At 74.4% G+C, this 47,450-nt stretch carries 41 protein-coding genes, 1 tRNA gene and 3 pseudogenes; 30 read left to right on the top strand and 15 right to left on the bottom strand.

The genetic code is table 11. The features are described 5' to 3' along the window. Positions 1-309: 309 nt before the first annotated feature. Positions 310-1,047 (bottom strand): TioE family transcriptional regulator, encoded by a 738-nt coding sequence (locus tag ACVCAH_RS30860; protein WP_447139759.1) that lies wholly within the window; start codon positions 1,045-1,047, stop codon positions 310-312. 291 nt (positions 1,048-1,338) lie between these two features. Here ACVCAH_RS30860 and ACVCAH_RS30855 point away from each other — a divergent pair, with 291 nt between their 5' ends. The 3 genes from ACVCAH_RS30855 (at position 1,339) to ACVCAH_RS30845 (ending at position 3,938) form a co-directional block, all read left to right on the top strand. Continuing rightward, positions 1,339-2,925: a DUF6194 family protein gene (locus ACVCAH_RS30855; RefSeq protein ID WP_447139758.1), complete on the top strand. Its 1,587-nt coding sequence runs from the start codon at positions 1,339-1,341 to the stop codon at positions 2,923-2,925. 242 nt (positions 2,926-3,167) lie between these two features. Next, on the top strand, positions 3,168-3,590 hold the full coding sequence (locus ACVCAH_RS30850; RefSeq protein ID WP_447139757.1) for a protein-tyrosine phosphatase family protein: 423 nt from the start codon (positions 3,168-3,170) through the stop codon (positions 3,588-3,590). A gap of 108 nt (positions 3,591-3,698) precedes the next feature. Beyond that, on the top strand, positions 3,699-3,938 hold the full coding sequence (locus tag ACVCAH_RS30845; RefSeq protein ID WP_447139756.1) for a hypothetical protein: 240 nt from the start codon (positions 3,699-3,701) through the stop codon (positions 3,936-3,938). A 132-nt stretch (positions 3,939-4,070) separates the two neighbouring features. On the opposite strand, the gene ACVCAH_RS30840 is transcribed toward ACVCAH_RS30845, so the two are convergent. Next, positions 4,071-6,344, bottom strand: a complete 2,274-nt coding sequence (locus tag ACVCAH_RS30840; protein WP_447139755.1) for an ATP-binding cassette domain-containing protein — start codon at positions 6,342-6,344, stop codon at positions 4,071-4,073. Between the two features lie 175 nt (positions 6,345-6,519). Between ACVCAH_RS30840 and ACVCAH_RS30835 the strand changes: the two genes are divergently transcribed. Next, positions 6,520-7,245 (top strand): MerR family transcriptional regulator, encoded by a 726-nt coding sequence (locus ACVCAH_RS30835; protein WP_447139754.1) that lies wholly within the window; start codon positions 6,520-6,522, stop codon positions 7,243-7,245. Between the two features lie 76 nt (positions 7,246-7,321). Here ACVCAH_RS30835 and ACVCAH_RS30830 read toward each other — a convergent pair whose 3' ends face one another. Both ACVCAH_RS30830 and ACVCAH_RS30825 read right to left on the bottom strand, forming a co-directional pair. Next, positions 7,322-8,050, bottom strand: coding sequence for a class I SAM-dependent methyltransferase (locus ACVCAH_RS30830; protein ID WP_447139753.1), 729 nt, complete (start codon positions 8,048-8,050; stop codon positions 7,322-7,324). A gap of 154 nt (positions 8,051-8,204) precedes the next feature. Beyond that, complete coding sequence (locus tag ACVCAH_RS30825) at positions 8,205-8,537, bottom strand: cupin domain-containing protein (protein ID WP_447139752.1); 333 nt, start codon at positions 8,535-8,537, stop codon at positions 8,205-8,207. Between the two features lie 192 nt (positions 8,538-8,729). Here ACVCAH_RS30825 and ACVCAH_RS30820 point away from each other — a divergent pair, with 192 nt between their 5' ends. Both ACVCAH_RS30820 and ACVCAH_RS30815 read left to right on the top strand, forming a co-directional pair. Further along, positions 8,730-9,968, top strand: a complete 1,239-nt coding sequence (locus tag ACVCAH_RS30820) for a D-alanyl-D-alanine carboxypeptidase family protein (protein ID WP_447139751.1) — start codon at positions 8,730-8,732, stop codon at positions 9,966-9,968. Between the two features lie 158 nt (positions 9,969-10,126). After that, positions 10,127-10,918, top strand: coding sequence for a peptidylprolyl isomerase (locus ACVCAH_RS30815; RefSeq protein WP_447139761.1), 792 nt, complete (start codon positions 10,127-10,129; stop codon positions 10,916-10,918). 109 nt (positions 10,919-11,027) lie between these two features. Here the strand turns inward: ACVCAH_RS30815 and ACVCAH_RS30810 are convergent, their stop codons facing one another. After that, the gene (locus ACVCAH_RS30810; protein ID WP_447139750.1) at positions 11,028-12,065 is read right to left on the bottom strand and encodes a LacI family DNA-binding transcriptional regulator; all 1,038 of its coding nucleotides are present in this window, start codon (positions 12,063-12,065) and stop codon (positions 11,028-11,030) included. 223 nt (positions 12,066-12,288) lie between these two features. Between ACVCAH_RS30810 and ACVCAH_RS30805 the strand changes: the two genes are divergently transcribed. The 4 genes from ACVCAH_RS30805 to ACVCAH_RS30790 all read left to right on the top strand — a co-directional run bounded on the left by ACVCAH_RS30805 (position 12,289) and on the right by ACVCAH_RS30790 (position 14,984). Next, on the top strand, positions 12,289-12,501 hold the full coding sequence (locus ACVCAH_RS30805; RefSeq protein ID WP_447139749.1) for a hypothetical protein: 213 nt from the start codon (positions 12,289-12,291) through the stop codon (positions 12,499-12,501). Positions 12,502-12,504: 3 nt separating this feature from the next. Beyond that, positions 12,505-13,515: an acetylxylan esterase gene (locus ACVCAH_RS30800; protein ID WP_447139748.1), complete on the top strand. Its 1,011-nt coding sequence runs from the start codon at positions 12,505-12,507 to the stop codon at positions 13,513-13,515. Between the two features lie 62 nt (positions 13,516-13,577). Then, positions 13,578-14,396 carry a M15 family metallopeptidase gene (locus ACVCAH_RS30795; RefSeq protein ID WP_447139760.1) on the top strand — a complete coding sequence of 273 codons (819 nt, stop codon included), beginning with the start codon at positions 13,578-13,580 and terminating at the stop codon, positions 14,394-14,396. Positions 14,397-14,477: 81 nt separating this feature from the next. Continuing rightward, positions 14,478-14,984 (top strand): DinB family protein, encoded by a 507-nt coding sequence (locus ACVCAH_RS30790; protein ID WP_447139747.1) that lies wholly within the window; start codon positions 14,478-14,480, stop codon positions 14,982-14,984. 10 nt (positions 14,985-14,994) lie between these two features. On the opposite strand, the gene ACVCAH_RS30785 is transcribed toward ACVCAH_RS30790, so the two are convergent. Beyond that, on the bottom strand, positions 14,995-15,789 hold the full coding sequence (locus ACVCAH_RS30785; RefSeq protein WP_447139746.1) for an alpha/beta hydrolase: 795 nt from the start codon (positions 15,787-15,789) through the stop codon (positions 14,995-14,997). Between the two features lie 27 nt (positions 15,790-15,816). Then, the gene (locus tag ACVCAH_RS30780; protein ID WP_447139745.1) at positions 15,817-17,007 is read right to left on the bottom strand and encodes a spore photoproduct lyase family protein; all 1,191 of its coding nucleotides are present in this window, start codon (positions 17,005-17,007) and stop codon (positions 15,817-15,819) included. Positions 17,008-17,186: 179 nt separating this feature from the next. Between ACVCAH_RS30780 and ACVCAH_RS30775 the strand changes: the two genes are divergently transcribed. The 5 genes and pseudogenes from ACVCAH_RS30775 to ACVCAH_RS30755 all read left to right on the top strand — a co-directional run bounded on the left by ACVCAH_RS30775 (position 17,187) and on the right by ACVCAH_RS30755 (position 22,491). Continuing rightward, entirely contained in the window at positions 17,187-19,187 is a 2,001-nt protein-coding gene (locus tag ACVCAH_RS30775; protein WP_447139744.1) for a GTP-binding protein, read from the top strand. Positions 19,188-19,549: 362 nt separating this feature from the next. Beyond that, positions 19,550-19,623: transfer RNA gene (locus tag ACVCAH_RS30770), tRNA-Gly, on the top strand. A 151-nt stretch (positions 19,624-19,774) separates the two neighbouring features. Continuing rightward, a pseudogene (locus ACVCAH_RS30765) lies at positions 19,775-20,584 on the top strand (RtcB family protein); the annotation flags it as partial. An 843-nt stretch (positions 20,585-21,427) separates the two neighbouring features. Further along, positions 21,428-22,003, top strand: a pseudogene (locus ACVCAH_RS30760) (RtcB family protein); the annotation flags it as partial. A 110-nt stretch (positions 22,004-22,113) separates the two neighbouring features. After that, a complete protein-coding gene (locus ACVCAH_RS30755) occupies positions 22,114-22,491 on the top strand; it encodes a nuclear transport factor 2 family protein (protein WP_447139743.1) in 378 nt (125 codons plus the stop codon). Between the two features lie 8 nt (positions 22,492-22,499). On the opposite strand, the gene ACVCAH_RS30750 is transcribed toward ACVCAH_RS30755, so the two are convergent. The 5 genes from ACVCAH_RS30750 to ACVCAH_RS30730 all read right to left on the bottom strand — a co-directional run bounded on the left by ACVCAH_RS30750 (position 22,500) and on the right by ACVCAH_RS30730 (position 27,655). Further along, positions 22,500-23,429 carry a Gmad2 immunoglobulin-like domain-containing protein gene (locus ACVCAH_RS30750; RefSeq protein ID WP_447139742.1) on the bottom strand — a complete coding sequence of 310 codons (930 nt, stop codon included), beginning with the start codon at positions 23,427-23,429 and terminating at the stop codon, positions 22,500-22,502. Beyond that, positions 23,426-24,874 (bottom strand): ATP-binding protein, encoded by a 1,449-nt coding sequence (locus ACVCAH_RS30745; RefSeq protein WP_447139741.1) that lies wholly within the window; start codon positions 24,872-24,874, stop codon positions 23,426-23,428. The genes ACVCAH_RS30750 and ACVCAH_RS30745 overlap by 4 nt, the downstream gene beginning before the upstream one ends. Positions 24,875-24,888: 14 nt before the next feature. Then, positions 24,889-25,569 carry a response regulator gene (locus tag ACVCAH_RS30740; protein WP_447139740.1) on the bottom strand — a complete coding sequence of 227 codons (681 nt, stop codon included), beginning with the start codon at positions 25,567-25,569 and terminating at the stop codon, positions 24,889-24,891. A gap of 97 nt (positions 25,570-25,666) precedes the next feature. Further along, positions 25,667-26,248, bottom strand: coding sequence for an AMIN-like domain-containing (lipo)protein (locus ACVCAH_RS30735; RefSeq protein WP_447139739.1), 582 nt, complete (start codon positions 26,246-26,248; stop codon positions 25,667-25,669). Positions 26,249-26,383: 135 nt separating this feature from the next. Further along, the gene (locus ACVCAH_RS30730) at positions 26,384-27,655 is read right to left on the bottom strand and encodes an MFS transporter (protein ID WP_447139738.1); all 1,272 of its coding nucleotides are present in this window, start codon (positions 27,653-27,655) and stop codon (positions 26,384-26,386) included. Positions 27,656-27,727: 72 nt separating this feature from the next. Between ACVCAH_RS30730 and ACVCAH_RS30725 the strand changes: the two genes are divergently transcribed. The 15 genes from ACVCAH_RS30725 (at position 27,728) to ACVCAH_RS30655 (ending at position 45,418) form a co-directional block, all read left to right on the top strand. Further along, positions 27,728-28,699, top strand: coding sequence for a DUF5937 family protein (locus ACVCAH_RS30725; RefSeq protein ID WP_447139737.1), 972 nt, complete (start codon positions 27,728-27,730; stop codon positions 28,697-28,699). A gap of 19 nt (positions 28,700-28,718) precedes the next feature. Further along, a complete protein-coding gene (locus ACVCAH_RS30720; RefSeq protein ID WP_447139736.1) occupies positions 28,719-29,138 on the top strand; it encodes an NUDIX domain-containing protein in 420 nt (139 codons plus the stop codon). Positions 29,139-29,202: 64 nt separating this feature from the next. Beyond that, positions 29,203-30,486 (top strand): snapalysin family zinc-dependent metalloprotease, encoded by a 1,284-nt coding sequence (locus ACVCAH_RS30715; RefSeq protein WP_447139735.1) that lies wholly within the window; start codon positions 29,203-29,205, stop codon positions 30,484-30,486. Positions 30,487-30,625: 139 nt separating this feature from the next. Next, complete coding sequence (locus tag ACVCAH_RS30710; RefSeq protein WP_447139734.1) at positions 30,626-31,267, top strand: hypothetical protein; 642 nt, start codon at positions 30,626-30,628, stop codon at positions 31,265-31,267. Positions 31,268-31,565: 298 nt separating this feature from the next. Continuing rightward, positions 31,566-32,705, top strand: a complete 1,140-nt coding sequence (locus ACVCAH_RS30705) for a LacI family DNA-binding transcriptional regulator (protein ID WP_447139733.1) — start codon at positions 31,566-31,568, stop codon at positions 32,703-32,705. Then, a complete protein-coding gene (locus ACVCAH_RS30700; RefSeq protein WP_447139732.1) occupies positions 32,702-33,637 on the top strand; it encodes a carbohydrate ABC transporter permease in 936 nt (311 codons plus the stop codon). The genes ACVCAH_RS30705 and ACVCAH_RS30700 overlap by 4 nt, the downstream gene beginning before the upstream one ends. Before the next feature lies 1 nt (position 33,638). Beyond that, positions 33,639-34,478 carry a carbohydrate ABC transporter permease gene (locus tag ACVCAH_RS30695; RefSeq protein WP_447139731.1) on the top strand — a complete coding sequence of 280 codons (840 nt, stop codon included), beginning with the start codon at positions 33,639-33,641 and terminating at the stop codon, positions 34,476-34,478. 31 nt (positions 34,479-34,509) lie between these two features. Next, the gene (locus tag ACVCAH_RS30690; RefSeq protein WP_447139730.1) at positions 34,510-35,805 is read left to right on the top strand and encodes an ABC transporter substrate-binding protein; all 1,296 of its coding nucleotides are present in this window, start codon (positions 34,510-34,512) and stop codon (positions 35,803-35,805) included. A 2-nt stretch (positions 35,806-35,807) separates the two neighbouring features. Next, positions 35,808-36,986, top strand: coding sequence for an ADP-ribosylglycohydrolase family protein (locus ACVCAH_RS30685; protein WP_447139729.1), 1,179 nt, complete (start codon positions 35,808-35,810; stop codon positions 36,984-36,986). Beyond that, a complete protein-coding gene (locus tag ACVCAH_RS30680; RefSeq protein WP_447139728.1) occupies positions 36,983-38,350 on the top strand; it encodes an ADP-ribosylglycohydrolase family protein in 1,368 nt (455 codons plus the stop codon). The genes ACVCAH_RS30685 and ACVCAH_RS30680 overlap by 4 nt, the downstream gene beginning before the upstream one ends. After that, entirely contained in the window at positions 38,347-39,285 is a 939-nt protein-coding gene (locus ACVCAH_RS30675; protein WP_447139727.1) for a ribokinase, read from the top strand. Before ACVCAH_RS30680 ends, ACVCAH_RS30675 begins: the two co-directional genes overlap by 4 nt. Next, entirely contained in the window at positions 39,282-41,231 is a 1,950-nt protein-coding gene (locus ACVCAH_RS30670; protein WP_447139726.1) for an SUMF1/EgtB/PvdO family nonheme iron enzyme, read from the top strand. Before ACVCAH_RS30675 ends, ACVCAH_RS30670 begins: the two co-directional genes overlap by 4 nt. A 4-nt stretch (positions 41,232-41,235) precedes the next feature. Beyond that, positions 41,236-43,389, top strand: a complete 2,154-nt coding sequence (locus tag ACVCAH_RS30665) for an alpha/beta hydrolase-fold protein (RefSeq protein ID WP_447139725.1) — start codon at positions 41,236-41,238, stop codon at positions 43,387-43,389. Further along, positions 43,386-44,597 carry a CaiB/BaiF CoA transferase family protein gene (locus ACVCAH_RS30660; RefSeq protein ID WP_447139724.1) on the top strand — a complete coding sequence of 404 codons (1,212 nt, stop codon included), beginning with the start codon at positions 43,386-43,388 and terminating at the stop codon, positions 44,595-44,597. The genes ACVCAH_RS30665 and ACVCAH_RS30660 overlap by 4 nt, the downstream gene beginning before the upstream one ends. Beyond that, on the top strand, positions 44,597-45,418 hold the full coding sequence (locus ACVCAH_RS30655) for an HpcH/HpaI aldolase/citrate lyase family protein (RefSeq protein ID WP_447139723.1): 822 nt from the start codon (positions 44,597-44,599) through the stop codon (positions 45,416-45,418). The genes ACVCAH_RS30660 and ACVCAH_RS30655 overlap by 1 nt, the downstream gene beginning before the upstream one ends. A 37-nt stretch (positions 45,419-45,455) precedes the next feature. Here ACVCAH_RS30655 and ACVCAH_RS30650 read toward each other — a convergent pair whose 3' ends face one another. From ACVCAH_RS30650 to ACVCAH_RS30640, 3 genes and pseudogenes are all read right to left on the bottom strand, one after another. Continuing rightward, positions 45,456-46,136 carry a DUF305 domain-containing protein gene (locus ACVCAH_RS30650; protein WP_447139722.1) on the bottom strand — a complete coding sequence of 227 codons (681 nt, stop codon included), beginning with the start codon at positions 46,134-46,136 and terminating at the stop codon, positions 45,456-45,458. A gap of 70 nt (positions 46,137-46,206) precedes the next feature. After that, positions 46,207-47,100, bottom strand: coding sequence for a DUF1996 domain-containing protein (locus tag ACVCAH_RS30645; RefSeq protein WP_447139721.1), 894 nt, complete (start codon positions 47,098-47,100; stop codon positions 46,207-46,209). A 260-nt stretch (positions 47,101-47,360) separates the two neighbouring features. Beyond that, positions 47,361-47,450, bottom strand: a pseudogene (locus ACVCAH_RS30640) (C39 family peptidase); the annotation flags it as partial.

Here is a 47,450-nt window from a genome sequence, read left to right as displayed (position 1 = left end):
GAGTACTCGACCAAGGCGTTCCTGAAGGGTCTCAAGCAGGTCGACGGGTGGCAGGACATGCCGCTGACCAAGGCCGCCCAGACCGTGCAGGTGTCGGCCTACCCGTTCCACTACGCCCAGTGGGAGCAGCAGGCCGCCGACCTCGTCGCCAAGCACTGGAACAGCTGACCGACAGACATTCCTGACAGGGGGACTGCTGGCCGGCACCCAACGGGTGCCGGCCAGCGGCACATCCACCGCCACTGGCCGGCACCCACTCCCGGGTGCCGGCCAGCGGCGCATCTCGGGCAGTTGGCGGTGTGTCCCGATCTATCCAGCCGGCGCCCCAAGCGGGTGCCGGCCATCGGTGTCTTCGGGGGCGGCGGCGTCGTCCTGGTTGCCCAGGTAGTCGGCGAGGCGGGCGGCGGCGACCAGCATGGCGCGTCCCCGTCCGGCGAGCCGGGCCCGCCAGCCGTCCAGGGAGCCGGCCAGCGCCTCGGGGCCGTTGGCGCTGCGGACCTGGTGCATGACGGCGGCGATCTGCTCCAGCAGGTAGCCGCCCCGCCGGAGCAGGTGGGCCAGTTCGGCGTCCCGGACGTCGTCGGGGCCGTACCGGCGGTGCCGGGTGGCGCGGTCGCGCGGCGGCGTGAGGATGCCGGTGCGCTCCCATTTCCGCAGGGTCGCCGGGGTCACTCCGAGCCGGTGGGCGAGGGCGCCGACCGGCAGCGGGCGGTCGGGCCGGTCCGTGGCCGGCGGCTTGGTGAGGATGCCGACGGCCGCCTCGACGCCGTCGAGGGTTTCCCGGTCCCGCAGCAGCTGGGCGTGACTCCGGTCGATGACGCGCAGGGCGGTGTCCAGGTCGCCGGCGTTGACGGCGCGCATGATCTCGCCGCTCGCCGCGTAGCCGTGCGCCGGGACGAGCGCGAGGTATGCGCGCAGCGCCCGGGCGTGCCGGGCCGAGTACCGGCGGTATCCACTCGGCGTCCGGTGCGCCACGGGGATGACGCCGGCGCGTTCGTAGTTGCGGACCGCCTGAGTGGAGATGCCGTGCTCCCGGGCGAGGTCCACCGGACGGTGACCACTCGCCTCGACGTGTACCCCGGTTTGAGACTTCAGCCCGAGCTCCCTCGCTGGATGACGTGCAAGCCTCAACAGCTGGTTCAAGGATACGGTAGAGGTCATGACATCTGGAGACGGATCCTCGGTGGATTGGTCGTTCGACCTGGGCGGTGGCCGCGAACTGGTCGCCTCGCTGCGGTCCTGGTTGGCGTCGCTGGACGCACCCCCGCAGGTGCTGGCCCTCGGTGAGCCGACGCCGGCGAGCCGGCCTTCCCGGCGCTGCGCAACCGGATCTTCGAGGTGCTCGTCGAGCACGGATTCCGCTCCATCGCGGTGGAGTCCGACCGCGTCGCCGGGCTCGAGGTCGACGCCTACCTGCGGGGCGAGGGTGGGACCCTCGACGAGGTGATGGCCGAGGGCTTCAGCCACGGTTTCGGGAAACTGGACGCCAACCGCGAGCTGGTGGCCTGGATGCGGGCGTACAACGACTCCCGGCCGGCGGCCGGGCGGCTGGCGTTCCACGGCTTCGACGCGCCGCTGGAGATGACCGGCGCCCCCAACCCGCGACGCCACCTTGAGCACCTGCACCGCTACCTGACCGAGCACCTCGGGCCGGGCGGATTCCCGCACGGCCGCACGGACGTCGACCGGCTGCTCGGCGCCGACGAGCGGTGGAACGACCCGGCGGCCCTGATGGATCCGGCGAAGTCCGTGGGCGGGTCGGCTGACGCGGTGGCCGGCCGGGCGATCACCGACGACCTGCTGACCGCCCTGCACGCCCACGCGCCCCACCTGGTCGCCGTCTCGTCGCCGGCCGACTGGCACCGCGCCGAGGTCCATGGCACGGCGGCGCTCGGCCTGTTGCGGTACCACGCCCAGTCGGCCGAACCGCTGCCGCAGGCCGAGCGCACGTCCCGGCTGCTGGCGGTCCGGGACGCGTTGATGGCCCGGAACCTGCTGGACATCCGCATCCGCGAGCAGCACCGCGGCCCGACGCTGGTCTTCGCGCACAACCGGCACCTCCAGCGGCAGCCCAGCACGTGGCGGCTGGCCGGCATGGACCTCGAATGGTCCAGCGCCGGTTCGATCGTCGCGACGCTGCTCGGGGACCGCTACGCCGTCGTCGTCGGCAGCCTCGGTGCCAGCGCGGCGCTCGGACTGGCCGCGCCGGCCGGGGACACCTTCGAGGGCGCGCTGGACGAGGCGGTACGCGGGTGCGGCCTGCTCGACTCCGTACGCCTCGGGCGGCTTCTCGACCGACCCGCCGGCCAGCTGCGCGGGCGGACGGACGTGACCCCAGAGCAGGGGTACTTCCCGCTGGACGCGGCGACGCTGGCGCACAGCGACGCCGTGCTGCACGTCACCGCCGACGGCGACCGACCCGGAGTGGAGCCGGGCCCGACGGCGGCGGAGCTCGCCCAGCGGATCCTCGCGCTGCCCGACGTCGCCGAGGTGGTGGCCGACGAGGAGTCGGGCGTACCCGAGGCGCACTGGGGCGACCGGTTCTTCTTCGTCGGGCCGGACCGCAGGCGGCCGTTCGCCACCATCGTCTTCCACGACACGCCCGGCTTCGACGAGGACTCCCGGCTCGACCGGCCGGGCGTCTTCCGGCTGAACGTCGAGCTCGGCCGGGAGGAGTTCCAGCGCCGGTTCGGATACCCACCCGCGGGGTTCCCCGGCCACCGTGCGGGCGTCGACTTCACCCGGTTGGACGAGGTCCTGCCGCATCCCGCGTACGGCCTGCACGGGTGGGCGTGCGTCCTCAACCCCACCCCCCGGCGCCTGCCGGACGTAGCTCGGTTGCTCGCCCACGCGCACCGCCGGGCCCTCGCCCGACACCAGAAAGCGTCGTCGCGGCGGGAACAAGAACCGCGGTCGGTAGGTTGAGAGGGGTGTCGGTGTGACCAGTGTCCCCGGGCCTCACCACTACTGCCTTCGCGGAATACCGTCCGGCTGGAGCCGCGTCGCGCCACTCGCCGAGAGGCGACCTGCACACCGACACCCCAGCACCGCCCCCGGAGCCCTCAGGGCCCGGGGGCGGTGCTGTCTACGCCGGCTTCACAGGGATCGGACTTTGCCCAGGGCGAACGGGGCCCGGGGCGGGGCGCGGGGGAGGGCACAATGCCGGGATGGGTGTCGAGCTGGGGTGGTCGGAGCAGCCGGGTGTGGTCGTCCTGCCCAGCGGGGTGACGGTCCGCGGGCGACGCATCGGCGACCCGGTGCCGCCGGCCGACTTCGCGCTGCTGCTGGCGGCCGGGCCGGCGCCGCGGTGGCCGCACCGGTGGATCCGGTGGCCCGACTTCTGGGTGCCGGTCGACCGGGCCGACGCGCTCGACGCGCTGCGGGAGGCGCTGCGCCGGGCGCACGACGGCGAGCGGGTCGAGGTGGCCTGCCGCGGCGGCACGGGCCGGACCGGCACCGCCATCGCCGCGCTCGCCATCCTCGACGGGCTGCCGGCCGAGCGGGCGGTGCCGTGGGTACGCGCGAACTACCGCCCGCGGGCGGTGGAGACGCCCTGGCAGCGGCGCTGGCTGCGCCGCCTGCCGGGGTGAACCTGCCGGTCACCCGCGCAGGTCTGTGGTGCTGGTCATGAACGGGGTTGGCCCGGTCCGGCCGGGGTACGAGTGGCAACTCGTCCGACAACCTAGGCAGGAACCACCATGGCACCACCCCGCTACCAGGGCGTCCACCGCCGGCCGGCCCGGCGGGTGCCGTCCGTCGCCCGGGCCGTCGTGTCGCTGGCCGTGCTCAGCGTGCTCGCCGTCCTCTTCCTCGACGCGCTCCTGATCACCGTCGGTCTGCTCACGCCGGTCGTGGCGGCCCTGCGCCCGCTGCGCGCCTGGCTGCGGGATCTCGACGCGACGGCCGGGCCTACGGCGACCGCGGCGTCCGGACACTGACCACCGCGGCCCGGTGCACCCGCACCGGGACCACGGTCGGCCAGCCAACGAAACCACCGGGAGACCACGGTGGACCAGCCAGCGAAACCACCGGGAGACCACGGTGGACAACCGGCGGCGCCGCCGTCCGGCTCACGCCGAAACGTACTCCCGCAGGTGTCGCGCGGTCAGGGTGTCGCCGTGGGCGACCAGGTCGGCCGGTGTGCCGGTGAAGACGATCCGACCGCCGTCGTGCCCCGCGCCCGGCCCCAGGTCGATCAGCCAGTCGGCGTGGGCCATCACGGCCTGGTGGTGCTCGATGACGATCACCGTGTTGCCGGCGTCGACGAGCCGGTCCAGCAGGGCGAGCAGCTGGTCGACGTCGGCCAGGTGCAGGCCGGTGGTGGGTTCGTCGAGCACGTAGGTGCTCGCCTTGTCGGCCATGTGGATGGCCAGCTTCAGCCGTTGCCGCTCGCCGCCGGAGAGGGTGGTGAGCGGCTGGCCGAGGCTGAGGTAGCCCAGCCCGACGTCGAGCAGCCGGTCGAGGATCACCCGCGCCTGGCCGCTGGGGATGAACTCCCGGGCCTCGGTGACCGACATGGCGAGCACCTCGCTGATGTTCTTTCCGCGTAGCCGGTAGGTGAGCACCTCGGGGGTGAAGCGCTTGCCCTCGCACTGCTCGCACACGGTGGCCACGCCGGCCATCATGGCCAGGTCGGTGTAGACCAGGCCGATCCCTTTGCAGGTCGGGCAGGCACCCTCGGAGTTGGCGCTGAACAGGGCGGCCTTCACCCCGTTGGCCTTGGCGAACGCGGTCCGGATCGGGTCGAGCAGCCCGGTGTAGGTGGCCGGGTTGCTGCGTCGGGAGCCGCGGATCGGCGCCTGGTCGACCACCACCACGCCGTCGCGGCGGTGCAGCGACCCGTGGATCAGCGAGCTCTTGCCGGAGCCGGCCACCCCGGTCACCACCGTCAGTACGCCGAGCGGGATGTCCACGCTGACGTCGCGCAGGTTGTGCAGGTCGGCGTTGCGGATCGGCAGCTGCCCGCTGGGCCGGCGTACCTGCTCGCGCAGCCGGACCCGGTGGTCCAGGTGCCGGCCGGTGAGGGTGTCGGAGCGCCGCAGGCCGGCGACGTCCCCGGTGTAGCAGATCCGGCCGCCGGCCGTTCCGGCGCCGGGCCCGAGATCGACCACGTGGTCGGCGATGGCGATGGTCTCCGGCTTGTGCTCGACCACCAGCACCGTGTTGCCCTTGTCCCGCAGCCGCAGCAGCAGGCCGTTCATCCGGGCGATGTCGTGCGGGTGCAGGCCCACGGTCGGTTCGTCGAAGACGTACGTGACGTCGGAGAGGCTGGAGCCGAGGTGCCGGACCATCTTCACCCGCTGCGCCTCGCCGCCGGAGAGGGTGGCGGACTCACGGTCCAAACTGAGGTAGCCCAGGCCGATCTCGACCAGCGATTCGAGCAGGTCGCGCAGGTTGCCGACCAGCGGCGCGACCGCCGGGTCGTCGACGCCGCGGACGAACTCGGCCAGGTCGCTGATCTGCATGGCCGAGCACTCGGCGATGTTGCGGCCGGCGATCCGGGACGAGAGCGCCGCCTCGTTGAGCCGGGTGCCCCGGCAGGCGGTGCAGCTGGTGAAGGTGACCGCCCGGTCGACGAAGGCGCGGATGTGCGGCTGCATCGACTCGCGGTCCTTGGCCAGGTAGAGCCGGCGTACCTTCACGGCCAGGCCCTCGTACGTCCAGTTGTTGCTGCCCATCTTGATTTTGGTGGCGGGCTTGTGGAGGAAGTCCTCCCACTGCTGCGGGGTGTAGTCCTGGAGTTTGGCGTCCGGGTCGAACAGCCCGGAGCCGACGATGGTCTGCCAGTACCACGAGTCGACGGCGAAGTTGGGCACCTTGATGGCGCCGTCGTTGAGCGAGCGCTCGACGTCGACCATCTCGTGCACGTCGAGGTCGGAGATCCGGCCGAGGCCCTCGCAGGTCGGGCACATCCCCTCGGCCAGGTTGAAGCTGAACGCGCCCGCCCCGCCCACCTGCGGGGTGCCGAGCCGGCTGAACACGATCCGCAACATCGCGTACGCGTCGGTCGCGGTGCCGACGGTCGAGCGGGAGTTGGCGCCCATCCGCTCCTGGTCGACCACGATGGCCGGGGTCAGGTTGCGCAGCGAGTCGACGTCGGGCCGGCTCAGGCTCGGCATGAACGACTGGAGGAAGGCGCTGTAGGTCTCGTTGATCAGGCGCTGCGACTCGGCGGCGATGGTCCCGAAGACCATTGAGGACTTCCCCGACCCGGAGACCCCGGTGAAGACGGTCAGCCGGCGCTTCGGGATGTCGACCGAGACGGAGGCGAGGTTGTTCTCCCGGGCCCCGCGTACCTCGATCATGTCGTGGCTGTCGGCGGGGGAGCGTGCTGGCTGCGGCATACGAACCCTTCACAAGATCGTGGGCAGGCTGGCGCCCGCCCGAGCTTTCACGGGTCTGGCAGCCTTCAATTGTCTCATTCATGTCGTTGTGGAGGATTTTGCGCGACGCTCAGCGTGGTGGTTGGGGGAAAGGCCGGCAAAGTCTCAAACGACGTGTAAGCGATAGGGTGAGGCCGTGGACGGGCGGGACGGGCGACTGCGGGCGGTCGACCTCGCCGCCACCGCCGGCATCTCCGTGCAGCAGGTGCGCAACTACGTCGACCTCGGCGTGCTGCCGCCGGCCGAGCGCACCCCGGCCGGCTACCGGATCTTCACCGCCGCGCACGCCCGGGCGCTCGACGTGGCCCGGCGGTTGGCCGAGGGGCACGGCTGGGTGCGTACCCGGGAGATCATGGCCGCGGTGCACCGCGGTGACCTGCCGGCGGCGCTGGCGGCGCTCGACGCCGGGCACGCCGAGCTGGACCGGGAGCGGGCCGAGATCCGGCGGGTGCTCGGCGCGTTCGAGACCGTGGTGGGCAGCCCGCCCGCCGCGCTGGCGGCGCCGCGGCCGGGTGTCCGCATCGGCGTGGTCGCCGACCTGGTCGGGGTCCGCACCTCGCAGCTGCGGCTGTGGGAGTGGCGGGGCCTGCTCCGGCCGGTGCGCGAGCGCGGCACCGGCTACCGGGTGTACGACGAGGCCGAACTGCGCGCGGCGCAGGTGGTCGCGCTGCTGCGCCGCGGGGCCTACCCGTTCGACATCATCGCCGCGGTGCTCGACGAGCTGCGCACCACCGGCAGCCCGCAGCGGGTCCGGGCCGAGCTGGCCCGCCGCGAGCAGGAGCTGCACCGGCGCAGCCTGCGGCGGCTGCGCGGCTCGGCGGCGCTGTACGACTACCTGCGCCACCGGGGACTGGCCGGCTGACCCCGCCGCGACGGGTGGCACCACCTCCTGGCACGACCACCCGGCCGGCACGCCGGCGCCGCGCAGCCGCCCGGGCTCAGCGCAGTACGAGCAGATCCAGGTGGTCGACGACCGGGCCGCTGTCGTCCCGGGCCGCGGCGCGCAACCGGGCCACCCCGGCCCGGTACTCGTCGTCGGTGATCAGCTGCAGCGGGGTGTGCGCCCGGCGGTCCAGGCGTTGCGCGTACTGCGCCAGCGAGGCGGCGGTGGTCTGGGCGACCGGCTCGACGCTGCTCACCGGGAAGCCGGCCGCCACGAACGCCGAGCGCACCCGGGCCAGGTCGGGGTAGCGCTCCAGGACCCGGACGGCCTCGGGGAACCAGTGGAACAGGGCGATCCGCTGGTGCCGGCCGGGGAACGGCGAGCGGATCAGCACCGGCGCGCCCGGGCGGAGCACGCGGCGCAGCTCCCGGGCCGCCGCGTCCAGGTCGGAGACGTGGTGGATCATCGTGGAGAGCCAGGCGGCGTCGAGCGTGGCGTCGCGCACCGGCAGCGCGACCGCGTCGCCGGCGACCAGCGGGCGGTGGGTGGTGCGGGAGCGCATCGCCTCGGCCGGTTCCACCCCCACCACCCGGACGCCGAACCAGTCGGTGAAGGCGGCGGCCCACGCCCCGGTGCCGGCGCCCAGGTCGAGCACGGTCATCCCGGGCCGGGGGCGAAGATGCTGCCCCACCGCGTGCCGCCACCGGTCCAGTCCACTGCGGGGCAGTTCCCGGGTGGCGGCGAACGCGGCCGCGTCGGTGTCGTCGAAGGAGATCAGAGCCACGCCATCACCTCGCCACCGTCGCCGGCCGGTCCGGGCGATCGTCACCCGGTTCTAGTCGGTCGATGCCGTGGTAGGCAACGGCTTGTGAGCCAACCGACCGCCCCGGCCCGGCGTCCGGTCAGCCCGGCGCGGGCCGCCGTCGCGTCGGCGCGGGTCAGGGCCGGGGCGTGACGGTCAACAGCACCACCGCGTCCTCCTCGCCGTGCAGGGCGTGCCGACGCGGCGGGATGACCAGCAGGTCGCCCGGGCCGCCCGCGCAGGACTGCTCACCGGCGGTGAGCCGGACCCGACCGCGCAGCACCTGCAGGGTGGCCTCGCCGGGGCTCTCGTGCTCGTCCAGGGACCGGCCGCCCAGCAGGGCCAGCAGGGTCTGCCGCAGCCGGTGGTGCTGCCCGGGGTGCAGGGAACGTCCGCTGCGTCCGCTGCTGGACCCGCGCGCCGAGGCCAGTTGCTCGTCGGCGAGGTGGGACAGCGACAGGACCTCCATGATCGACCTCCGTGGCTCGGGCGACGGGCGCGGCGCGCGCCGGTCGGGACGTACCGCCAGCCTCGCCCGGCGCGCAGCCCGGTGGGCAGGGCCGATGGTCCCGGACGGCGGGTGACGTCCGGCACGAGTGTCGGCGGCAGGGCTGTCCGCAACCGGCGCCGATAAAAGATCTCGCCCGTTAGGGTGACGGGCATGAGGTTTCGGCTGCTGGCGGCCACTGTGGCCGCCGTACTCCTGCCTGCTGGCGCGGTCGCTCCGGCGGCGGCCGTCGCGGCCCCGCCGGCGCTGGCGACGGTGGCCGGCGCGCCGACGCAGCCCTGCCCGCGGGCGCCCGCGCCGAAGGTCTCCCGGCCGCCGCGGCCGTCGCCGCCGCCGGCGGTGTCCGAGGATCGGGAGGTGGGCGGCCCGGCGCTGGCCACGGCCGGCCTGGTCGTTCCGGCCGGGGTCGCCGCTCCGCCCGCGGTCACCGCGACCTCGTGGCTGGTCGCCGACCTGGACACCGGCCAGGTGCTGGGCGGCTGCGGCCCGCACGAGTACGGCACCCCGGCCAGCGTGCAGAAGCTTCTGCTGGCGGCGACCATGCTGCCCCGGCTCGACCCGAAGCAGGTCGTCACGGTCACCGGCGAGGACATGGACATCGAGCCGGGCTCGTCCGCGGTCGGCCTGGTGGCGGGCGGTCGCTACCCGATCGAGACGGTCTGGCTGGGACTGCTGCTGCAGTCCGGCAACGAGGCGGCCAACGTGCTGGCCCGCCTCGGTGGCGGCGCGGACGGGCAGGCCGGCGGGGTGCGCGCGATGAACGAGTACGCGCACCGGCTCGGCGCCCGCCAGACGCACGCGGTGACGCCGTCCGGCCTGGACGGCGAGGGCCAGTTCACCAGCGCGTACGACCTGGCGCTGATCGCCCGGGCCTGCTTCGCCGACGCCACCTTCCGCCGGTACGCGCTGACCGAGCGCACCCGGATCCCGGCCCAGCCCGCCAAGCGCACCAAGGGCTTCGAGATCCAGAACGAGAACCAGCTGATCTACCGCTACCCGGGCGCGCTCGGCGGCAAGACCGGCTTCACCGACCTGGCCCGGCACACCTACGTCGGGGCCGCCCAGCGGCACGGACGGCGGCTGGTGGCCACCCTGCTCGGCGCGGAACCACGGCCGGCCCGGGGTTGGGAGCAGGGCGCGGCGTTGCTCGACTGGGGCTTCTCGCTGCCCCGCGACGCGGCAGTCGGCCGGCTGGTCGAGCCGGGTGAGCTGGACGCCTCGCCGTCGCCCGCCCCGCCGGCCACCGGCGACCCGCTCCCGGCCGCGGCGAGCGGACGGGCCGGGCAGGGAGTGGCGGGTCGGTGGTGGAGCGTCGGGCTCGCGGCGGGCGGGGTGCTGCTGCTGGGCGGGCTGCTCTGGCGCCGCCGGACGGGCCGCCGCCGCACCCGCTGACCACCGGCGGCGGTGTCCGGGTGTGGGCACGGCGGTCTGTCACGCATCGACAACCGGCAACCAGATCCATAGACTGCGGTCTTTCTGGCACCACGAGTCCCAGGAGGATGCCCGTGTCGAGCGAACCGCGACCGCAGCCCGTTCCGTCCGCCACCGCGATGCCCGGCCGACCGTCCCGCGCGTTGGCCCGCCTCGCCGGTGCGGTCCTGCTGGCCGGGGCGCTGGTCGGTGTCGGCGGCACCGCCGCCGTGGCCACCCCCGCCGCCGGATCGGGTGGCGCGGCGCCGGCCGTCGCCGCCGGGGGAGAGCGGCCGCGGACCACCCCCGGACCGTGCGCGTACACCGAGACCCCGGACGAGCCGGCCGCCCGGCCCGTCCCGCTGCCGCCCGACCCGCGGCCCACCCCGGACCGCGGCATGGTCCGGGTCACCCTGCGCACCAACCACGGCCCGATCGGCCTGACCCTCGACCGGGCGGCCGCCCCCTGCACCGTGCAGAGCTTCCTGCACCTGGTACGGCACCGCTTCTACGACCGGACCTCGTGCCACCGGCTGACCGCGTACCCGACGCTGAAGGTGCTGCAGTGCGGCGACCCGTCCGGCACCGGCTCGGGCGGCCCGGGCTACCGGTACCTCGACGAGCTGCCCACCGACCTGCCGCCGGCCCCGACCGACCCGACCGGGGTGCGCCGGCTCTACGCCCGCGGCACCCTGGCCATGGCCAACGCCGGGCCGGACACCAACGGCAGCCAGTTCTTCCTGGTCCAGTCCGACTCGGCGCTGCGCCCCAACTACACGATCTTCGGGTCGATCGACGCGGCCGGTCTGGCCACGCTGGACCGGATCGCGGCCGGTGGCATCGCCCCGACCGCGGAGGACCCGGCGCCGGTGGACGGCGCGCCCGCGCTGCCGGTCGAGATCTGCCGGGCGGTGCGGCACCACCACCGCTGACCGCCGACGGCCCGTCCGCCGTCCCATCGACGTGGGACGGCGGCCGGGCCGCAACTATCGGATCGTCACCGGAAGTAGAGCCACCGGCCGGCCGAGAAAGGTGTGGCCGTCACGGCCGCCCGTTCGACCGGGCCGGCGGCGCGGCGGAGCTGTCTCGCACCACCAGATCGGTGGCGAGTTCCACCCGGGGGGAGTCGATCGCCTCGCCCTGCGCCAGCCGCAGGACGGTGCGGGCGGCCAGCCGGCCCATCTCCACCAGCGGTTGCCGGACGGTGGTCAGCGGCGGTGACGCCCACCGGGCCTCCGGCAGGTCGTCGAAGCCGACCACGCTGACGTCGTCGGCGACTCGCAGGCCCCGGCGGCGTACCGCCTCGTAGACGCCGAACGCCATCTGGTCGCTGGCCGCGAAGATGGCCGTCGGCGGCTCGTCGAGGTCGAGCAGCGCCGTCCCGGCGGCGAAGCCGGAGGCGTGGTAGAAGTCGCCCGGTTGCACCAGCCGGTCGTCCACCGGCACCCCGGCGGCCTCCAGTGCGGCCCGGTAACCGTCCAGCCGGGCGCGGCTGCACAGCAGCTGGGCGGGCCCGGCCACGAAGCCGATCCGCCGGTGTCCCAGCGAGAGCAGGTGTTCGGTCGCGGCGATCCCGCCCGCCCAGTTGGTGGCGCCGATCGTCGGCACCTCGCCGGCCGGCACGCCGGCCGGGTCGACCACCACCACGGGCACGTTGAGCCGGCGCAGTTGCGCGTGCAGCGGCGGGCTCAGGTGCGAGGTCACGAAGATGACGCCGTCGGTGGCCCGGGTCCGCAGGTTCTGCAGCCACTGCCGGGCCGCCGTGGGCTGGCGGTGTATCGCGGAGACGACCGTGCCCACTCCGGCGCCGTGCCCGACGTCCTCCACCCCTCGGATGATCTCCACGGCCCAGGGGCTGTCGAGGTCGTTGAAGACCAGGTCGACCAGGCCGGCACGGCGCACCGTCCGGCTGCCGCGGCGCCGGTAGCCGTGGTGGCGCAGCAGCTCCTCGACCCGCTCCCGGGTGTCCGGGGCGACGTCGGAGCGCCCGTTGAGCACCCGCGACACGGTCGGCACGGAGACCCCGGCCTCCCGCGCGATGGCGGTGATGGTCACCCTGCGTCCGTCGTCCGCGTCCACCCGCGTCTCCTTCACCGACCGGCGCGACCGATCGTCGCCACCGAAAGTCCCGGAACGGCATGCCCGCCCCACGGTCATCTTGCCCCACGGACGGGGGTTGACGACACGGCAGGTCGGCTCTAGCGTTCCCACAAGTTACGGGAATCTTCCGGAAGTTTGTCGGACCCTTTCGGCCGCCTGAATCGTACGGGCGACTGTCCCCCAGAGCTTCGAAGGATGTCACGTGCAACCGACCCGTACCGCCATGGCCGGTACGACGATCCTCGCCGTGCTGGTCCTCACCCCCGCCACCCCCGCGGCAGCCGGCCCGACCGGGGTTCCCGACACGACGTCGGTGGCCGCCGAGAACCACCGTTCGGACCCGGAAAGCCTGCGCGCGTTGGCCGGCGTCCTGCACCCCCGGTTCACCGTGGCGCCGCTCGCCGCGCGGCGGTAGCCGATGGTCTTCACCGACCTGCCCGAGGAGCAGCTGCGGGCGTACCGCAGCGAGGTGCGGACGCCGGGGGACTTCGACCGGTTCTGGGCCGACACCCTCGCCGAGGCCCGGGGCTGCGGGTGGCCGGTGCTTACCGCGCCGGTGACCACCGGCCTGGCCACGGTCGACGTCCTCGACGTGACCTTCCCCGGGTACGCGGGGCAGCCGGTGCGGGCGTGGCTCCGGCGGCCCCGCCACGCCCGGGGGCCGCTGCCCACCGTGGTGCAGTACGCCGGCTACGGCGGCGGCCGGGGGCACCCGCTGGAGAACCTGTTGTGGGCGGCGGCCGGCTTCGCGCACCTGCAGATGGACACCCGGGGGCAGGGGTCGGGCTGGAGCCGGGGGGACACCCCGGACCCCGCCGCCGCCGGTCCGGAGGCGCCGGGGGTGACCACCCGGGGGATCGAGGACCCGCGGACGTACTACTACCGCCGGCTGATCACCGACGGAGTCCGGGCGGTCGACGCCGCCCGGACCCTGCCGGCGGTCGACCCGGCGCGGGTCGCCGTGCTCGGGCACAGCCAGGGCGGTGGCGTCGCGCTCGCCGTCGCCGCCCTGGTGCCCGACCTGGCCGCTCTGGTGGCCGGTGTGCCGTTCCTGTGCGACATCCCGCGCGCCGTGGTGGTCACCGACGCCCGCCCCTACCGGGAGATCCGCGACTACCTGGCCATCCACCGGCAGGCCGAGGAACGGGTGCTGGCCACCCTCGGCTACGTCGACGGCGTCAACTTCGCCCGCCGCGCCGGCGTGCCGGCCCGCTTCTCCGTCGCGCTGATGGACGACATCGTGCCGCCGTCGACCGTCTTCGCGGCGGTCAACGACTACCGGGGACCGGCGGAGCTGTCGGTCTGGCGGTACAACGGCCACGAGGCCGGTGGCATCGACGACGACGAGGCCGCGCTGCTGTTCCTGCGCGGGCACCTCTCGCCGGACCGGAATCCCGTCGTCGCGCAGCCTGATAGACAGGAGGGGTGAGCAGATCAGGCAGGGTCGGCCGGACACCGCCGCCGGCCGGACGGCGGCCGCGGGCGGTCGCCCTGGCCGCGGTGGTCGCGGCGCTCGTCGCCGGCTGCGAGCAACCGGCGCCGGACCGGTCGGCGCCGACCACCCCGCCCGCTCCGCCGGCGACGACCGCGCCGCCGGCGACGACCGGAGCGGCGCGCCTGCCGGGCTTCGTGGTGCTCTCCGACGTCGACCCGCGCATCCTGACCGACATCCGGTACGCCACCGCGCACAACTTCGTCGGCCGGCCGATCGCCGGCTACCGGGAGCCGCTCTGCCTGCTCACCCGGCCGGCGGCGGAGGCGCTGCGCCGGGTCCAGGACGCCGCGCTGGCCGGCGGGCACAGCCTTAAGGTGTACGACTGCTACCGCCCCGAGCCGGCCGCCGACGACTTCGTCGGCTGGGCGAAGCGGCCGGACGAGCAGCAGATGAAGGGCGAGTTCTACCCGCGGGTGGCGAAGTCGGCGCTGTTCGACCAGGGCTACATCGGGGCACCCACCGCGCACAGCCGGGGCAGCACCCTCGACGTGACCCTGGTCGACCACCCCGCCCCCACCCAGCCGCCGTACGACCCGGGCCAGCCGCTGGTCTCCTGCACCGCGCCCCGGGCCCAGCGGTTCGCCGACAACAGCGTCGACATGGGCACCGGGTTCGACTGCTTCGACGCGCTCGCGCACACCGACGCCTCCCGGGTCACCGGCGCGGCCCGGGAGAACCGGCAACTGCTGAAGCGGCTGATGACCGACGCCGGCTTCGTCAACTACGACCGCGAGTGGTGGCACTACCGCTACCGCGACGAGCCCTACCCGGACACCTACTTCGACGCGCCGGTGGCCCGCGCCTCGGTCGGCTGACCCCCACGGCCGCGGGCCGGTCGCCGGCGGGCATGATCAGCCTGGGCCGGCAGGATCGCCGCCGGACGAGGGGGGACGGCAGTGAGCACCGAACGGATCGACCCACCGGTCACCGGGGACGAGCGCAGCACGCTGCGCGCCTACCTCGACTACCACCGGGCGACCCTGGCCATGAAGTGCGACGGGCTCTCCGACGAGCAGCTGCGGCTGCGCTCCATGCCGCCGTCGACGCTCTCCCTGCTCGGGCTGGTGCGACACATGGCCGAGGTGGAGCGCGCCTGGTTCCGCCGGGTCGTCAACGGCGAGGACCTCCCGCTGGTCTGGTCGGACTCCGGCGACTACCAGGAGGCGTACGACCCCACCGGGTCCACCCGCGCCGAGGCGTTCGACGCCTGGCAGCGGGAGGTGGAGCACGCCCGCCGGATCGAGCGGGAGGCGGAGTCGCTCGACGTGACCGCCTACAGCGCCCGCTGGGACGAGACCGTGTCGCTGCGGCTGGTGATGCTGCACCTGATCCACGAGTACGCCCGGCACAACGGGCACGCCGACTTCCTCCGCGAGGGCATCGACGGCACCGTGGGCGCTTGACCGCGCCCGGTCACTCCGGAGAGCGTTGCCGCAGCGGCAGCCAGGCCAGCACGTCCTGGATCTTCGCGTCCCAGTACGCCCAGTCGTGCGTGCCGGGGGAGAGGTCCACGGTGAGCGGGACGCCGCGCCGCCGGGCCGTCTCGACGAAGTGGACGTTGTCCTCGTACAGGAAGTCCTCGGTGCCGCAGGCGACGTAGAGCGCGGGGGGTTCGGCGCCGCCGTCGCCGTACCGGTCGAGCAGGGCGACCGTGTCGTCCTCGGTGCCGGTCACCGGGCGCTCGCCGAACACGGTGTGCCACACCGCCGGGTCGACCGGGCTGGTCGGGTGGTGCCGCCGGGCGGCCACGTTCAGCGCGCCGGAGAGGCTGGCCGCCGCGGCGAACCGGCCCGGCTCGCGCAGCGCCCACTTCACCGCTCCGTAGCCGCCCATCGACAGCCCGGCGACGAAGGTGTCCTCCCGCCGCTGCGACAGCCGGAAGAACGACGAACACAGCTGCGGCAGCTCGGAGCTGAGGAACGTCCAGTACCGGTTGCCGTGCTCCTCGTCGGTGTAGAAACTCCGGGACACCTGGGGCATCACCACCGCGAGGCCGAGCGGGGCGACGTACCGCTCGATCGAGGTGCGGCGCAGCCAGATGGTGTCGTCGTCGGTCAGGCCGTGCAGCAGGTACAGCACCGGCGGGTCGCCGGCGGTGGCGTCGCCCGACATGCCGATCTGCGACGAGGTCCGCTGCGGCAGGATCACCGTCATCGAGGTGCTGAGGGTGAGCACCTCGGAGTAGAAGTCGACACGCGTCAGGGCCACGGTGATCGACCGTAGCCGACGGGGGGATCAGGTCCAGTAGAGGATCCGGCAGGCTGGCAGCCGCTCGGCCAGCTCGCGCTCGAACCAGGAGCGCAGCGCGGTCATCGTGTCGCGCGGGTAGACGTACTTCACCGCGCCGAACCGGCCGTGCCGGCGGCTGCGCAGCGTCTCCTCCATCTCCAGCTTCGTGCGGGGGTACCAGCCGAGCAGCACCTCCTTGCTGCCCGGGGTGAACCGGTGGGTGATCAGTTCGGCGGTCAGGTCCAGGTCGGGCACCCCGTCGACCGCCGCCGCGACCGCGCCGAGCAGGTCGCCGTAGTGCGCCCGCCAGTCGGGCAGCGGCATGATCGGGGCGATGGTCAGCCCGACCGGGTAGCCGTCCAGGGCGAGCCGGCGCAGCGCGGCCAGCCGGTCCGGGACCCGGGCCGTGCCGCCTTCCATCCGCTCGCTCACCGGCCGGCAGTTGACGCTGAACCGGACCCGGGTACGGCCGGCGTGAGGCAGCCCGACGAAGCTGTCCACGTCGGCGTACTTGGTGGTCCAGCGCAGCTGCACCGGCGCGTCCCAGCCGGCGAAGTGCTCCACCGCCCGCCGCCAGCTGCCGGTCAGGTGCTCCAGGGCGAGCGGGTCGGTGTAGCAGGACGCCTCGAACGTGGTGCCCTCCCCGGCCCGGCGCGGGTTGCGGCTGGTCACCGTCCCCTGCCCGGCGTAGCCGGCCAGCCCGGCCAGGATCTCGTCCAGGTCGGCGTAGACCCGGGTCACCGGGGGACCGGAGAGCGAGCCGGCCAGGTAGCAGTACTGGCAGTGCGCCGGGCAGCCCTCGGCCAGGTCGAACCGCCAGTCCGCGCTCGGCGCGATCGGTTGCAGCTTCCGCCGCGACGGGGGGCTCACCACGATCGCCAGGGTCGACTTCGCCCGGGCGTAGGTCTCCCGCTCGGTGGCGCCACGGATCCCGGTCAGCCGGTTGGAGCGCAGCCGCTCGACCTCGATGCCCAGGGCCGCCAACCGGTCGACGATCCGCCGTCCGTGCGGCTGGTCCAGCGCCGCCGGGGTGGCGACCACCCGCCGGGGCGTCCAGCGCCGCGCCGGGCGGGCCACCGGCGCCAGCCCGGCCAGGTGGCGGATCGGCACCCGCTCCCCGCTGGCGTCGTGCGGCGCGGGGGGTACGTCCACGGCGAGCGGCTCGTCGACGTCCACCGCCTCGGCGTCCGGCCTCATCCCGGCGGGGTACCCGCTTCCGCGCCGATCGCACGTTCGGGTTAATCGGTTGCCCGCCCGGCGGGTCCGCTGGTGCACTGCCCACGACGGCCGACGACCAGAAGGGGTGCCCGGAATGCTCGCGACGTTCATGTCCAACCAGCTCGGAATCGTTCTCGACCCGAAGGACATGACGCTGCGTGAAGACGCTCAATGTGGGGATCCTGGCGCATGTTGACGCCGGAAAGACCAGCCTGACCGAACGACTGCTGCACGCCGTCGGCGTGATCGACGAGCCCGGCAGCGTGGACGAGGGCACCACCCGTACCGACTCGATGCCGCTGGAGCGGCAGCGGGGCATCACCATCCGCTCCGCGGTCGTGTCGTTCGTGGTCGGCGACGTGACGGTCAACCTGATCGACACGCCCGGCCACCCGGACTTCATCGCCGAGGTGGAGCGGGCGCTCGGCGTGCTCGACGGCGCCGTGCTGGTGGTCTCCGCCGTCGAGGGCGTACAGGCGCAGACCCGGGTGCTGATGCGGACGCTCCAGCGCCTGCGGCTGCCCACCCTGATCTTCGTCAACAAGATCGACCGGGCCGGCGCCGACCCCGACCGTACGCTGCGGGACATCGCCGCCCGGCTCTCCGCCGCGGTCGTGCCGCTGGGCGCCGTCGACCAGCCCGGCACACCGGCGGCCCGGTTCGCCCCGTACGCCGATACCGACCCGGCCCACACCGGCCGGCTGCTCGACGTGCTCACCGCGCACGACGAGGCGCTGCTGGCCGCGTACGTCGCCGACGAGACGACGGTGACCGGTCCGCGACTGCGGACGGCGCTCGGGGCGCAGAGCCGCCGCGCGCTGGTCCACCCGGTGCTCGCCGGGTCCGCGGTGACCGGCGGCGGCGTCGGAGCGCTGATCGCCGGCCTGACCGAGCTGCTGCCGGCGACCCGCGGTGACGCCGACGGGCCGGTCTCCGGCACGGTCTTCAAGATCGACCGCGGCCCGGCCGGCGAGAAGCTCGCCTACGTGCGGCTGTTCGGCGGGACGCTGCGTGCCCGCGACCGGGTGTCCGTGGGTGGGGGCGACCCCGCGAAGGTGACCGGGATCGAACTCTTCGACCAGGGCGCCGCGGTCCGCGCCGACGCGGTCAGCGCGGGCCGGATCGCCATCCTGCGCGGGCTCGACCAGGTCCGGGTCGGCGATCCGGTCGGCGCGGCGCCGCCGGGCGACCGCCGGCACTTCGCCCCACCCACCCTGGAGACCGTCGTCGTGCCGGAGCGGGCCGGCGACCGCGCGGCGCTGCACGTGGCGCTCGCCCACCTCGCCGAGCAGGACCCGCTGATCAACGTCCGGCAGGACCCGGCCCGGCGGGAGATCTCCGTGTCGCTCTACGGCGAGGTGCAGAAGGAGGTCATCCAGGCCGTGCTCGCCGACGACCACGGCGTGCCGGTCACCTTCCGGGAGACCACCACCGTCCACGTGGAACGGCTGGTCGGGGTCGGCGCGGCGGTCGAGTTCATCGGCGTGCCGCCCAACCCCTTCCTCGCCACGGTCGGGCTGCGGGTCGCCCCCGGCCCGCCCGGCAGCGGGACCACGTTCCGGCTCGCCGTGGAACTCGGCTCCATGCCGCCGGCGTTCATCGCCGCCGTCGAGGAGACCGTGCACGAGACGCTGCGCCAGGGCCCGCACGGATGGCAGGTCCTCGACTGCGAGGTCACCATGACCCATTCCGGCTACTGGGCCCGGCAGAGCCACGCGCACGGCACTTTCGACAAGAGCATGTCCAGCACCGCCGGGGACTTCCGCAACCTCACCCCGCTGGTGCTGATGGCGGCGCTGCGGCAGGCCGGCACCCGGGTGGCGGAACCGATGCACCGGTTCCGCCTGGAGGTACCCGCCGACCTGCTCGGCGGGGTGCTGCCAGTGCTGGCCGGGCTGGACGCGGTGCCCCGGCAGACCACCGCCGAGGGGCCCGCGTACGTGGTGACGGGGGACATCCCCGCGGGGCGGGTGCACGCGCTGGAGCAGCGGCTACCGGCGCTGACCCGGGGCGAGGGGCTGCTGGAGTCCACCTTCGACCACCACCGCCCGGTACGCGGCGAGACACCCGTGCGGGAACGCTGGGACCACGACCCGACGGACCGCCGGAAGTACCTGCTGGCGGTCGTCCGCCGGGTCGCCGGGCGCGGCGAGGGTTAGCGAGCGGCCCGGCTGCCGCGGAATATCCATTGTCGTGTCTGGCCGGGCCCGCTAACGTCCTCGTCGCAAGGTCAACCGAGCAGATCCCCTTTGGAGCACGCCGTGTCGCAGCGCCACCGCACCAACGCCAGGTGGCTCACGCCGCGTGGTGGTGCCCTGCGGCCCGCGGGCGAACCCGCCCGGGGTCTGTGCCGAGCCGAGCGGGGCCGGCGACCGGGGTGGTGGCGCGACTAGCGCCAGCGCATAAGCGCAGCCGCCCACCCCGCCGGGGAAAGGGCGGCTTTTTCGTCTCCCCGGACGGCGGGACGGGCAGCGGACCCTTCCCGGCACGGGCCGTTGGCGCAGGCGTCCCGTACCAACCCGCGGTTGTAGCGCAGTCAGGCAGCGCGTCACCTCGCCATGGTGAAGATCGCCGGTTCGAATCCGGCCAACCACTCGACCACCGGGCACTACGCCCGGCACGGGCTGCGCGCTGGGCGCAGAGAGGCTTTGCACGCCACTCCCGCCGGGTTCGATTCCCGGGCGGTCCACGAGCATCCCGGTCCCGCCGAGGAGGGCGGCGACCAGTCGACGAAGAGGAGACGACGATGAGTTTCACCCCGCTCGCGGGCACCCGCGCACCGGTCCGGGTCTGGACCGACCCGTACGGCATCGAGCCGCAGGCCGCCCGGCAGCTGCGCAACATCGGCGCGCTCCCGTGGGTGGAGGGCGTCGCGGTCATGCCGGACGTGCACTTCGGCAAGGGCGCCACCGTCGGCTCGGTCATCGCGATGCGGCAGGCCGTCTCGCCGGCCGCGGTCGGGGTGGACATCGGCTGCGGCATGTCCGCGGTGCGTACCTCGCTCACCGCGGCCGACCTGCCCGACGACCTGGCCACGCTGCGCTCGGCGATCGAGGCGACGATCCCGGTCGGGTTCGCCCAGCGGGACACCGCGGTTGACCCGCGCCGGGTGCGGGGCCTGGAGCAGGGCGGCTGGGACGCCTTCTGGCGCCGGTTCGCCGACCTCGACCGGCGGGTGGCGCAGCTGGAGACCCGCGCCCAGCGCCAGCTGGGCACCCTCGGCGGCGGTAACCACTTCATCGAGGTCTGCCTGGAGCAGGGGGGCGCCGACGCCGGCCGGGTCTGGCTGATGCTGCACTCGGGGTCGCGCAACATCGGCAAGGAACTGGCCGAGCGGCACATCGGGGTGGCCCGCCGGCTGCCGCACAACGCCGACCTGCCCGACCGCGACCTCGCGGTCTTCCTCGCCGGCACGCCGGAGATGGAGGCCTACCGGCGGGACCTGTGGTGGGCGCAGGAGTACGCGCGGCGCAACCGGGCCGTCATGCTCGCCCTGCTCTGCGGGGTGGTGCGGGAGCAGTTCCCGCAGGTCGGCTACGACGAGCGGATCAGCTGCTTCGCCGGTGAAACCCAGGTCATGACAGATCAAGGCTGCCGGCCCATTCGTGACCTCGCTGGCGGGCGGCACACGCTGCTCACTGCAGACGGTCAGTGGGTGAAGGCTCCGGTGGCTTCATTCGGTCGCCAGCGGATCTACGAGGTGACCGTTGGTCGCTACGGCGAGGAGAAGGTGATTCGAGCGACCGCTGAGCACCGCTGGTTGCTACGGCCGAAAGTGGCCCAAAATCGGACCGAGGCGACCACTGTAGGCCTTCGAGTCGGTGACCGTCTCGAATACACATTTCCACGACCGCTGCCAGGCCTCCGGCCGTCGCGTGAAGGCATCGCCCGTGGGTTCGTTTACGGTGATGGTTCGATCTCCGGTGACAGCTATGCTCACGCGACCTTCTACGGAAAGAAGGATCAGGCCCTCCTCTCATTCTTCGACGGTGCGGACCGTTTGCGCACCTACTACTACGCATACGATCCTCGGTCACCTAACCGCAAGCGTCACGTCCCACAACACGAGGTAACGGAGCGCGATCTTGCGAGCGGGCAGATTTCGTCGTACCGACGACTGGGTGGGTTGCCTCGGGAGTGGAAGCGCGAGTATCCGGCGCTTGAGAGTCCTGTAGCCGTCCTGTATGGCTGGATTGCTGGCTACTTCGCGGCGGACGGTGACGTGGGAAAGACGGGCCGGCCCTCGATCTGGTCTGCCGATCGGCGGGACTTGGAGTTTGTCAAGGCCGCATGTGATGTCCTTGGTGTCTGGACACTGCCGATTCGGCGCAGAATGCGCAGCGGCTTTGGGGCGGCTGCTTCACCGATCTACGTGATGGGCATCTCCAGAGCGGATCTCACCCCCGAGTTCTTTATTCACAAAGACCATCGCGAGCGCTGGTTAGCGAATCGCCATGCCGTCGAGCGCAGGGGTTGGACCGTGCGAAAGGTGCAGGAGACCGAGGTGGTGGAGGAGGTGTACTGCGCAATTGTGGATGGCACACACTCCTTCGCACTGGAGGGCAACATCCTCACCGGGAACTGTCACCACAACTACGTGGCGGAGGAGAGCTACGGCGGGGTGGACGTGCTGGTGACCCGCAAGGGCGCGATCCGGGCCGGTCGGGGGGACCTGGGGATCATCCCGGGGTCGATGGGCACCGGGTCGTACATCGTGCGCGGCAAGGGCAACCCGGACGCGTACTGCTCGGCCTCGCACGGGGCCGGACGGCGGATGTCGCGGGCCCAGGCCAAGCGGACCTTCAGCACGGCCGACCTGGCGGCGCAGACCGCGGGGGTGGAGTGCCGCAAGGACGCCGGGGTGGTGGACGAGATCCCCGGCGCGTACAAGGACATCACCGAGGTGATGGCGCAGCAGGAGGACCTGGTCGAGGTGGTCGCCCACCTCAAGCAGGTGGTCTGCGTGAAGGGATGAACCGCGGACCGGCGCCCGGGGGGATGGGGCGCCGGTCCGGACCCCTCGGTGGCCCGGTCACGGCCACCGCAGGCCCCCGGAGGATCCCCTCGCCCGAGTACTCTGCCGGCATGACCAGCGCGCATGAGGCGGTCGCGGCCTACTGGGCCGCCGCGGAGGCCCGGGACTGGGATGCCTTCGGCGCCCTGCTCGCCGACGACGTGATCTACCGCAGCCCGCAGACCAGGGAGCAGGTCCGCGGCCGGGACGCCTACATCCGGTTCAACGTGGAGGGCTTCCCCTACGACTGGCACATCACGGTGCAGCGGATCGTCGGCGAGCACCGGCACGCCGCGAGCTGGATCGAGTTCACCGGCGCCGAAGGCTCGCGGCCCGGCCTGTGCTTCTTCGAGCTCGGAGACGATGGCCGGATCACCCGGATTACCGACTTCTGGCCCGAGTCGTACGAGCTTCCGGCCAGCCGCGCCCATCTGGTCGAACGCTACTGATCCGTCGGTCAGCGGCCGGTGGCGGCGAGGGTGACCGGGACGGCCACCAGCTTGGTGCGGGAGCCGTCGGCGGGGGAGATCTCGTACACCTCCACGGTGCCGGGCTGCTCTCGGGTGAGCCGGTAGCGGATGCCGACCCGGTAGTCACCGCGGCAGCCGGTGCCGCAGGTGGCGGTGGTGAAGGTGGTGGCGAGTTCCCGGCCGGCGGCGTCGAGGATCCGGACGTTGACCGTCGCCTCGAACACGTCCGCGGTGCCGGTGACGGTGACCGGGGCGGTGACCCGTTGGCCGATGGTGGGGCTGGTCACCACGATCGGTGGGAGCAGGTCGGCGTAGGCGCCGCGGTCGACCGGGGTGCCGGCGCCGAACCGGACCCGCCGCACGGTGGGGAACTGGGTGAGGGTGTAGACGATCTGTGCCTCGCGCAGTCGCCGGGCCGATGCGGACGTGGTGGGCAGCGGGGCGAGGGTGGCGACGTCGTCGGCGATCCGGGTGATCTCGGCGCCGGCCGGCAGCAGGGTGCTCATGCCGGTGGCGGCCTCCGCCGCGGTGGGCCCGGTGGCCAGTTCGGCCAGGGCCAGCCGGGAGGTGGTCAGGGTCGCCGGCCGGGTGCGCCGGGTCGGCGTGATCCGCCCGTCGCGGACGTACCACAGCTCGAGGGTGAGGGTGTCCGGGCGCGGCGGGGTGCTGGCGGTCGCCGGTGGGGTGCGGGTCGCCGGCGTGGCGGGCGGCGGGCCGGTCTGCGCCGGGGTGGGCGGCGGTGTCGGGCCGGCGGGGGCGGTGGTGGCCGGCGACGCCGCGGTGGGCGCCGGGCCGAGTGACCCCCCGCGTGGGTCGGCGCAACCGGCCGCCAGGAGCAGGACCGTGGCCAGCGTGGCCGCGCGGCGGGTCATCGGCCGTCCGGCCGGGTGCCGGCGTCGGCCGGGGTCGCGGTTCATCGGGCACCGTCCGGCTGCGGCGCCGGGCGGGGGACGGCCTCGGCCCGTTCCGCGGGGCCTGCCGGGTCCGGCCGGGTGGCGGGCAGTTCCAGCCGGAACCGGGTGCCGGTGCCGGGTTCGCTGTGCACCCGTAGCCGTCCGCCGAGCAGTCGGGCGTTTTCTCGGGCGATGGCCAGCCCGAGTCCGCTGCCCCGGCCGGAGCGGGCCGGGTCGACCTTGTAGAAGCGGTCGAACAGCCGCGGCAGGTGTTCGGCGGGGATGCCCGGCCCTTGGTCGGTGACGTCGAAGACGACCAGCGGTCCGGCCGGCCGGACGGCGGCGCGGATCTCGCCGCCGCCGTGGTCGACCGCGTTGGCGATCAGGTTGGCCAGCACCCGTTCCAGCCGGCGTGGGTCGGTGTGCAGCTCGACCGGTGTGGCGGCGACGGTGACCCGGTTCCGCCAGCCGCGGGCGGCGACGATGGCGTCGAGCAGGGCGGGCGCGTCGACCGGGCGGACGGTCACCGGCTCCTGGCCGGCGTCGAGCCGGGAGATCTCCATCAGGTCCTCCACCAGGCGGCGCAGCCGTACCACGTCGGTGACCAGCAGCTCGGCGGCGCGGCGGGCGTCGCCGGGCAGGTGGTCGAGGTGGTCGCGCAGCAGCGACGCCGCGGCCACCAGGGCGGTGACCGGGGTACGCAGCTCGTGCGCGACGTCGGCGGTGAACCGCCGCTCCCGGGCCTGGGCGCGGGACAGCGCGTCGATCTTCGACTCCAGCGCCTCGGCCATCTCGTTGAACGAGGCGGCCCAGGCGCTGAACTCGTCGCGGCCGCGTACCGGCAGCCGGGTGGCGAGCAGCCCCTCGGTGATGGCCCGGGCGGCGCGGCTGGCCCGACCGACCGGTTCCAGGGTCCGGCGGGCGAGGCTGTGTCCGACCCCGGCGGCGAGCAGCACCACCAGCACCCAGCCGGCCAGCAGCGCGGTGCGGAGCTGGTCGAGGTCGGCCACGACGGCGTCCTCGACGGTGACCACGTACAGCTCGGCGGTCGAGCCGGGTATCCGGCCGCCGACCACCAGCAGTCGGGGGCGGGCGCTGGGCGCGGAGCGTTCGTAGCCGAGCTGCCCGGCGGCGACCGTGGTCCGCAGCTGCGCGCCGAGCTGCGGCGCGTACGCGGGGTTGGACGGCTGCGGCTCGCCGGCGACCAGCACCACGTGCCGGCCGCTGCCCTCGAAGCTGGCCAGCAGGTCGGCGCGGCGCTGGTCGGTCAGCGGCAGGAACTGCCCGGCGAGCACCAGCTGGTAGCGGGCGTCGGCGGCGGCCTGGTGCAGCGACCCGTCGAAGCGGGCCTGGTGCAGCAGCAGGTAGGACCCGCCCGCGAGCACTCCGGCGGAGACCCCGGCGACCAGTACGAACGCGATCGTCAGCCGGCGTCGCAGGCGGCCCGGGGCGACGGCGTCGGCGGCCATCGGTGCCTCCTCCCTCACGACGTGGACAGCTTGTAGCCGGCGCCGCGGACGGTGCGCAGCAGTCGGGGGTGGGCCGGGTCGTCCTCCACCTTGGCGCGCAGCCGCTGCACCGCCACGTCGACGAGCCGGCTGTCGCCGAGGTAGCTGTGGTTCCACACCCGGTCCAGCAGCATCTCCCGGGTGAAGACCTGGCCCGGGCGGCGGGCCAGCTCCAGCAGCAGCCGGAACTCGGTGGCGGTCAGCGGCAGCTCCCGGCCGTCCTTGCGGGCGACGAAGCTGGCCGGGTCGATCTCCAGCCCGCCGACGGTGAACGTGCCCGGGGTCACCGGCGCGGTGGCCCGGCGCAGCACCGAGCGGACCCGGGCGACCAGCTCCGGCAGGTCGAACGGCTTGCGCAGGTAGTCGTCGGCGCCGGACTCCAGGCCGACCACCACGTCGATGGTGTCGGTGCGGGCGGTCAGCATGAGGATGGGCACCTGGCTGGTCCGCCGGATCTCCCGGCACACCTCGAAGCCGTCCAGGCCGGGCAGCATGACGTCGAGCACGATCAGGTCGACCGGCCGGGCCCGCCACACCGCGAGCGCCTCCCTGCCGTCGACGGCGGTGCTGACCCGCAAACCGGCGCGGCGCAGACCCAGGGCGGTGACCTCCCGGATGGAGGCATCGTCCTCGACCACCAGCACGTGGCCCTCCATCATCCGAGACTAGTCCCGCCACGACCCGTCGCCGACCTGCCGCATCGGACGATGTGGAGGGCCCGGCCGGTGCCGGGCCCTCCACCGCGCGGCTCGGTCACGCCTGCCACTGGTGGGCGACGTCGAGCACGATCCGGCTGTGCGTGCCGGGGCCGGCGAGCACGAACACCCGGAACGGCAGCCGGGCCCGCACCCCGACGGCGAAGGTGGTGTAGCCCTCGAAGCTGCCACCGAAGACCACGTCCCGCAGGGTTCGGTAGCGCAGCACGTTCGCCGCGTGCTCACCGACCCGGTACGGCACGGTGGCCAGCCGCTCGTCGTCGTACGCCGGGGCCTGGAGGGAGACCCGCAGCAGCTCGTCCCCCGCGGTGTACGGCGACAGCGCCAGCCCCTCGCCCTCGGTCCAGGTCTCGCCGTAGGTGACCGTGTAGCCGGTCACCGTCCCGTCGAACTCGAACACCACCCGGTCGAAGCAGTCGTGCCGGCCGGTGCGCACCTCGACCAGCGGCGCGGTGCTCAGCGTGCCGGCCGACTTCGCCCCGCTGCCCCAGGTGATCCCGCAGTACGGCGACCCGGTCGCCGCCGCGGTGGTGGTGGTCGCGGCGGTGCCGGTGCCCGCGCCGGCCACCAGGCCGGCGAGCACGACCACCAGCGCCGTGAGCGCATTTCTGATCCTCATCGTCTTCCCCCTCGGATCGTTTCCCCTTCGGGCCACCTCGGTCGGCCTCGTCGCCGGTGGCCTCGCCGTTTACCGTCGGGCCGGTCCGCCACAGCCACTTCGCCGTGGCGTAACGCCCGGGTAACAGCTGTCGGGTCAGGACGTCGGGTCGGACTCCGGCGGCCGGCGCAGCGTCCGCAGCGGCGAGCAGCAGACCGGCAGCCAGGTCAGGCCGTTGGCGATGGCGCCGACCACCAGCGCGGTGCGCACGTCGGCGTACTGGCCCAGCAGGCCGGCGACGACCGCGCCGACGGTGAGCGCCCCGGTGAGCAGGAAGCGGAAGGTGGCGTTCATCCGCCCGAGCAGGGCGTCCGGGGTGCTGCCCTGCCGCAGGCTCACGCCGATGACGTTGCCCACCCCGGTCCGCCAGGCCAGCGCGAGCCACCCGAGCCCGGCCAGCCACAGCATCGGCCCGGTGTTGATCAGCGCGACGAGCAGGCCGAGCGGCGCGACGAGCAGGCCGGGCAGCCAGAGCGCCCGGCCGTGGCCGATCCGGTCGGCGATCGGCCGGGCGGTGACCGCCCCCAGCAGCGCGCCGACCCCGCCGAGGGCGAGGAAGAGCCCCAGGTGGGCCGCGCCGAGGCCCAGCTCACGCAGGAAGACGACCGGCAGCATGGTGGTGGTCAGCTGCATGGTCAGGTTGATGCTCGCGGTGGAGACGGCGAGCGGACGCAGCAGGGGGTTGCCGAGCACGTGCCGGACGCCCGCGCGGAGCTGCCGGGCGAACCCGCCCTGCCGGGCCGGGGCCGGGCGGGGCGGCGCCACCCGGATCCGGCCGAGCACGGCCGCGGCGACCGCGAACCCGACAGCCTCGGCCACGACGGCGACCGGTGCGGTGAGCGCCTGCACCACCAGGCCGCCGAGCCCGCGGCCGGCGATCTGCAACGTCCCGCTGGTACTCATCAGCAGCGAGTTCGCCGCCACCAGCCGGTGGCGGCCGACCAGCTCCGGCAGGACACTCTGCGCCGACACGTCGGCGAAGACGGTGCCGACCCCGGTGAGCAGCACGACCAGGTAGAGCTGGTGCATGGTCAACCAGCCGGCCCACCAGGCCACCGGCACCGACGCGATCAGCACCGCCCGCAGCAGGTCGGCGGTGACCAGCACGGTGCGGCGGGGCCAACGGTCGACCCAGACCCCGGCCGGTAGCCCGATCATCAGGAACGCGGCGGTGCTCAGCGCGCCGAGCAGCCCCACCTGGCCGGGGCTGGCCGAGAGCAGGGACACGGCGAGCGCCGGCACCGCCAGCTGCCCGACGTGGAAGCCGACGTCGTGGACCACCGTGGCGGTGTAGAGCAGCCGGAAGGAGCGCGGCCATCGACCGGCGTGGTGCTGGCCGGTGACCGGCGCGGCGGGAGCGGTGAGCATGCCGACCACCGTGACGGCGGCCCCCGGCCGTGGCGATAGATTTGGCCCTCGCCAAATCCAGGGGAGGCGCCGATGATGCTGGTCGGGTTGGACGCGCGTGACCTGGCGACGACCCGGTTCGCGGTGTCGCCGCTGTGGGAGGTGGTGGCCAGCGTCCGGGTCATCCGGCAGCCACACCGGTTTCCGGAGCACCTGCCCTGGGTGGAGCGGGCCCGGCCGCGCCTGGCCGGCGTGGACTGGCGGCTCCTCGCCGACCTGGTGCCGGTGCTGACCGGGGTGGTGCCGAGCTTCCTCTGCCCGCCGCCGTCCACCTCTCAGCCGACGCTCGACGTGGAGCTGGCCACCCTCGCCGCCACCCCGGCCGACGCCGTCCGGGCCGACCTCGCCGTCGGGTCCGGCCCGCGGTCAGCTTGGCTGCGAGAGCTGTACGACGACCCGGGCGCCGGGCTGGCCCGGCTGGCCGAGGTCGTCCGGGCGTACGCCGACGCGGCGATCGGGCCGTACTGGCCGCGGATGCGCACGCTGCTGGAGCGGGAGGTGCTGCTCGGCGCGCGGCGAATGGCCGGCGACGGGCTGCAGGGGCTGCTCAACCACCTCGACCCGTACGTCCGGCTGGACGGTGACACCCTGCACGTGGAGCACCTGGTGGTCTCCGGTGAAGTGCGGCTCGACGGGCGGGGGCTGCTGCTGGTCCCGTCGGTCTTCTGCGGTCCCCGGGTCTGGTCCAACTTCGGCTCGCCGGGGCAGCCGGTGCTGCGCTACCCGGCCCGCGCGGTGGCCACGCTCTGGGAGCGGGCCCCGGGTCCGCACGGTCGCGCGCTGGCCCGGGTGCTCGGCCGTACCCGGGCCGCGCTGCTGCACGAGTTGGCGGTGCCGACCTCCACCACGGAACTGGCGGACCGGTGCGGGCTGACCCCGGGTACGGTGTCGGCGCACCTCGGTGCGCTGCGCGCGGCCGGTCTGGTGGGCGCCCACCGCGCCGGCCGGTTCGTGCTCTACGCCCGCACCACGGCGGGCGAGGCGCTGGTCGCCGCCGCGTCATGACACTGACGGAAGGAGAACCATGACCGGGCGTACGCCGAAGGTCTCCTGCGTGTTCGTCTGCCACGACGGCGCGGGGCGGCTGCTGCTGGCCCGGCGCGCGGCCGGGGCGCGCGACGAGCCGGGCACCTGGGACACCGGCGCGGGCGCGCTGGAGTTCGGCGAGACGTTCGAGGCGGCGGTCGCCCGGGAGGTCGCCGAGGAGTACGCGACCACGCCCCGGGCGATCACCCTGCTCGGGGTACGCAACGTGCTGCGCGCCGACCCGCCGTCGCACTGGGTGGCGGTGGTCTTCGCCGTCCGGGTCGACCCGGCGACGGTGGCGATCGGCGAGCCGCACAAGTTCGACCGGTTGGGCTGGTACACCCGGGACGCGCTGCCCGCGCCGGTGCACTCGCAACTGCCGGCGACCCTGGCGATGCTGCCCGATCCGCTGCCCTGACCGCCGGGCCGACTGCCGCGCGAGGTGGCCGGCGCGGTTCGGCGGTCGGTATGACGTTTCCGTTATGGGGGATATCGACGGCGGCCGATCTAACATTCACGTACATCGATGCGGCGGCGCCGCCGCCGTGAACTCAGGGGAGTACGTGATGTTCCGACGACAACTGCTGCGCGCGGCGGGAGCCGTGCTGACGGCCGTCCTGGCCGCGGCCGGCGTCCAGGTGGCCACCGGCGCGACCGCGTCCGCCGCCGCCCGCACCGTCTACTACGACGCGAGCCGTGCCGGCGAGTTCCGCACCAACTTCGACCAGGCGGCGCAGATCTGGAACAGCCGGGTCAGCAACGTCCAACTGGTCCCCCGCACCCCCGGCAACGTCACCATCTACGTCGACAGCGGCTGGCCGCGGGCGCAGGTCACCAGCCTGGGCAACGGCCGGATCTGGATGGGCTGGACGGCGGTCAACCAGGGCTACGACCGCACCCGCATCGCCAGCCACGAGCTGGGTCACATCCTCGGCCTGCCCGACCGGCGCACCGGCCTCTGCTCCGACCTGATGTCCGGCAGCAGCGCCCCGGTCTCCTGCCGCAACGCCTACCCCAGCTCGGCCGAGGCCAGCCGGGTCAACCAGCTCTTCGCCGGCGGCCTCGCCGCGGCCGCCGTCGCGGGGACGTACACCTGGACCGCCGGCGCGGACGCCGAGGGTGACGTGACGCCGCTGGTGGTCGGCGGCCGCCCGGCCACCGAGAACTACCCGTGGATGGTCTACGTCTCCGGCTGCACCGGCACCCTGATCAAGGCCAACTGGGCGGTCACCGCGCGGCACTGCTCGACGCCCTCCTCGGTGCGGGTGGGCAGCATCAACCGCACCAGCGGCGGGACCGTGGTCCGGGTGACCCGGGCGGTCAACCACCCCACGATCGACGTCAAGCTGCTGCAACTGGCCAGCTCGGTCGGCTACGCCCCGGCGCCCATCCCGACCACCTCCGGCGCGACCGGCACGGCGACCCGGATCATCGGCTGGGGCCAGACCTGCCCGACCCGCGGCTGCGGCGGCGCCCCGACGGTGGCGCACGAGCTCGACACCTCGATCGTGTCGGACAGCCGCTGCATCGGCACCAACGGCCCGTACGAGATCTGCACGAACAACACCAACGGCAACTCCGGCGCCTGCTACGGCGACTCCGGCGGCCCGCAGGTGCGCCGGATCAACGGGGTGTGGAACCTGATCGGCGCGACCAGCCGGTCCGGCAACAACAACTCGGTCTGCGCCACCGGTCCGTCCATCTACGGCGACCTGCCCTCCATCCGGTCGTGGATCAACACCCAGGTCGGCGGCCTGCCGTCCTGATCCGCCCGCCGGCCACGGGGGACGCCGTCCGCGGCGTCCCCCGTGGACCGTGCCCGGCGGCGGACGTCATGGGGCGTCACGCGGCCGACACGGGGTGTGCGGTACGGTGCTCACATATCGACCCCTTCCGAGGTGATCCATGCCTGCCGCGGCCGCACTCGCCCTGACCCTGGCGTTGGCTCCCGCGCCGACGCCCGCTCCGTCGTCGTCGGATTCCGGCGGGTTGGTCGGAGGGCTTCTCGGCGGTGTCGGTCGGGCCGTCGGTGACCTGTTGGGCGGCGGCGAGGGCACCCCCACGCCGAGCGCCCCGCCCACCCCGAGCGCCCCCGGCCCGTCGGCCTCCGCTCCCGCGCCGGCCGGTCCGTCGTCGTCGGCCGCCCCCGGCGCCTCGACCGCCGCCGGGCCCGGCGCGCCGGTCGTCGGGCGTGCCGGCGAGGGGCCGGGCCGCCAGGAGGGCGCGGTGCCGGCGCCGGACGGGCGCAGCGCCGTCGTCGACACCCCGTCATCGCTGACCGCCCCGGCCGCGCCCACGGACGACGACCGGCTCCAGTGGATGGTGCTCGGCATCGCCATCGGCGCTCTGGCGGTGCCCGTGATGCTGCTGCTACGCCGCCGCCGTCCGGAGGTCGCGCCCGCCGCCCCGGCCGTCGCACCGGCGCCGGCCGTCGCGCCCGGGCCGGTCGACGACAACGTGACGCGGCTGCCCACCAATTTGAACGCCATCTACGAGTTGGGCCGGCTCGACGAGCGGCTCGCCCAGGAACGCAACCGCGGCTCCTGACCCTCCGGGTCCGCCGGCTGCCCCGGGCGGCGGCCCAGCCGGCCACCGTTGCCGGCACCGGTGGCCGCGAGCTGGGGCACCCGGCCACGTCGGGCGGCGCGCGGGTCGTCCGGATGCCCGGATGCCCGGCGCCGCGCGGTGGCGGGGGATTCCGCCGCGGCGAGCGCCCTGAGGGCGTGTCCGCGTGCCGTCCGCACCGCCGGCCGGCGCGGATCCGGGTTGGAAACGTTTTCGTAACGAGCCCTTGACCGTGGCATGGCGAGTGGCGCAAACTCCCGGAAACGTTTACAGCAATCAGGTGGAGGTGGCGATCGTGGGTCGTAAACGTTTACAGACGTCGACCGACGGCCGGCCCACCGTGCACACCGTGGCCGCCCGCGCCGGTGTCTCCATCGCCTCCGCCTCGCGGGTGCTCAACGGCGTCGGCGGCAGCCCGGAGACCATCCGCAAGGTGCGCGCCGCGGCGGCCGAGGTCGGCTACGTGCCCAACGCCATCGCCCGCTCCCTGCAGTCCCAGCGCACCGGCCTGGTCGCGCTCGCCGTCGAGGACATCGGCAACCCGGTGTACGTGGCGATGATGCGCGCGATCGAAGCGGTGGTCGCCGCGTCCGGCCGGCAGTTGCTGGTGCACGCCACCGGCGGGCGGATCGACAACGAGACCACCCTGCTGCGGCGGCTGGCCAACCGCTACGTCGACGGCATGATCCTCTCGCCGATCCGGGTCACCGACGACCACCTCGCCGCCATGGTGGACAGCCCGGTGCCGGTGGTGGTGGTCGGTCAGCTCGGCGCCGACGCCCCGGTGGACAACGTGCGTACCGACTCGCGGCGCGGCGTCGCGCTGGCGGTGGAGCATCTGCTCGCCGCCGGACGGCGCCGGATCGGCTTCGTCAACGGCCCGCTGGACACCGTCCCCGGCGCCGCCCGCGACGCCGGCTTCCGGGCCGCCCTGGCCGAGCACGGCATCGACCTCGACGAGCGCCTGGTCGAGGTCGGCGACTTCCAGTACGCGGCCGGCCGCGCCGCCGCCGAGCGGCTGCTCGCCCGGGCCCGCCCGGATGCGCTGGTCTGCGCCAACGACCTGATCGCGGTCGGCGCGCTGCACGCGCTGCTGGCCGCCGGGCACCGGGTGCCCGAGGACGTGGCCGTGGTCGGCATGGACGACACCGAGCTGGCCCAGATGATGTTCCCGCAGCTGTCCAGCGTCTCCCTCGGCTCGGCCGAGCGCGGTCGCCGCGCCGCCGAGCTGCTGCTGACCCGGATCGCCGACCCGGCGCTGCCGCCCCGGCGCGAGCAGGTGCCGCCCAGCCTCGCCGTGCGTGCCTCCAGCCGGGCCGCCGTGCCGAACCCCCGCCCGTCCACCGGAGAGGTGCCAGCTGTGCCCGCGAGGAGTGCGTCCGCGAGCCCCGCAGCCGCGAGCGAGGAGGTGATCCCGTGACCACGCTGGCCGAGCGGCCGGACGTCGAACGGGCCGGAAAGCCCGGTCGGGGCATCCGCTCCCGCTCCGACCGGACCATGATCTACCTGCTGCTGCTCCCGTCGCTGCTGCCGATCCTGGTGCTGTCGGTCTTCCCGCTGCTCCGCGGCATGTACCTGGGCTTCACCGACGCCCGGGCCGGACGCAACGTCGAGGTCAGCTTCACCGGGCTGGCGAACTACCGGGAGCTGCTCGGCGACGAGCTGTTCTGGAACTCGTTCAAGATCGGTCTGCTTTGGGCGTTCGGGGTGACCGTGCTGCAGTTCCTGCTCGCCCTCGGCCTGGCGCTGCTGCTGAACCAGCAGCTGCGCTTCCGGGGCGTGGCGCGGGTGCTGGCCGTGGTGCCCTGGGCGATGCCCCCGGTGGTGGTCGGCATCCTGTGGAAGCTGGTCTACCACCCCGACGCCGGCCTGTTGAACGAGTTCTTCCACCGGGTGGGCGCCGACGGGCTGCGGACCAACTGGCTCGGCGACTTCAGCACGGCCCTGCCCGCGGTGATCCTCGTGGGCGTCTGGGCGGGCATGCCGCAGACCACCGTCGTCCTGCTGGCCGGCCTGCAGGGGGTGGCCCGCGAGCTGCACGAGGCGGCCGCCGTGGACGGGGCCAGCGCCTGGCACCGGTTCCGGCACGTCACGCTGCCCGCGCTGACGCCGGTGATCGTGGCGATCACCTCGCTGGACTTCATCTGGAACTTCAACTCGTTCGGGCTGGTCTACGTGCTCACCGCGGGCGGGCCGGGCGGCAAGACCATGCTGCCGATGCTCTTCGCCTACGAGGAGGCGTTCCGCTACGGCAACTACGGCTACGCCGCCGCGCTCGGCAACGTGATGGTCGTGATCATCGTGGCGCTGCTCGCCGTCTACCTGCGTCGCCGGCTGAGGGAGGCGAACTGACATGATCGGAAGGCCGAGCCGTACCGGGCGGACGCTGCAGTACCTGGCGCTGACCGGCTACCTGATCTTCCTCGGGTTCCCGCTGGTCTGGCTGGTCTCGACGGCGTTCAAGCCGCCCCGGGAACTGGTGCAGCTGCACCCGACGCTGATCCCGGGCAACCCGACGGTGCAGAACTTCGTGCAGGCCTTCACCGAGCAGGAGCTGGGCCGGGCCGCCCTGAACAGCCTCCAGGTCTCGCTCGCCTCGGCGGTGCTCACCGTGCTGGTCGCGCTGCCCGCGTCGTACGCCCTGGCCCGGTTCCGCTCCAAGCTCGGCACCGCGGCCCTGGGCTGGGTGCTGCTGTCCCAGCTCTTCCCGTTCGTGCTGCTGATCATCCCGATCTTCCTGGTGCTGCGGCAGGTCGGGCTGGCCAACACGCACGCCGGGCTGGTGCTCATCTACGTGGTCTGGGCACTGCCGTTCGCGCTGTGGATGCTGCAGGGCTTCGTCCGCAACATCCCGCGCGAGCTGGAGGAGGCCGCCAGCGTGGACGGCGCCAGCCGGGTGCAGGTGCTGCGCCGGGTGGTCTTCCCGCTGCTCGCCCCCGGCGTGGTCGCCACCGCGCTCTTCTCGTTCATCTCCGCCTGGAACGAGTTCTTCTTCGCCCTGGTGCTGATCAAGACCCCGGAGCTGGCCACCCTGCCGGTGGCGCTGGCCCGGTTCGTCGGCATCGAGGGCACCGCCCGGCTGGGCCCGCTGGCCGCCGGTTCGCTGCTGGCCACCCTGCCCAGCCTGGTCTTCTTCGCGTTCATGCAACGCCGGCTCTCGTCCGGGTCGCTCGCCGGCGCGGTCAAGGGCTGACCCCCACCCACCACCGAGGAGGTATCCCCCCATGCTCCGTAGAAGATTCCGTCGACTCGCCGCGGCCGCCGCGGTCGCGGTCGTCGGCCTCGGCGCGCTCGCCGCGTGCGGCGACGGCGGCGACGACGACGAGGCCACGTCCGGCCCGGTGAAGCTGCGCTTCCTCAGCCTGGCCTGGCAGAAGGAGTCGCTGCAGGCCAACAAGGACCTGGTCGCCAAGTGGAACGCCGAGCACCCGGACATCCAGGTCGAGTACGTCCAGGGTGACTGGAACTCGGTGCACGACCAGCTGCTCACCTCCTTCGAGGGCGGCGACGCACCGGACATCGTGCACTACGAGGCGTCCGCGATCGGCGAGTTCAGCAAGCAGGGCTACCTGGCCGACCTGTCCAACCTGATCTCCGGCGACCTGAAGGGTCAGATCGACCAGGGCATCTGGGACACCGTCACCTACGACGGCAAGGTCACCGGCGTGCCGTTCCTGCTGGAGTCGCAGGTCGTCATCGCCAACAAGAAGCTGCTCGACGCGGCCGGCGTCGCGGTGCCCCCGGCCGACGGCGGCTGGACCTGGGACGAGTTCCAGGCCAACGCGCAGAAGCTCACCAAGCCCGGCCAGTACGGCGTGGCGTGGGCGCTGAAGTCGCCGACCAACCGGGTGCTGAACCTGGCGCTCAACTTCGACGGGAAGTTCTTCTACACCGACGGCGGCAAGACCGAGGTCAAGGTCGGCGACGCGGAGAAGGAGGTCCCGAAGCGGATCCACGACATGATCTACACGACGAAGTCGGCGTCCCCGGAGGCGCTCGGGATGAGCGGCGCGGACACCCTGCCCGGCTTCTTCGGCGGCAAGTACGCCATGCTGCCCGGCTCGGTGTCGCTGCGCCAGCAGATGGTCGAGCAGGCGCCGGCCGGCTTCGAGTGGGTGACCCTGCCGCCGGTCAAGGGACTCTCCAGCAAGCAGGCGGCGAACCCGCAGACGCTGTCCATCGCCGAGGACTCGAAGAGCAAGAAGCAGGCCGCGCAGTTCCTGGAGTACTTCCTCAACCCGGCCAACATGGCCGCGCTGGCCAAGGGTGACTGGCTGGTCCCCACCGGCAAGCAGGCCAACCAGGAGCTGGTCAAGCTGACCGGCGGCAAGCAGGGCTGGGACGTCGCCGCGGACAGCGCGGCCGACCTGACCGTCGCGCCGTTCCAGATGGCCGACGGCTACCCGGAGTGGAAGACCAAGTACGCCACCCCGGCCCTGCAGCAGTACTTCGCCAACAAGATCACCCTGGACCAGCTCGGCACGCAGCTGGTCGACGGTGGCAAGCAGGTTCTGAGGTAACGATGTCACTCTTGCTCGACAAGTCGGTCGGATGTCTGGTCGGCGCCGCCGTGGGCGATGCCCTCGGCGGGGCCACCGAGACGGCACTTCCGGAGCAGATCCGCACCCGTTTCGGCGGCTGGGTCGAGGGCATCGTGCCCCCGTTCCACGCCGACTGGGCCACCGCGCGGCCACTCGCGCCGTACCACAAGGGCGACGGGCACATCACCGACGACACGTTGATGACCCACGCGCTGGTGCGGGCGTACGCGGCCAAGCGGGACCACCTCGACGCGTACGACGTGGTGGAACTGCTCGTCCCCGACCTGATCGAGCGGGTGGTGTACATCCCCGACCTGGAGCGCGAGGGGGTGACCTTCCACCGGCTCGCGGCCGCCGAGCGGTGGCTGGTCACCCGCCTGCACCACGCGCACGCCGACCCCCGCGAGGCGGGCGTGGGCAACATCGTCAACTGCGGCGCGGCCATGTACATGGCCCCGGTCGGCATCGTCAACGCGGGCGAACCGGCCGGGGCGTACGCCGAGGCGGTGGAGATCGCCGGGGCGCACCAGCACAGCTACGGGCGGGAGGCCGCGGCGGTCTTCGCCGCCGCGGTCGCCGCCGCCGCGGCCCCCGGGGCGGGCGTCGAGGACGTCGTCGCCGCCGCCCTCGACGTGGCCCGCGACGGCACCCGGGCGGCCATCGACGCGGTGGTCAAGGAGGCCCGGGGGTACGACGACTGGCGGGTCGCCATCGCACCGCTGCGCGCCGCGGTGGCCCCCTACGACACGGTCGGCGAGGAGTACCGCAACCCCGGTCTGGGCGCCCGCCGACCCAGCCGGCTGCACGCCATCGAGGAGCTGCCGGTGGCGCTCGGCATGCTGGTGGTGGCCGGCGGCGACTACCGGCGGGCGGTGCTCGGCGCGGTCAACTACGGCCGGGACGCCGACTCCACCGCCACCATGGCCGGCGCGATCGCCGGCGCGCTGGGCGGCGCGGCGGCGGTCCCCGCCGAGTGGTCGACGGTGGTCGGCACCGCCTCGCGTACCGACCTGGTCGAGCCGGCGCGGGTGCTCGCTGCGGTGGCCACCGAGGTCTTCGACCGCGACCGGGCGCGGTTCGCCCGCCGGGCCGAGCGCTTCGGCGGGCTGGCGCGGACGCCGGAGCGGGCCGGGGAGGCGGCGGGGGAGTCGGCCCGGTGAGGATCACCTGGGTGCAGCCCGAGGACCTGTTGCCGCACGAGATCGCGGCCAGCCGGGACGAGGGGCGGGACGTGACGGCGATCGCCGAGCGGTGGGTCGCCGCGGGCGGGGATGCCACCCCGCCGGTGAGCGGCGCCTCGGCGACCCCGGCCCCGCCGCGGCTGCGGGCGCTCGCCACCGAACTGCTGGACGCCGCCGACGCGCTGTCGCCGGCCGGCTCCGCGGCCGAACCGGAGGACCTCGCCGACGTGCGGGCCGGCTGGCCGGCGACCTGGTCGCTGCCGGCCGGACCGGCGGCGTACGACCGGCTGCACGGCGCCTGGCTGGGCCGGGCGGTGGGCTGCCTGCTCGGCAAGCCGGTGGAGAAGATCCCCCGCCACGGGATCCGGGAGATCCTCACCGCGACCGGCCGGTGGCCGCTGCGGGACTGGTTCACCGCGCGGGGCCTGCCCGCGGAGGTGGCCGCCCGCTGGCCGTGGAACCGGCGCAGCGCGCCGACCAGCCTCGCCGAGAACATCGACGGCATGCCCGAGGACGACGACCTGAACTTCGCGCTGCTGGCGCTGCGCGTGCTGGAGACCCACGGCCGGGACTTCACCAGCGCCGACGTGGCCCAGGCGTGGCTGGACTGGCTGCCCGGCGGCCGGGTCTTCACCGCCGAGCGGGTGGCCTACCGCAACCTGTTGCTCGGGCTGGCCCCGCCGCAGTCCGCGCGGCGGCACAACCCGTTCCGGGAGTGGATCGGCGCGCAGATCCGCACCGACGTCTACGGCTGGGTCAACCCGGGCCGCCCTGACCGGGCCGCCGAGCTGGCCTGGCGCGACGCCACCGTCAGCCACGTCCGCGGCGGCGTGTACGGGGCGATCTGGGTGGCCGCCATGGCGGCCGCCGCGACGGTCGCCGGGAACGTCGACGAGGTGCTTGACGCCGGCGAGGCGGTGCTGCCGCCGCGAAGCCGGTTCGCCGCGGCGGTGCGCGAGGCGCGGGCGCTGGGCGCCGGCACCGACGACTGGGAGACCGTGCTCGACGAGCTGTACGCCCGGCACGGCCACCTGCACTGGGTGCACGTACGCAACAACGCCGCCCTGGTCGCGGCCGCGCTGGCGTACGGGCGGGGGGAGCTGGAGCGGTCGATCTGCGCGGTGGTCAGCGGGGGCTGGGACACCGACTCCACCGGCGCCACCGTCGGCGCGGTGACCGGGGCGCTGACCGGCGCGTCCGGGCTGCCCGGCCGCTGGGTCGACCCGCTGCGCGGGCGGCTGGCCAGCAGCATCGCCGGGTTCGACGGGGTCGGCTTCGCCGAGCTGGCCACCCGTACCGCCGCGCTGGCCGACCCGGCCGCGACCGCGGGAGGTGCCCGATGACCGCCGAGGTGGTCGTGGTGGGCAGCGCCAACCTGGACCTGGTGGTCACCGCGCCCCAGCTGCCCCGCCCCGGGGAGACGGTGCTCGGCGACGACTTCCGCACCGTGCCCGGCGGCAAGGGGGCCAACCAGGCGGTCGCCGCCGCCCGGGCCGGCGCCGCGTGCGCGTTCGTCGGCGCGGTGGGCGACGACGAGTTCGGCCGGCAGCTGCGGGCGAACCTGGTGGACGCCGGCGTGGCGGTGTCCGGCCTGCGCACGGTGCCCGGCGCGTCCGGGGTGGCGTTGATCGCCGTCGACTGGTCGGCGGAGAACTTCATCGTCGTCGCCCCCGGCGCCAACGCCGCGCTGACCGACCTGGACGCCGCCGACCGGGCCGCCATCGGCGCGGCGGACGTGCTGCTGCTCCAGCTGGAGGTGCCGCTGCCGACCGTGGTCACCGCCGCCGACCTGGCCCGCGCCGAGGGCACCACGGTGGTGCTGAACGCCGCGCCGGCCGCGCCGCTGCCGGCGGAGCTGCTCGACCTGGTCGACGTGTTGGTGGTCAACGAGCACGAGGCGGCGGTCGTCGCCGGCGTCTTCGCCGACGACCCGCCCATGTTGCTGGACGCCCTGCTGGAGTTGGTGCCGCGGGTGGTGCTGACGCTCGGTGCGCGGGGCGCCGCGTACGCCGACCGGCGCGGCCTGCGGCTGGAGATCCCGCCGCCGCGGATCGAGGCGGTGGACACCACCGCGGCCGGTGACGCGTTCACCGCGGCGCTGGCGGTCGGGTGGGCCGAACGCGGCGGCGCGCTCGACGCCGACACGGTCACCGCGATCCTGCGCTGGGCGTGCGCCGCCGGCGCGGCCTGCGCCCAGCGCCCCGGCGCGTCGACCGCGCTGCCCGAGCGGGCCGCCATCGAGGCCCTGTACACCGAGACATACCGGGGGACCCCGTGAGTTTCAACCCGTACGTGCCGCGCCCGATCGACCGGCCCACCGAGGTGCCGCTCGGTGGGCACGCCGACCTGGCGGCGCTGGACGAGGCGAAGATCTTCGCGGCGCCGGACGACCCGGCGCTCTGGCCGGCCTGGCGCGACCAGCTCACCCGCTGGCGCGCCGACGCGCGGGCCCGGCTGGGCTACACCGGGGCGCACTACGACGAGATCCCCCTCGACTGCTTCACCGTCTGCCTGGCCTGGCTCTGGGACGAGACGCTCTACGACCACGAGCGCGGCGTCTTCACCGTCGACGCGTTCCTCGACGCGGCCGGCCGGGACTTCGGCGGCTTCGACGGCGTGGTGCTCTGGCACGCGTACCCGGTGATCGGGCTGGACGACCGCAACCAGTTCGACTGGTACCGGGACGTGCCGGAGCTGCCCGAGGTGGTGCGCGCCTTCCAGGCCCACGGGGTGCGGGTGTTCGTCGACTACAACCCGTGGGACACCGGCACCCGGCGGGAGACCGGCACCGACGCCGAGGAGGTCGCGGCGCTGGCCGGCAAGCTCGGCGTCGACGGCGTCTTCCTGGACACCCTCAAGGAGGGCGCGGACGAGCTGCGCCGCGAGCTGGACGCCGTCCGGCCCGGCATGGTGCTGGAGGGGGAGAGCCGGGTGCCGCTGGCCCGGATCGCCGACCACGCGATGTCGTGGGCGCAGTGGTTCGCCGACTCCGAGGTGCCCGGCGTGCTGCGGGCCAAGTGGTTCGAGCGCCGGCACGTGCTGCACCACACCCGCCGGTGGCACCGCGACCACCTCGACGAACTGCACTCCGCCTGGCTCAACGGGGTCGGGGTGCTGGTCTGGGAGAGCGTCTTCGGGGTCTGGGTCGGCTGGAACGCCCGCGACCGGGCGGTGCTGCGGGCGATGCGCCGGGTGCAGGCCAGCCACGCCGCGTGGTTGCGCGCCGAGGACTGGGTTCCGCTCGCCGACCACCCCGGCACCGGCCAGGTGTACGCGTCCCGCTGGACGCACGACGGCGAGCCACTGTGGACGGTGGCGAACCGCGGCGGCGACCACGACGGACCCTGGCTGGTCACCGAGGCGCGCGCCGGCCGGCGTTTCGTCGACCTGGTCACCGGCGCCGAGCTGACCGCCACGCCGACCCCGGACGGCCGGGTCGCCGTGGGTGGCCCGCTGCCCGCCGGCGCGATCGCCGCGGTGGTCGCCACCGACGCCGCCGTGCCGGCGCACCCCGCCCCGACCGGCGACCCGTCCTTCCCGGCCCGCGCCGCGGTGCGGGCGCGCACCCCGTGGGCACCGCGCGCTGCGGTGCCCGACGGCATGGTCGCCGTCGACGGCGGCCGGCGTGAGCTGCTGGTGCGGCACCGGGTGCGGGAGACCGGGCTGTACGGGGAGACGCCGTACGTCGACGAGTGGAAGCCGCTGCCGCCGCGGCTGCACCACACCGGCACCCTGCGCCGCAGCGTGGCACTGGGCCGGTTCGCCATCGCCACCGAAGAGGTCACCCACGGCCAGTACGCCGATTTCCTGCGCGCCACCGGCTACCGGCCGGTGCGTCCGGAGCGGTTCACCGCCGGCCAGGGGCCGGCCGACTCCCCGGTCACCGGGGTCGAGCTGGCCGACGCCCGGGCGTACGCGGCGTGGGCCGGGCTGCGGCTGCCCACCGAAGACGAGTGGCAGGTGGCCGCCGAGGCGGGGCTGCTGGCCCGCCGGGAGCCGCTGGTGTGGAACCTGACCGAGAGCGAGCACTCCGACGGGCGGACCCGGTTCGTCATCGTCAAGGGCGGGGCCGCGTACCGGGCGGAGGGCTCGGACTGGTACGTCGACGGCGGACCGCAGCCACCGGACGTGTCGGTGAAGCTGCTGCTGACCGGCGCCGGGCTGACCCGCTCCGACCAGGTCGGCTTCCGCTGCGCCGCCGACCTCCCGACCGGACAGGAGTGAGCTGATGAGCAGGCGCTGGCGGATCGGCGGCGGCGTTGCCGCCGTACTCCTCGCGCTCGGGCTGGCCGGCGCGGCGCCGGCCGCCGCGGAGCGGCTCCGCGTGGGCACGCTGACCACCGCCTCGGCGCCCTCGCCGGCGCTGGACGGCGACATCGACTACACCGTCTACCTGCCGTACGGCTACGACGCGTCCGGCGCCACCCGCTACCCGGTGCTCTACCTGCTGCACGGCCGGGGCGACACCATGGCGGCGTGGACCCGGGTCAAGGCCGACCTGGACCGGCTGATCGCCGACGGCGAGGTGCCGCCGGTGGTCGCCGTGCTGCCCGACGCCCCGTGGAGCAGCCGCGGCAGCTGGTACGTCGACTCCGCGTACACCGGCGCCGACGACCCGGGCCGGCCGGTGGAGACCGCGCTCACCCGGGACCTGGTGGCGCACGTCGACGCCACCTACCGCACCGCGGCCCACCGGGGCGCCCGGCTGGTCGGCGGCTACTCGATGGGCGGCGCCGGCGCCCTGCGCTACGCGCTGGCCCACCAGGACCTCTTCGCCAACGCGCTGGTGCTCAGCCCGGCGGTGTACCGGCCGCTGCCGCCGGCCGACTCCTCCGCGCGCGAGTTCGGCGCCTTCGGCTCCGGCGAACAGCGCTTCTCCGACGAGGTCTACCAGCGGTCGAACTACCCGGCGCTGCTGCCCGGCGTGGCGGCCGAGTCGCCGGTGCGGATGTACATCGCGGTCGGCGACGACGAGTGGGCCAACCCGGACCCGGCGGACGCGGTGCACGACCTGGACTACGAAGCGGCGACCCTCTACAACACGGTGCGCCGTACCGACGGGGTGGCCGCCGAGTTCCGGGTGCTCGACGGGGGGCACGACTGGGACGTCTGGCGACCGGCCTTCGTGGACGGTCTACGGCGACTGGCTCCCACGCTGAGCGTCACCCCGCCGGCCGGGCTGCCCGGGCCGGCGTACGGCAGCGCGGGCACCGACTGGGCCGGCGGCGTCGCCGCGCACCCGGACGGCGCCACCACCATCGGGTACGCGGCCTCCGGGCCGGTGGCCGGCCAGCCGTACGCGGGCGGGCTGGACGCCGTCGTCAGCCGCCTCGACGCGGCCGGCGCGCGGTGGACGACCCAGTTCGGCGGCCCGGCCAACGACCGGCTCTACGGGGTGGTGCCGCTCGCCGACGGCGGCGTGGTCGCGGCCGGCTACACCCGGGGCGACCTCGACGGCCGGCACCCCGGCAGCCCCGCCGACGACGGGTTCGTGACCCGGCTGACCGCGGCCGGGCAGCGGGCCTGGCTGACCCAGGCCGGTGACCCGGCCAAGGCGGACCGGTTCTACGCCGTCGCGGCCGCCCCGGACGGCGGCGCCTACGTCGCCGGCTACACCAGCGGCTCGTTCGACGGGACGGCCCCGGCCGGGGACAAGGACGCGGTGCTGGCCCGGATCGCCCCAGACGGGTCGGTCGCCTGGAGCCGGCAGTTCGGCGGCGCCGGCGAGGACAAGGCGTACGCGGTGGCCGTCGACGCCGACGGCGTGTACGTCGCCGGTGGCACCTCGGCCGGCCTGCCCGGCACCACCGCGCTCGGCGGCACCGACGGGTGGCTGGCCCGGTTCGACCCGGCCGGCAACCGCGGCTGGACGACCTCGGTCGGCGGGGCGGGTGACGACCTGCTCGGCGGGGTCGCGGTCAGCTCCACCGGCACGGTGGTGGCCACTGGTTCGGTCGGCGGCGAGGCCACCGCCGGCGGCTCCGACGTGCTGACCGTGGCCTACACCGCGGCAGGCCAACAGCGCTGGCGGACGGTGACCGGCGGCCGGGGCGCCGACGGTGGCGCCGAGGTGGTGGCCCTGCCCGGCGGGGCGGTGGCCGTGGTCGGCTTCACCGGCAGCAGCCTCGGGGTGCCGGTCGGCGGCGCGGACGTGCTGACCCTGCGGCTGGATTCCCGCGGCCGCCAACTCGGTGCGGCCCAGTACGGCACCGCCCGCGACGACGCCGCGGACGCCTTCGGCGAGGAGAACGTCTACGCCGCTCCCGGCGCCGACGGGCGGCTGCTGGTCAGCGGGCTCACCGCCGGGACGCTGCCGGGCGGGGCGCTCGGCAACGGGGACGTCTTCCTCGCCACCATCGAGCCGACGAAGGGAACGCCGTGACCGCCGCAGCCGAACCGGGCCGGCCCGGCCCGCTCGACGGGGTGAAGGTGGTGGACCTGGCCACCCTCTTCGCCGGGCCGCTCGCCGCGGCGTTCCTCGGCGACTTCGGCGCCGAGGTGGTCAAGGTGGAACACCCGGCGAAGCCCGACCCGTCGCGCGGGCACGGCCCGGCCAAGGACGGTGTCGGGCTGTGGTGGAAGGTGCTCGGGCGCAACAAGCGCACGGTCACCCTCAACCTCGGCGACCCGCGCGGCGCCGAACTGCTGCGCCGGCTGGTCGCCGACGCCGACGTGCTGGTGGAGAACTTCCGCCCCGGCACCCTGGAGCGGTGGGGCCTCGGCCCGGCCGAGCTGCACGCGGTCAACCCCCGGCTGGTGATCGCCCGGATCAGCGGCTTCGGCCAGGTCGGGCCGTACGCCCGGCGGCCCGGATTCGGCACCCTGGCCGAGGCGATGAGCGGCTTCGCCGCCGCCACCGGCGAACCGGACGGCCCGCCGACCCTGCCGCCGTTCGGGCTGGCCGACTCGGTGACCGCGCTGGCCGCCGCGTACGCGGTCATGCTGGCGTTGCGCGGCCGGGAGCTCACCGGCGCCGGGCAGGTGGTCGACCTGGCCATCATCGAGCCGATCATGGCGATGCTCGGCCCGCAGATCACCTGGTACGACCAGCTCGGCTACGTCCAGCCCCGGCTGGGCAACCGGTCCAACAACAACGCCCCGCGCAACACGTACCGCTGCGCGGACGGGCGCTGGGTCGCGGTCTCCACCAGCGCGCAGAGCATCGCCGAGCGGGTGCTGCGCCTGGTCGGCCGTCCCGAGCTGGTCGACGAGCCGTGGTTCGCCACCGGCAGCGGCCGGGCCGCGCACGCCGACGAGCTGGACGCGGCGGTGAGCGCCTGGGTGGCCGAGCGCGACCGCGACGAGGTGGTGGCCGCGTTCGAAGCGGCCGAGGCGGCGGTGGCCCCGGTCTACGACGTGCGGGACATCCTCGCCGACCCGCAGTACGCGGCGCTGGGCACCGTGCGCACCGTGCCCGACGAGGAACTGGGCGAGGTGCGGATGCAGAACGTGCCGTTCCGGCTCTCCGGCACGCCGGGGGAGATCCGGCACGCCGGGCGCCGGCACGGCCAGGACACCGACGCGGTGCTGCGCGCTCTCGGCGTGGACGACGCCGAGCTGGCCCAGCTTCGCGCGCAGGGCGTGGTCTGATGCTGCTCACCTGGCTCTACGTACCCGGTGACCGGCCGGACCGGTTCGCCAAGGCGGTCGCCTCGGGCGCCGACGCGGTGATCCTCGACCTGGAGGACGCCGTGGTCGCCGGCCGCAAGGCGTACGCCCGGGCGGCGGTGGCGGAGTTCCTGGCGCAGCCGCACCCCGTGCCGGTGCAGGTCCGGGTCAACGAGCTGGCGGGCCCGGACCTCGCCGCCGACCTGTCCGCCGTCGCGGGACGGCCGGGGCTGACCGGGTTGCGGCTGCCCAAGGTGGAGTCACCCGCGACGGTGACCGCGCTCGCGACCCGGGTCGACGTGCCGCTGCACCCGCTGGTCGAGTCGGCACTCGGCGTCGAGTCCGCGTACGCCATCGCCACGGCCCATCCCGCGGTGGCCTCGATCGGGCTCGGCGAGGCCGACCTCCGCTCCGACCTGGGCGTCACCGACGAGGACGGGCTGACCTGGCCGCGTGGCCGGATCGTGGTGGCGGCCCGAGCGGCCGGCCTGCCGCCGCCGGCGATGTCGGTGTACCCGCACGTGGCCGACCCCGACGGTCTGGCCGCCTCCTGCGCCGTGGGCCGGCGACTGGGCTTCCTCGGCCGGGCGGCCATCCACCCGCGCCAGCTTCCGGTGATCGCCGAGGCGTTCCGACCGGGGGAGCGGGAGGTGGCCCGGGCCGCGGAACTACTCGCCGCGGTGGCCGAGGCGCAGACCCGGGAGTCCGGGACCGTGGTGCTGCCGGACGGCCGGTTCGCCGACCGGGCGATGGTGGCGGCGGCCCGACGCACGGTCGACCTGGCCGCCCGGTACGCCGCCTGAGGCCCGCCCGTCGGCCCCGGCGGCGACCGCGCCGCCGCTACCGCGCCGTGCCGGGTAGGGACGCCTGATCGAGCCGGTCCAGCCGAGCGAGCGCCGAACGGCTCTCCCGGGCGATCGCGGCGGCGAGCGCGGTGGTCGCCGGGTGGGCGCCGGCGTGTTGTTCCGCTGCGGCGAGCCGGACCGCCTGTGCCAGGTGCGCGCGCAGGTGCCGGGCGAGCAGCTGGTGCAGGGGCACCCCGGTGGCCGCCCGGAGCGCCGCGAGTTCCTCGGCGGTGACCATGCCCGGCATGTCGTGGCCCTCGTGCGGGTTCGTCGCCGGCGCGCCGGAGTCGGCCAGCAGCCGGCGGGACCGGGCGAGGTCGGCGCGGTGGGTGGTCGCGACGCGGGCGGCGAGCCGCTGCCAGGCCGGGTCGGTGGTCCGGGCCGGCACCAGGTCGAGCACCGGCAGCAGTCGTTCGGTCATCGCCACGTGCAGCTGGAGCCAGGCGACGTCGGTCGCGTTGAACGCGCCCGCTTCGCCGGCCGTCCCGGCAGGCGGCACCGCGGCCGGCGCGGAGCCGCCCGTGGCCGCGGCGCCGTCCGGGGACCGGGCTTCACTGGCGGGTACGGCGCCGTCCGGCGGCGGCGTGCCGGCGGCGGGTCCGCCGCCGCCGGCGCAGCCCGCGCCGAGCAGCGCCGCGGCGAGCAGGGCGAACGGCACGGTGACCCGGGTGTGCATCCGGCCTCCCTTCCCTGCGGAGCGGGCCCGTGCTGTCGGGCCCGCTCCCGGTAGGAGCGATCGCGTGCGGTCAGAGCGGCCGGCCGTCGGCCCCGCACTTGATCACCGGACGGATGCAGTCCCGGACCCGGCGGGCCATCTCCTCCACCGGCCAGGCGTTGAAGAAGTCCCCGTGCATGGTGTAGCCCGGTCCGGAGGCGAGCCGGAACCGCGACGGGTCACCGCTGACCGGGTACCGCAGCACCTGGCGCAGCTTCGGCACCGGCACCGGGTGGGTCGCCGGGCAGGCCTGGTTCACCGGGTACGCCATGTGGCTCTTGTGGTCGGGGGAGTCCAGGTCGCGACCGTTCCAGCACTGCGGGAAGTCCAGGTACGACTCCAGCATCGTGCCGGCCGGGCAGGTGACGAAGTCCTTCGAGGGTGGTACGTGCCCGGCGTGCAGGCAGGACCAGCGGGCGATGCTGTCGTTCGGGCCGGTGGCCCGGGCGTTGCCGGCGACGATCCGCAGCCCCTGCGGGATCGGCTCGGTGCGGGCGACGATGTCGCTCCGGACGCCCTCGCCGAGGTAGTAGAACGTGACGATGGACGGCTCGACCGGCACGTTGTCGCGGTACAGCGTCGGGACCCAGTACGACGAGAGGTCCACCCGCGGATTGCAGGTGCTGGTCGAGTTCAGCAGGTCGGCCAGGTCGGTGTGGGCGTTGGTCACCGTGCTGCCGAAGAAGCTGTGCATGTGCGAGGCGCCGGGCAGCCCGGGGAAGATGATCGGGTCGTCGGGCAGCCGGTGGCTGTACGGGCAGTCGGCGGGGAACTCGGCCACCCGGATGACGTTCGGAGCCGGTGCGGCGTCGGCCCGCGCGGCGGTGAGCACGGCGTACGTGCCGAGGAGCGCCAGCAGGGCGCCGATCGCTGTCGCGAGGCGCAACCGGCGGCGGGTACCGGAGAGGGGTGCGGCCCTGTCCATCTCGTGACTCCTGTCGGGGTACGGGTCAGGGACCCCTACCGGTGCCGCCGCCGAAAAGGCATCGGAGATCCCTGGCCAGACTGGTGGTGGTGTGCTGTGCCCGGGGCGAGTGAGAGAGCGCTCTCTCGCCAGGGTCACCCCGACGTCGACAATTGTCAATACGTGCCCCGCTGGATGGAAGAACGGCTCCGTCCCTGATCTGGAGACGGCGAAGGGCCGGCCCCCGGGGGTCGGCCCTTCGTGGTTGTTCTGGTTGTGGGTCAGGCGGTGTAGCCGCGGGTGGCGATCCAGTCGGCCAGGTTGTCCACGCTCATCCGGTAGGAGGCGGTGTCCGGGTTGGCCGAGTCGGC

This window comes from Micromonospora sp. LZ34 (genome assembly GCF_052981855.1).
This window is presented reverse-complemented; position numbering and strand designations above follow the sequence as displayed.

Bases quoted from the DNA above. Each gene is read 5' to 3' on its own strand.
- ACVCAH_RS30850 (WP_447139757.1), top strand. From the start codon at position 3,168: ATGGGTGTCGAGCTGGGGTGGTCGGAGCAGCCGGGTGTGGTCGTCCTG.
- ACVCAH_RS30845 (WP_447139756.1), top strand. From the start codon at position 3,699: ATGGCACCACCCCGCTACCAGGGCGTCCACCGCCGGCCGGCCCGGCGG.
- ACVCAH_RS30840 (WP_447139755.1), bottom strand. From the start codon at position 6,344: ATGCCGCAGCCAGCACGCTCCCCCGCCGACAGCCACGACATGATCGAG.
- ACVCAH_RS30825 (WP_447139752.1), bottom strand. From the start codon at position 8,537: ATGGAGGTCCTGTCGCTGTCCCACCTCGCCGACGAGCAACTGGCCTCG.
- ACVCAH_RS30820 (WP_447139751.1), top strand. From the start codon at position 8,730: ATGAGGTTTCGGCTGCTGGCGGCCACTGTGGCCGCCGTACTCCTGCCT.
- ACVCAH_RS30815 (WP_447139761.1), top strand. From the start codon at position 10,127: ATGCCCGGCCGACCGTCCCGCGCGTTGGCCCGCCTCGCCGGTGCGGTC.
- ACVCAH_RS30800 (WP_447139748.1), top strand. From the start codon at position 12,505: ATGGTCTTCACCGACCTGCCCGAGGAGCAGCTGCGGGCGTACCGCAGC.
- ACVCAH_RS30780 (WP_447139745.1), bottom strand. From the start codon at position 17,007: ATGAGGCCGGACGCCGAGGCGGTGGACGTCGACGAGCCGCTCGCCGTG.
- ACVCAH_RS30755 (WP_447139743.1), top strand. From the start codon at position 22,114: ATGACCAGCGCGCATGAGGCGGTCGCGGCCTACTGGGCCGCCGCGGAG.
- ACVCAH_RS30750 (WP_447139742.1), bottom strand. From the start codon at position 23,429: ATGAACCGCGACCCCGGCCGACGCCGGCACCCGGCCGGACGGCCGATG.
- ACVCAH_RS30745 (WP_447139741.1), bottom strand. From the start codon at position 24,874: ATGGCCGCCGACGCCGTCGCCCCGGGCCGCCTGCGACGCCGGCTGACG.
- ACVCAH_RS30740 (WP_447139740.1), bottom strand. From the start codon at position 25,569: ATGGAGGGCCACGTGCTGGTGGTCGAGGACGATGCCTCCATCCGGGAG.
- ACVCAH_RS30735 (WP_447139739.1), bottom strand. From the start codon at position 26,248: ATGAGGATCAGAAATGCGCTCACGGCGCTGGTGGTCGTGCTCGCCGGC.
- ACVCAH_RS30730 (WP_447139738.1), bottom strand. From the start codon at position 27,655: ATGCTCACCGCTCCCGCCGCGCCGGTCACCGGCCAGCACCACGCCGGT.
- ACVCAH_RS30725 (WP_447139737.1), top strand. From the start codon at position 27,728: ATGATGCTGGTCGGGTTGGACGCGCGTGACCTGGCGACGACCCGGTTC.
- ACVCAH_RS30720 (WP_447139736.1), top strand. From the start codon at position 28,719: ATGACCGGGCGTACGCCGAAGGTCTCCTGCGTGTTCGTCTGCCACGAC.
- ACVCAH_RS30715 (WP_447139735.1), top strand. From the start codon at position 29,203: ATGGGGGATATCGACGGCGGCCGATCTAACATTCACGTACATCGATGC.
- ACVCAH_RS30710 (WP_447139734.1), top strand. From the start codon at position 30,626: ATGCCTGCCGCGGCCGCACTCGCCCTGACCCTGGCGTTGGCTCCCGCG.
- ACVCAH_RS30695 (WP_447139731.1), top strand. From the start codon at position 33,639: ATGATCGGAAGGCCGAGCCGTACCGGGCGGACGCTGCAGTACCTGGCG.
- ACVCAH_RS30690 (WP_447139730.1), top strand. From the start codon at position 34,510: ATGCTCCGTAGAAGATTCCGTCGACTCGCCGCGGCCGCCGCGGTCGCG.
- ACVCAH_RS30685 (WP_447139729.1), top strand. From the start codon at position 35,808: ATGTCACTCTTGCTCGACAAGTCGGTCGGATGTCTGGTCGGCGCCGCC.
- ACVCAH_RS30675 (WP_447139727.1), top strand. From the start codon at position 38,347: ATGACCGCCGAGGTGGTCGTGGTGGGCAGCGCCAACCTGGACCTGGTG.
- ACVCAH_RS30665 (WP_447139725.1), top strand. From the start codon at position 41,236: ATGAGCAGGCGCTGGCGGATCGGCGGCGGCGTTGCCGCCGTACTCCTC.
- ACVCAH_RS30655 (WP_447139723.1), top strand. From the start codon at position 44,597: ATGCTGCTCACCTGGCTCTACGTACCCGGTGACCGGCCGGACCGGTTC.
- ACVCAH_RS30650 (WP_447139722.1), bottom strand. From the start codon at position 46,136: ATGCACACCCGGGTCACCGTGCCGTTCGCCCTGCTCGCCGCGGCGCTG.
- ACVCAH_RS30645 (WP_447139721.1), bottom strand. From the start codon at position 47,100: ATGGACAGGGCCGCACCCCTCTCCGGTACCCGCCGCCGGTTGCGCCTC.